Genomic DNA, 56,955 nt, shown 5'->3' with positions numbered 1-56,955 from the left:
TCGGCCTGCGCCCTGATCTCGTCGGCAGAACGCGCCAGCGCACGGATGGTCGGCAAGCGTTCGACGAGCCGCGTCGGATCGGCGTAGAGCCGGAGCGTCGCCTCAAGGGCCGCCAGCCGTACCTTGTCGAGACGCAACGCGCGCTTCAGCGGATGCCGTGCGATGCGTTCGATGAGAGGGCGTCGGCCAACCAACAGCCCTGCCTGCGGTCCACCCAACAGCTTGTCGCCGGAGAAAGTGACGACATCGACGCCAGCCTCGATCGCCTCGCGGGCCGTGGGCTCATGCGGCAGGCCCCAGGTTTCGAGATCGGCCAAGGTGCCGCTGCCGAGATCCTCGATCAGCGACAGGCCCTTTTCGCGCGCCAGCGGCACCAGCTCCGCCGCAGCGACCGACTTGGTGAAGCCCTGGATCGCATAATTCGACGGGTGAACCTTCATGATAGCGGCCGTGTCCGGACCGATCGCCGCCGCGTAATCCTTCAGATGCGTGCGGTTGGTCGTCCCGACCTCGACGAGGCGGCACCCGGCATGCGCCATGATGTCGGGAATACGAAAAGCTCCGCCAATCTCGATCAGCTCGCCGCGCGAGACGATGACCTCACGACCGGCGGCCAGGGCGCCCAGTGCCAGCAGCACCGCGGCCGCGTTGTTGTTCACCGCGGTCGCCGCCTCCGCGCCGGTGAGCCGACAGAGCCAGGGCGCGATGTGCTGGTCGCGCTCGCCGCGCGCACCGCCGCCAAGGTCGTATTCCAGAGTGGTCGGCGAACGCATCGCCTCGACCGCTGCCGCGATCGCCTCCTCGGCGAGCACCGCGCGGCCAAGATTGGTATGCAGCACCGTGCCCGTGAGGTTGAACACCCGACGCTGCGAAGACTGCACCAGGCCGGCAAGGCGGGCCGCACACCAGCGCGCGCAGGCGATCTCATCAGCGACATCAGGCGTGCCGCGTTCGGCCTCCACCCAAGCGCGCAACGCTTCGATCACCAGGGGACGGCCTGCTCGCTCGATCAGCGACGCAAGGGCAGGCCAACCAGCCATACGGTCAATCGATGGAGGACGATTCTCGGGAGCGCCTTCGGCGCGGTCGGCACGCGACACGGTATTCTTCCTTGGTCTGGCTTGGCCGGACCGGACGTCCGACATCGCCGAAGATGACCTAGCTAGAGCAGCCGATCAATCGGCGTCGGTCGTGTCCATCACGCCCAGTACGAAGGGGTTGGGCACGCGGGCGAATCCCTCTTCACCCACCAGAACGTCGAGACCGAGCGAACCGAGATCGTCGGCCAACGGCTCCAGAGCCTTTGCACTCTCCAGATAAAAGACCTTCGAGTAGCCTTGGCAGGTCTCGCAGCATTCCGCCCGGAGGAAGCTCGTTCCAGCAAGATTGCGGAAGGAAATCTTGTCCGTAGAGCCGCAATGGACGCAGCGCACGCGGACATAACGCCAGGCCGTTGCGCAGAGCGAGCAATGCAGATGGCGGTGTCCAAACTTGGTGCCGCCCGGCGAGATCATTCCTGCCACGGGAGGCGAGCCGCAGGCCGGACAGGCGCCGCTGTCGCCTTCGGCGTCGCCGAGATCGGCCACGTCGAGCAGTGCAGCCATACGCGTCCAGGCCACTTGCAAGGCAGCCGCGACGAACACCGCCTGTGCGGCCTCCTGTGGCCGCACGCTGCCATCGAGGAACCGTCCGGCCAACACTTCGAGATCGGCTTCCGAGGCACCTTCGAGGGCTCGCCGCGCCGCTTCGGCGGCTTCCGGCAACAGCGCGCGATCAATGCCCGCGAGGATGTGCGAGAGGGCGACGCGCCAGCTCGCATCACGGGTCCAGAGCGTTGGATCGAGCGGTGCACGGCCAACCAGTTTCGCCTTGGCGATCTCGGCTGCCCCCGGCAGAGAGCCCGGCGGCAGATCGTGAAGCGCCGCCTCCTGGGCAGTAACGAGCGCGGCGACCATGCGCAGGAAGCCTTCGAGTTCATGCCCTTCGGCCAACACCGCAAGCCGCTCGGCACGTCGGACAAAAACCGTAGTGAGATCTGGCAGGCGAACAGGATCGCTCTGGGCGATGTCGCCCAGCGTGCTTTCACCGAAGGCCGTCGTAGGGGTACGCGGAGGTTTACTCAGGACTTCTTGACCTCCTGGCGGAACCACTTGCGATGATGCTTCCAGCTCCAGCCGCGCGTCACCGAACCTCGTGTCATGGCGCGCAGTGTACCCTTCACCCAAATCGCCGCATAGACATGGACGATCCAGATCAGGATGGCGCCGATGGCGCACAGCGCATGGACCACCGCCGCCAGCCGCTTCTGGTCAATCGTCGTGTAGTCCTCGAAATAGACATCCCAGAGCACGATCCCGCTGCCGAACAGCAGCAGGATCAGGATGCTCTGGCCCCAGAAGACGAGCTTCTGGCCGGCATTGTACTTGCCGAGTTCGGGGAGTCCCTCTTCGTTGTTGTTAATCACCTTGCCGAGGTTCTTCATCCAGACCGTATCTTCACGCTTCCAAAAGTTGAGCGTGAAGAAGCGAAAGAACAGGCCGAGGAAGCTGATCGCCAGCACCACGCCGATCCAGGGATGGATAGCGCGAGTCGCCTGCCCGCCGCCAAACAGGTTGGTGAGGAAGAACAGCGACGGATGGAACAGCGCCATCCCGCTCAACGCCAGCAGGATCAACGATACAGCGGTGATCCAGTGGTTGATGCGGGCGGCCGTCGTATAACGCGCGACGACGTTCTTGTCCTCGCTCATGCACCCTTGCCTTTGGCCATCTCGTCGGCCTTGCGTTCATCGGTGTCGGAGACTTCGTTCGGTCCCTTGGTGATGTAGTGCAGGAAACCGAAGACGCCGGCGAAAGCGATTGCGGCGAGCGACAGCGGCTTCATGACTCCCTTCCAGAACCCGACCATTGGGCTGATCCGGGGATCATCGGGCAAACCGGCATAGAGTGACGGCTGATCAGCGTGGTGCAACACGTACATGACGTGCGTGCCACCGACGCCCGGCGGATTGTAAAGGCCCGACTTCTGGAAGCCGCGCGACTTCAGGTCGGCGATACGATGCTCGGCATGGACGATCATGTCCTCCTTGGAGCCGAAGTAAATCGCCTGTGTCGGGCAGACCTTGGCGCAGGCCGGCGCCTGGCCGACCGAGACACGGTCGACGCAGAGGGTGCACTTGTAGGCCTTGCGATCGACCTTGGAGATGCGCGGTACGTTGAAGGGGCAACCCTTCACGCAATAACCGCAACCGATGCAGTTCTCCGACACGAAATCGACGATGCCGTTCGTGTATTGCACGATCGCACCGGGCGCCGGGCAGGCTTTGAGGCAACCCGGATCATCGCAATGCATGCAGCCATCCTTGCGGATCAGCCACTCGAGGTCGTCACCGCGCTCGTACTCCGTGAAGCGCATCACGGTCCATGAGGTCGGTGTCAGATCGGTCGGATTGTCGTAGGTGCCGTCGGTGTAACCGATCGGCGCCTTGAGATCGTTCCACTCCAGGCACGCGGCCTGGCAGGCCTTGCAGCCGATACACTTGCTGACATCGATCAGCTTGGCGACCTGGATTGCCGACTGACGGACCTGCGGCGGCGCTTCGGTCGAAGCGGAGCGGCGGCGGATGTCGAGGGATTGCATGGTAGCCATTTTCTGCCCTCCTCCGCCTAGGCAACCGCCGGCGACTGCGCCGGTGGCGTGGTTTTCTTCACGTCGACCAGGAACGCCTTGTATTCCGGCGTCTGGACGCTGGCGTCACCGACCGGCGGCGTCAGCACGTTCATCGGGTGTGCCTTGCGGGTGAGACCGACGAAGCCGTAGTGGATCGGTATGCCCAGCACGTCGCAGGGCTTGCCGTCGACCATGATCGGCCGCAGCCGTTTGGTCACGCAGGCCTTAGCCTTGATCGAACCGCGCTGGCTCGTGACCTCGACCCAGTCGCCGTCCTTGACCCCCTTCGCCTTAGCCAGCCGCTCGCCCATCTCGACGAACAGCTCTGGCTGCAGGACCGCGTTGGTATGCGCGTTCTTGGTCCAATAGTGGAAGTGTTCGGTGAGACGGTAGCTGGTCGCCACGATCGGGAACTTGTCGGGTTTGCCGAACGCCTTCGCGTCAGCCGCAAACACCCGGACGACCGGATTGGTCGTCACCTTGGGATGCAGCGGATTGGCGATGTAGGCGTCCATCGGCTCGTAATGCTCAGGGAACGGGCCGTCCGGCAGGGCCGTCCGCGCAAACAGGCGGGCGGTGCCTTCGGGGTTCATGATGAACGGACCGACCGCCTTGTCTGGCGCTACGGTGGGCGCGTAGTCGGGCACGTCGGGTCCCGTCCAGCGCGAGCCGTTCCACCATACGTACTTCTTGCGCTCGCTCCACGGCTTGCCATTGGGATCAGCCGAGGCGCGATTGTAGAGAACGCGGCGATTGGCCGGCCAGGCGAAGCCCCAGTTGGAGAACACGCCCCTGCCGGTCGGATCGCTCGCGTCGCGGCGCATCGACATGTTGCCGGCCTCGGTATAGACGCCGGTGTAGATCCAGCAGCCGCTCGCCGTCTTGCCGTCATCGCGCATGACGCCGAAGTTCGGCAGGAGCTGGCCGGCACGCAATAGCAGCTTCGAGGGATCGGCCGGATCGGGCACATCCTCGACGGCGTAGCCGTTGATCTCCTTCAATACCTCCGCTGGATCAGGGTTACGCGGGTTGGAGTAGTTCCAGGTGAGGTTCAGGATCGGATCGGGAAACGCCCCACCGTCCTTGGCATAGGCTGTCTTCAGGCGATGGAAGAGATCGGACATGATCTCGATGTCGCTGCGTACCTCACCTGGGCCTTCCGCCGCCTTCCAGTGCCACATGATCACGCGGCTGGAATTGGTGGCGCTGCCTTCGTCTTCGGCGAAGGTCGTCGTCGGCAGGACGATGACCTCGGTCTGGATCGCCTTTGGATCGACGTTGTTGTATTCGCCGTGGTTCTCCCAGAAACGCGCCGTCTCGGTCTCGAGCGGATCGATGACGACCAGCCATTTGAGCTTGGAGAGACCTGCCTGCACCTTGGTCTTGTCCGGCGCGGCCATCATCAGGTTCAGGCCCTGGCAGAACAGGCCGGTCATCTGACCCGCTGCCATCAAGTCGACGATCTTCAGCGTGTCGTAGCCCGTGTCGAACTTGGGCAGATAGTCGTAGGCCCAATCATTGTCCTTGGTCGCGGCCGCGCCGAAGAAACTCTTCTGCTGGCTGACGAAGAACTTGCCGTAGTTCTGCCAGAAGCTCGTCTGCCCCGGCCGGATCGGCTTGAAGGCACGCGACTTCATGTAATCGGCGAAGGTCGTTTCCTTCTCCGTCGGCAGCACGAGATAGCCCGGCGTCGAGGTCGAAAGCAGGGCGAGGTCGGTGATGCCCTGCACGTTGGAGTGCCCGCGCAGCGCGTTCACACCGCCGCCCGGCATGCCCATGTTGCCCAGCAGGAGCTGGATCATGGCCATAGAGCGGATGTTCTGGGCGCCGGTCGTGTGCTGCGTCCAGCCCAGCGCATACATCGACGTCATCGTGCGATCGGGTGTCGAAGTCGTGCCGATCATCTCGCAGATCTTCAGGAACTTGTCCTTCGGCGTACCGCAGATGCGCTCGACCATCTCGGGCGTATAGCGCTCGACATGGGCCTTCAGCAGGTTGATGACGCAACGCGGGTCCTGCAGGGTCTCGTCGACCTTGGCCATTCCCTGCTCGTCGAACTCGTAGTCCCAGCCCGAACGATCCACATAGGCCTTGCGGCCTTCATCGAAGCCCGAGAACAGCCCGTCCTCGAACTTGTAGCCCGCCTTCACGAGATAGGAGGCATTGGTATAGGCCTTGGTGTACTCCTGCTGGATCTTGTTGTTGCCCAGCAGGTAGCGCATCACGCCCGAGAGGAACGCGATGTCCGTACCCGGCCGGATCGGCGCATAGACATCGGCTACAGCCGCCGTGCGCGTGAACCGCGGATCGACCACGATCAGCTTGGCGCCATTGTTGGCCTTGGCTTCGACCACCCATTTGAACCCGCAGGGATGGGCTTCGGCGGCGTTGCCGCCCATGACCAGAACGAGATCAGTGTTCTTGATATCGTTCCAGGAGTTCGTCATCGCGCCACGTCCGAATGTGGGGCCAAGACTGGCCACCGTCGGTCCGTGTCATATTCGGGCTTGGTCTTCCAAACCCAGCAGCCCGGTCGCCCGCACCAGCTTGTAGGTGAGGTAGCCCGCTTCGTTGCTTTGCGACGAAGTGCCGAAGAAGCCGGTCGTCAGCCAGCGATTGACCGTGACACCGTCGCGGTTCTTGGCGATGAAGTTCTTGTCGCGATCCTCTTTCACCAGCTTGGCGACGCGATCCATCGCGACATCCCAGGAGATGCGCTCGAACTTGTCGGAGCCCGGCTTGCGCACCATGGGATACTTGAGGCGGTTGGGGCTGCGCACAAAGTCGAGCGCTGCTGCACCGCGCGGACAGAGCGTGCCGCGATTCACCGGATGGTCCGGGTCGCCTTCGATATGGATGATCTCCGAGCGCGCGTTCTTCGAGCGGTCGCCCATCGTGTAGATCAGGACGCCGCAGGCAACGGCGCAGTAGGGACAGGCATTGCGGGTCTCGGTCGCCCGTTCCAGCTTGAAGGGCCGGACGCCAGCGGCAAGCGCCTCACCTGCTCCCGTGAAACCAAGTGCACCGACCGAAGATGCGGCGAGGCCGGCAGCGCTCACCTTCATGAATTGCCGACGTGTGACGGCCATGAGCAGCTCCATCCCTAATCGGCGCTTGTTGGCACTGAGTGCCTTTTAGTTATGCGCCGTACCGGATAGTGAAACGCTGCAGTGCCAGGGAATCAATAAAAATACGTTTGCAATTGTCAAATTTCGGCGAGCCGATGGAAGACCCTCCGACTTCGCACTGCACAATAGTTCGTAGGGTTTCTCCAGTTCCTAAGGCTTCTTCTGGAGCCCCCAAGTCTCGGCAAGCAACTCTGCTATCCGGGCGGCGAGCAACCGGTTGCCGAGGCTCTCGCCATCGGGCGCCCGCACGACATGGATATGGTCGGCGTAGATCGTACCTTTCTGGTCGGCGAACACATCCGCCAGGTTGTAGATCGGCAGGCCACGCTCGCGGAGCGTCATCATGCCTGCCGTCATCCGTCGGTAGAGATCGCGGTAGCCGAGGTCACCAACCACCCGCTTCTCCTCCTCGGTCAGCACCTTGTCGATGGCCGGCGCCGGCTGGAGGAAAAAGGCCGACTTCACGCCGTTGTCGCGCGCCACGGCGTCGGTCGCCCGCCAGTACTTCTGAAACAGCTCGAGCTGGACAGCAAAGGCCTTTGGCGGGTCGGCGCGAATATTGTCGGGCATGTGGAAGATGCTGTTCAGCGTCGTTTTCTTGCTCGACTTGAAGATGTCCTTGCCCTTGGCCGCCTGCTCGATGCCGCGCACGACCATGTAGGCGGCATGAGAACGGCCGAGGACCGGATTGAGGGCGAGCGATCCGGCAATGCGACCCATCACCCAGCCGATCGCCGCATCGCCGAAATTCTCGTCGGCCACGAACGGATTGACGTCGATGAAGTTGCTGAGCGGGCGCTCCAGCCGCTCCTCGGCGCCGGGCCAGAAGAAATAGTGCTCGTTGAAGCCACCCAGCACGGCCACGGCATCGACCGACGACGCATAGAGCGAGAACAGGATGAAGGGCTGCGGCTCCTTCCAGGCGCCGTCACCGCCATTCAACACCATGAACGGTTTGCCGTTGGGGCTGACGTACTTGTTGTTGAGCTCCTGCTCGAGATAGCGCGGCGCCGGCGGTTCTCCGTTCTGCCCGAGCTGCGAAGCCACCGACCCGCCGGTCAGCATCACGACATAGCGGTCGGTGGGTTTGACCGTGGGATAGTCCGGACCGTAGAGGCCGACATTGTTGACCCAAGGCTGGCCGCAGGGCGGGTTGGCGTGATGGACGAACCCGACATAGGGATGGGGAAACAGCGTATCGACGTAGCGGCAGGACGTACCCTTGGTGGCGTCGCGCACGTACGTGTTCTGCGTGCGCTCGAACAGCTCAGCCGCCGGTGTGTAACGACCATCCTCGACGTAAAGCCATGCAATCGCCGTGACCTCGAGGACGGCAAGCGCGAAGACGATGCCGATGAGGGTGGTTATCCAACCAAAGATACGCTGCTTCATCCTCTTGCCGTCGGTTTCTAGATTACTGCCCCGTCACGTCTTGCCAGTCACTTCTTGGCGTTCTGGATGGCCTGCCAGACGCGATGCGGGCTTGCCGGCATCTCGATGCTGCGCACGCCGAGCGGCCACAGCGCATCCATGATCGCGTTCATGACCGTGGGCGTGGAACCCACTGTCCCTGACTCACCGACACCCTTGGCGCCGACTGGATTGGTCTTGGCTGGCACGGTATCGTCCAGCGTGTTGTTGAAGGTCGGGAAGGTGTCGGCGCGCGGCATGGCATAGTCCATGAACGAGCCGGTGATGAGCTGACCAGTCTCACGGTCGTAGACGTTCTCCTCGAGCAGCGCCTGACCGATGCCCTGGGCGCAGCCGCCATGAATCTGACCGAAGACGATCGGGCGGTGCAACGGCTTGCCCACGTCGTCGACCGTCGTGTAGCGCTTCAGCTCCACCCGGCCAGTATCGGGATCGATCTCGACTTCACCGACATGCGCGCCGTTCGGCCAGGCGATCCCGTCGACCGTGTTCACGTTCTCGATGAAGATGCGCTTGTCGGGCTGGCGCGCTGCCAGATCACCCAAGCCAATGGCGCGGTCGGTGCCGGCAATGGTGAAGCGGCCCGCGGCATAGACGATGTCGGCCGTGGCCGCCTCCAACGCGTCGGCCGCCAGCTCCTTGCCCTTGTCGACCAGCTTCTCGCTGCCCGTCAGCACGGCCGAGCCGCCAATATAGGCCGAGCGCGAGCCCATGGAGCCGACACCGCCGACGCAATCGGAATCGCCCATGGCGATCTCGATCTTGGACGGATCGATGCCCAGCAGTTCCGAAGCGAGTTGGGTGAAGCTGGTCTGCAGTCCCTGCCCCATGCCCTGGGTGCCCATCCAGATCGTGACCTTGCCGTCTTCCTTGACCTCGTAATGCGCCATCTCGTTCATGACGTTGGCCGAGGTCCATTCGACGTAAGAGGCGAGCCCGCGGCCATAGAGCTTGCCGCGCTTCTCGGCCTCGGCCTTGCGCGCTTCGAAGCCCTTCCAGTCGGAGGCCTCCAAGGTCTTGGTCAGGAACAGGTCGAAGTCGCCGGAATCGTACTTCTCACCCATCGCCGTCGTGTAGGGCATCTGGGAGGGCTTCACGAAGTTGCGCCGCCGCAGTTCAGCCGGATCCATGCCGATCTGCCGTGCGGCCGTGTCCATCAGGCGCTCGAGGTTCAGGATGCACTCCGGGCGACCAGCGCCGCGATAGGCGCCGATGGTGGCCGAGTTGGTGATCACGGCATTGAGTTTCAGGTCGACGACGGGAATGTCGTAGGTGCCGGTCGTCACCTTGGGGCCGACGAACAACGGGATCACCACGCCGGCGCGCGCCGGATAGGCGCCGATGTTGGCGAAGGCTTCCATGCGGAGCGCCAGGATGCGGCCATCCTTGTCCAGGGCCAGCGAAGCCTTGTGGAGCTGGTCACGGCCGGCGGTGGTGGCGGCAAACTCCTCGCTGCGCTCGGCCCGCCACTTCACAGGGCGCTTCAGCACCTTGGCCACCCACACTGCGACGGACTCGTCGGGCTGGATGCCGACCTTCATGCCAAAGCCGCCGCCGATATCGCGGACCAGCACGCGGATCTTGTCCTTCGGCATCTTGAGGATGACATCGGCCAGCGTGTCGCGCGTTACCGAGGGATTCTGGCTGCCGATATGGACGATCAGCCGGTCGGCCTCCCACTCCGCCATGACGGCGCGCGGCTCCATCGCGTTCACGATCAGCCGCTGGTGCATGATATCGAGCGAGATAACGTGCGCCGCCGCCTTGAAGGCTTCGTCGGCCTTAGCCGAATCGCCGAAGCGGTTGAAACCGACCAGATTGCCGGGGGCGCCCTGCCACACCTGCGGCGCGCCGGGCTTCAGCGCATCCTCGATGGTCGAGACCGAGGGCAGAGGATCGTAGTCGACTTCGACCAATTCGACGGCGTCCTGCGCCTGGCCGTGGGTTTCGGCCACGATCGCCACCACCGCTTCGCCGACATAGCGCACGACTTCGTGCGCCAGCGACCGGCGCGGTGTCATCTCGGGCTTGCTGCCATCGGCATTGGGGAACATCGCGGGGAAGGAGAAATCGCCCGCCCCCTCCTTGGCCATGTCATCCCATGTGAAGACGGCGACCACACCCGGCGCCTTCTTGGCCTCCGCCGTGTCGATCCGGGTGATTTTTGCATGGGCATGCGGAGAACGGACCAGCACCACATGGGCCTGGTTCGGGCGGGTGAGATTGTCGGTAAAACCACCGGTGCCGGTCAGAAGCCGGTCGTCTTCTACACGCTTGATGTACTGAGCCTTGCCGAACACCGCCATACGCCGCTCCTGTCGCTCTCCGCCCCTGGGTCGGGGCGGACTATAGCGGCGAGGTTGCGTCCGACAAGCGCGGCATCAATGCCGCAGGCTGGGCATTTCCGGCAGGGTCACGATGCGGATGCCGGCGGCCTCCAGGCCTTCGCGGACGGCCTTCGAGACCGTCACGGCGGTCGGGCCGTCGCCATGCACACAGATCGAGTCGACCTGGCAGGGGATGCGCTTGCCGGAGGTGGCGTAGATCGCCTGTTCGTCGACCATGCGACGGACATGGGCCACCGCCTGGGCGGGGTCCTTGATCATGGCATTGGCTTCCTTGCGCGGCGTCAGGAAGCCCGCGTCGGTGTAGGTCCGGTCGGCGAAGACCTCCTCGGCGACACGCAGCCCATGCTTGCGAGCCGCCTTGCCCTGCTCGGTATTCGCCTGGGCAAGGAAAATAAGATCACGGTCGACCGCCTTGGTGGCGCGGGCGATGGCCTCCGACATCTCGGCGCTCTCTGCCGACATGTTGCCCATCATGCCGTGCGGCTTGATGTGCGTGACCTTCATGCCGTGCAGCGCCGAGATCGCCTGCAGGGCACCCAGCTGGTAGGCGATGTTGGCCTCCAGCTCCTTGGCCGAAAGGTTGATCACCCGTCGCCCGAACCCCTGCAGGTCGGCGAAGCCGGGATGGGCACCGACCGAGACGCCGTTGGCCGCACAGAGCTTCACCGTGTCCATCATCACAGTGGGGTCGCTGGCATGGAAGCCACAGGCGACGTTGGCCGATTTAACGATTTTCAGGACCTCGACGTCGTTGCCCATAACCCAGGGACCGAAGCTCTCGCCGAGGTCGGAGTTGATGTTCACGTGTCCGGCGTTGGTGGCGGCCATGGGAGACTCCTCAGATCGAAGCCGTTATCCTAGCAGATGTGAGCGTACGGTACTTATCCTGCGGTGACACCGCCTTCACTGTCGAATTCGGCAACGAGATCTCCCCAGAGATCAACGGACGTGTGATGGCGTTGCATACCGCCATTGTGCAGGCGCGGGACGCCGGCGAAATCCCCGGCATCGTCGAGACGGTGCCCACCATGCGGTCGCTCATGGTGACCTACGATCCGATGGCAATCTCGCGCGCCGAACTGCAGCCGCAGGTCGACGCGCTGGTTGCGCGCGGCCTGCCGGCCGGCATGAAGAGCCGCCAGGTCACCGTCCCCTGTTGTTACGACGATCCCGAATTCGCGCCCGACCTCGAGGAGGTGGCGGAGCGCACCAAAAAGACGACCGACCAAGTGATCGCCGATCACCTCGCTTCGTCCTTCAAGGTCTATGTGCTGGGGTTCATGCCCGGCCTCGCCTATGTCGCCGGGCTCGATCCCTCCCTCTTCCTGCCGCGCCGGTCGCAGCCGCGCGTGCGTGTGCCGCGCTCCTCTGTGGCCATCGCCATGGACATGACCACCATCTATCCCTTCGAGAGCCCGGGCGGCTGGCATCTGATCGGCCGTACGCCGCTCTGGATGTTCGACCAGCGGCGCGAGCAGCCGGTCTTCCTGGCCCCAGGCGATTCGCTCTCCTTCCAGCGCATCGACCGCAAGACCTACGATCGCATCGCGCGCGAGGTCGAAGCCGGCTCCTTCGACTGGTCGACCTTGGTGAAGAGCAAATGACCGCCGCTCTTAAAGTAGTGCGCGCCGGCCTGTTCGACACTTTGCAGGACCTGGGCCGCATGGGCTTCATGGCGCTCGGCATGCCTACGGCGGGCGCAATGGACCGGATTGGGCTCACGCTCGCCAATGCGCTGGCCGGCAATCCTGCCTCCACGGCAGGGTTGGAGATCGGTGTCATGGGCCCCGACCTGCTGGTCGAAGTCGACAGCGTGCGCGTGGCGCTCGTCGGGCCTCTGTCGCCCTCCCTGATCGAAGGCCCCGACGCGCCACCGAAGCCGCTGGAAAGCGATCGCAGCCATCTCCTGAAGCGCGGCCAGATCCTGCGTGTCGGCATGATCGAGGGGGCGAGCACTGCCTATCTCACGGTGGCCGGTGGCTTCGCGCTGCCGCCTTTCATGGGCAGCCTGTCGACCTATTCGCGTGCCGGCATCGGTGGCTTCGAAGGCCGCAAGCTCGCGGCCGGCGATGCCTTGCCGCTCGCGCGCGAAACGGCGCCAGGCGGCGATGAGCGCAAGCTCGGACAGGCGTTCGACTACGGCAGCGGCCCGATCCGCATCGTGTGGGGGCCGCAGGAGGATTACTTCTCCGAGGCCGGACGGCGGACGTTCGTCGAAGCCGAATACCGCGTCTCCAAGGAAGCGGACCGCATGGGCATCCGCTTCGAGGGTCCGGTGATCGAGCACGCCGTCGCCGTCGACAAGGGCGGCGCCGACATCATCTCCGATGGCATCGGCCCAGGCGCCATCCAGGTGCCAGGCGCCGGCCTGCCGATCGTGCTGCTGGCCGACCGCCAGACTGTCGGCGGCTACCCGAAGATCGCTACCGTGGCCTCGGTCGACCTGCCGCGGCTCGGCCGTCTGCTGCCAGGGCAGGCAGTCCATTTCGCTGCCGTCGCTGTCGAGGAAGCCGAGAAGCTGCGGCGCGACCAGGAAGCGCGCCTACAGCGTGCCATCGCGGGCTTCGTCGTCGCCCGGCCGGCCGGCGGCATCGACCTCGTGAAGCTCTACGAAGAGAATCTGATCGACGGCGTGGTTTACGACCGGCTGTCGGACTGACCACTCTGGCGCGACCAGAGTTCGAGCTGATCGAGAATCCGGACCAGCTCTTTGCCTGCGAGTGACAAGGCGTAAGTCACGCCCCGAGGGAAAGTCGCGATCGACGAGCGCAGGATCAAGCCGCGCTCTTCCAGGCCATCCAAACGCTCAGACAGCACCTTTGGCGCAATGCCGGGCAAGAGCGCCGCCAGCTCGCCATGTCGCTTCGCGCCTCCCTGCAGATGCCAGAGGATGAGCGCGTTCCATCGGTGACCGAGAAAGCCAAGCCACGCCTCCACCGGACACTCGGCGGGTCGGCGCCGTGCAGGCTGATCGAGAGGCGTCCTCTTTACCGCTGCGCTGGCCGCCATGCGTGCAGTCCTTCCCGTTTGGTTAGCTTCGACCGGACGTGGTTACTCATGGCTCGACCAGCGAGGAAATCATTATGACCGTCACCGATCCACGCCAGATGAACGAAGCATTCGCGCGTACCTTCAACGACCGCAACATAGGCAGGCTGCTTGCCTTCTACGAGTCCGACGCGGTGCTCCGGGTCGATGGCAGCGACAAAGACCTGATCGGAACCGACGCCATTGCGGGTGAACTTCAGCAACTGCTGCAGATGCCCGGCACGATGACGTCGAGGAACAACTTCTGCGTCGTGCAGGGTAATCTTGCCTTGCTGCGTGCCGATTGGGAGCTTGTCGATGACAAGGGAACCATCATTGTCTCCGGCAGCTCCGCCGAACTCGTGCGCCGACAATCGGATGGCCGCTGGCTCTACGTCATCGACCACGCGATGGGGGCCGGACTGCCACGCGTTCGCTGATGCTCAAATGTCCTCGCGATAGACGATCGTCGTAAACCCTTCCTGTTCCGTGGGTGGTTGGAAGTAACTCGTGATCGTGTTGAACTCGGCATCGCTTGCGGTGAACTCGTGGGTGCCGGCAGCATTTCGCTGCCGCAGCCGGGCTTTGCAGACATCATCCGGTAGATCGAGGAAATGAAGCCGATGCTCGGCGCCGGCGCCCTCGAAGATCGTCCGCATCCACTCTCTGTTGCTGACGGTGTTAGCAGGAAAGTCGAGCACGATCGACAGGCCCGCCTTGAGCAGCGCCTCGATATGGCCGCTCATGGCCTTGCGCAGCCTGCCGGAATAGCGGGCATAATCGGCGACGGTCTTCAGCTCCTCGCCGTAAAGGCGAGACAGCCAATGGTCCTCGCTCACGAGCACCGTGGCCGGCGCGTCGGCAAGCCTGGCGGCAAGCGTGGATTTGCCGGCGGCGATCTTGCCGCAAATCATATGCAGGATTGGTCCTTGAGCAGGCATTAGTCATATCCAGGTCTTGCCGGCGCGTTTCGTCCATCGACCCGGCGGGCCCGCGAGAGCACCTTTCACCATAGCGACCGACCGGTGCCGTTTGCTACGAACATCGGAACGACGAACGAAGGGAACGCAGGACATGAGCTGGCAACCCGAAATGGACGAGCTGCGGCGGCGTCAGGAAATGACGAAGCGCATGGGCGGCGCCGACAAGGTGAAGCGCCAGCACGACGGCGGCCGCCTGACCGTGCGCGAGCGCATCGACCGGCTGGTCGATGACGGCTCCTTCCGGGAGATCGGCAGCGTCGCCGGCAAGGCCGAATATGACGGCCGCAACGATCTCGTCGACCTCACGCCCGCCAATGCCGTCATGGGCCGGGCCCGCATCGACGGCCGTCCCGTGGCCGTCACCGGCGACGACTTCACCGTGCGCGGCGGCTCGGCCGACGCGACGATCAAGGAAAAGGACATCTTCATCGAGCGCTTCGCCAACCAGTATCGTGTGCCGCTGGTGCGCATGATCGAAGGCTCGGGCGGCGGCGGTTCGGTGAAGACCATCGAGACCACGGGCCGTGCCAACGTGCCGGGCGTGCGCGGCTGGGAATGGGTTGTGCAGAACATGGGCACGGTGCCGACGGTCGGTCTGGGCCTCGGCTCGGTGGCCGGGCTCGGCGCCGCGCGGCTTGCCGCCACGCACTTTTCGGTGATGGTGAAGGAAGTGTCGGCGATGTTCGTCGCCGGACCGCCGGTCGTAAATCGGCTGAGCCCCAAGCAGTTCGACAAGCAGGAACTCGGTGGTTGGGAAATCCAGTTACGCGCCGGCGCGATCGATGAAGCTGCCGACAGCGAGGACGAGGCCTTTGCCTGTGCCCGACGCTTCCTGTCCTACATGCCCTCCTCGGTCGACGAAGCCCCGGCACGCGGGACGCAGACCGACGATCCGAAGCGTCGCGAGGAGTCGCTGTTCGAGGCCATCCCGCGCGACATCCGCAAGGTCTATCGCATCCGCCCAATCGTCGAGAAGATCGTCGACAAGGGCAGCTTCTTCGAAATGGGCAAGCTCTACGGCCGCTCGGTCGTCACCGGCCTCGCGCGTGTCGATGGCTGGCCGGTGGCCGTGATGGCGAGCGACCCGATGTTCTATGGCGGCGGCTGGACGGCCGACGCTTGCCAGAAGGTCGCGCGCTTCGTCGACCTTGCCGAGACCTTCCATTTGCCGGTCGTCTACTTCTGCGATTGCCCCGGCTTCCTGATCGGCCTCGAGGCCGAGAAGAGCGGCGTCATCCGCCAGGGCGTGCGCACCATGTCGGCGATGTTCCAGTCGACCGTGCCCTGGTGCACCTTCATCATCCGCAACGCCTTCGGCGTGGCAGGCGCTGCCCACCAGAACGGCTCGCGTCTCAACTGGCGCTATGCCTGGCCGTCGGGCCGCTGGGGCTCGCTGCCGCTCGAAGGCGGTATTGAAGCCGCCTATCGCGCCGATCTCGACGCCGCGCCCGACCGCAAGGCCAAGATGGAAGAGATCGAGGATCGGCTGAACAAGCTGCGTTCGCCGTTCCGCAGCGCCGAGAGCTTCTGGATCGAGGAGATCATCGATCCGCGCGACACGCGCCAGGTCCTCTGCGAGTTCGTCGAACTGGCTGCTCCCGTACGCGGGTCGGGCCGCTCGTCGATGTGGATGCGGCCCTAGAGCCGCACCTCAATCCCGCCAGATGAAGGGGCCGAGTGGATAGGGCTTGGCCGGCGGGAAGGGTTGCCAGCTATCGAAATTGTTCGGCGGCGCGATGATGCCGTCGCCGCGCTTGGAGCGCAGCACCAGGCTCTGGCTGGGCAGGATCCAGGGCTCGACCAGAAGATCCAACGGCGGCTTGGCAAGCGGCGTGTTCTCATAGGCAATGACGCCGCTCTGTTCCCGCACGATCGTGCGTACCGTCTGGAGGTAGTTGCGCCACTCCAAGGTCAAGAACGCATCAGTAGGCACCACGGCGAGAACCATCAGCAAGCCGAAGCCCATCAGCCGGCGGGCCGCTTCCGGCCGCCGCAGTTCCCGGAACGCGGCGATCCTGTCGGCCAGGGGTGATTTATAGATCCAGATGAGCACGGCGATCGTAGCGACCACCAGGCCCGCCATGCTGCGCGCCACGTACTGCGACTTGGCATGTGGCCGCACCAACGTGTCGGTGAGCATCAGCAGCGGCGAGAAGACCAGCAGCACCAAGAAGAAGGCGGCAAATAGGTAAGGTTTAGGTGTTGAGAGATCGGCCGGCCGGACGATTGCCCAGATGACGATCACGAGTGCCGCGAGCAAGGTCAGGTCGAACTGCACGTTCTGCCAGGCGTTGAGCACCGTCGCGGCCGTCTTGCTGAGATGATCCTGCGAAAACGGGTAAATGAGCGAGTCGGCAGCGACGACGGTACCGCCGAGAAACAGCAAGGTCGCGAGGATGTGCAGCGTCGTGGCGAATCGGGGCCGCTCCGGCGCGCGACGAATACACCAGGCGATCATCAAGGCGACCAGCGGGCCGCAATAGATCATCACTTCATAAGTACGGAAGCTCAGCACGCCGGCCGCGAACAGAAACGCGCCGTCAGTCACCGTCAGCCGCTCCGCCGTCATCAGCCGTACGGTGACGGCGATCACGACGGCAAAAGCGGTGTTGTATTCGCCGACGATGAAGAAGGACGTCGTCATGAAGACAACGCCGATCACGGCCATGACGGCAGCCAACAGGACCGGGTCATGCCGCACCCGTGTCAGGGCGATGTGGTAAAAAGCGGTCGGCAGGGCCAGGAGCCCAAGCGACAGGAGCTTGGCCAGGAGATGGAGGTCGGTGACCCCCAGGAAGAGCGCGATGATGGCCGGGAGCTGCCCCAGAACCATTGCGTAGAGCCGCGGCCCGTAGAAGTCGAAGAACCACTCGCGGCGAGCAATCTGCACGAGGAATGCCGATCCGTCGACGAACAGCCCCCGGCACTCCCAGCTATGCCAGAGCACAAGAGTCCAGAGCAGACCGACAGTGGTCCTGTACGCGATTGTAGTTGTTGGCATTTTCCGGCGTTCGGGGCTCTACAGGACGGTTGCCACGGGTGCAAGCGTTGACGGCTTGCGGCAGCGAGGGGGCACTGTTAGCAAGGCGCCGCAAACGAGGATCGACGATGCTCAATTGGGAGAAAATCGACGCCATTCCGGGCTGGTTCATGTTCCAGTCCTACTGCGTCTGGCGCGCCCTGCTCGACCAACAGGCCGGCACCGCCGGCGATCTGTTCGAGATCGGCGTGTGGCGCGGCCGTTCGGCGTCGGTTCTGGCGGCCTACCGCAAGGGCAACGAGAAGCTCTATCTGTGCGACCTCAGGCTCGACGAGCCGGCGGTGCGCCGCTCGATCGAATCGGTCGGAGCAAGGCCCGAGAATATCGTGCCCCTCTCCGGTCCCTCGGCCGACCTGCCGGCCAAGCTCGACCTGCAGGCGATGCACCAGACGGTGCGCTGGTTCCATATCGACGGCGAGCACACCGGCACGGCGGTCTACCGCGAACTCGAGTTCGCCAACCGCATCGTCAACACCGACGGTATCGTGGTGATCGACGACTTCTTCTCGCCGCGCTATCCGGCCAACACGACGGAAGTGATCCGCTACCTCGAGAAGAATCCCTTCCATTTCCGCCTGCTCGCCGTCGGCTTCAACAAGGGCTATCTCTGCCGCCCCGAGAGCCTACCGCGCTACATGGATTTCATGGCGTCGGGCATGTCGCGTACCCTCTCCGGCTACGGCGCCAAGACGACGATCTTCAAGACGACCGGACCGTGGGACACCGATGCGGTCGGCATCACAGACTATGTCGAGGATGCCGGCGCCATCGCCGGCCCCGACAACGAGCCGCAACGCTGGCACATGATGCGGACCCGCCATGTCTGGGGGCCCCTGCGCCACCTGCAGAACGGGTGGCGGATGCTGCGCGGCTAGGAGTTACGCCGGCTTCGCAATCTTCATCTGCTCCTCGAGGTCGTCGGCGATGAAGTTGCGCACGACCTCGTCGAGGTCCTTGTCGGTTTCGAAGCCGAGCCTGCGTGAACGCGCCGAATCGATACCTTGAGGCCAGCCGTCGCAGATCTTCTGAACCGCCGGATCGTGCTGCCACGTCACCTCGCCGACCTTGCGATTGCCAGCATGACGGCCGACCGCCTGTTCGAGATCCCTGGCCGTGACGTTGATGCCATTCAGCAGCAGGGTGCGACCGGGACCGAAGGCATCGGGCGAGAGATCGTGCAGACGCATGAACGCATCCACGGTCTTGCGCGGGCTCAGCACGACCATGATCGTCTCCGGCGTGACCGGGCAGACGACGTCGACGCCGGTCAGCGGCTCACGCACGACCGAACTGGCCCAGGTCGAGGCCGCCTTATTGGGCAGGCCAGTGCGTACGCAGATGGTCGGCAGCCGCACCGCGGTGCCGCGCAGGAAGCCCTTGCGGGTGTAGTCGCGCACGAGGAATTCGCCGATCGACTTCTGCGCCCCGTAGGAGGTCTGCGGTGTCAGTGGCGTGTCGTCGGTGACCGCCGGCGGCAAGTCGCCGCCAAACGCCGCCAGCGAACTCGTGAAGACGACGCGCGGATTGGTGCCGAGTGCACGGCAGGCTTCGAGCACGTTGCGCGTGCCGTCGAGATTGACCCGATAGCCGAGGTCGAAGTCGGCTTCGGCACCGGCGCTGACGACTGCGGCAAAATGGAACACGGTGGCCGCGCCCTGCATGATCGACTGCACCGTAGCGAAATTCGAAATGTCGCCGTCCAGTGCCTTGACGCGGGGATCGTCGAGCCCGGGTCCACTTGCCTTGGCGACGTCGAACAGCAGCAGTTCGCTCACCTTCTCGGGCCGCCCCGAGGGACCTTCGATTTCTCCCTGTTGCAGGATTCGCCGAGCCAGCTTCTTGCCGAGGAAGCCTGCGCCGCCGGTGATTACCACCTTCATGTCGTTTCATCCCGATATCGATCTGCGTCGAGGAAAGTGTGCACAGATCGCCACCCGCAGTCTATGTTTGCAGACAATGGCAGGGCCCAGTGAAATCTTCGCATTCAAGGATGCGCTCATCGTCTTGGGCACCGCAGCCGTCGTGGCACCGGTCGTTCACCGTCTCAAGATCAGCCCCGTCCTCGGTTTCCTTGTCGTCGGCGCGGCCCTAGGCCCTTTCGGACTTGGCCGGCTGGCCGAACATTCCCAGGCAATTGCCTGGCTGACGGTGACCGGCGAACGGCAGATCGCCTTCATCGCCGATCTAGGCATTGTCTTCCTGCTCTTCTTCATCGGCCTCGAACTCTCGATGCGCCGCCTGATCACCATGCGCCGACTGGTGTTCGGCCTGGGCGGTCTGCAATGCTTCATCTCGACCCTGGCCATCAGCCTGGTCGCTCTGTGGCTCGGCCAACCACCGGATGCGGCGCTGATTATCGGCGCCTGCCTGGCGCTCTCCTCGACGGCGATCGTGATGGAGCTGCTGTCCGGGCAACGACGTATGATGTCGACCACCGGCCGAACGAGCTTCGCCATCCTGCTGGCGCAGGACCTCGCGGTCGTGCCCCTCCTGTTCCTGATCAGCGCATTGGGGGGTCATTCGGAAGGCAATGTTGCCCAGGGCATCGTCATCGCACTGCTCGAGGCCGTCGTGGCCGTTGGCATCATCGCCCTGGTCGGGCGCGTGATCCTGAAGCCGCTGTTCCGCCTCGCCGCTTCGACGGACAATCCGGAATTCTTCATGGCGGCGACCCTCCTGATCGCCGTCGGCTCGGGGGTCATCGCCGCCTATGCCGGCCTGTCGATGGCGCTCGGCGCCTTTATCGCCGGCCTCCTCCTGGCCGAGACGGAGTATCGCCGCGCCGTCGAGGCGATGATCGACCCGTTCCGTGGCCTGCTGCTCGGTGTCTTCTTCTTTTCCGTCGGCATGCACATCGATCTGAGCTTCATCTGGCGCGAACCGCTCCTCGTGGTGGGCGGCTTTGTGACGATGATGATAGCCAAGTCGCTCCTGCTGGCGCCGCTCTGCCGGCTGTTTGGCGTGCCCTGGGCGGCAAGCGTGGAAACCAGCCTGCTGCTGGCCCCGGGCGGCGAGTTCGCCTTCATCGGCATCGGGCTCGCCACGACCTACGGGCTGATCGATAGTGGCGTCTCGGCGGGCGTGCTGGCCGTCGTATCACTGACCATGGGCACCCTGCCCTTCGTTTCCCTGTTCGCGCGGCGCGCCGCCCAGCGTGTCGCCGACGAAATCGCCAACGGAGCGCCAGCAACTGCACTGCCGCCAGACGATCATGCCAAGCGGGTGATCGTCGTGGGCCACGGTCGGGTCGGACAGCTCGTCTGCGACATGCTCGACAAGCATGAGATCGCCTATGTCGCTGCCGATCGCGACGCGCCGCGGGTCGAGCGCTGGCGCAAGCTTGGCCGCCCGGTCTATTTCGGTGATGCCTCCAATCCGCTCTTCCTGCAGCGTTGCGGCATCGACGAGGCGGTGGGTGTGATCGTCACGATCGATACCGCCGCAGTCGACGACGTGGTTCGCGCAGTGCGCTCCCGTCGACCCGACGTGATGATCGTGGCCCGCGCTCACGACGCCCAGCACGCCCGGCATCTTTACACACTCGCTGTCACCGACACGGTGCCGGAGACCATCGAAGCGAGCCTGCAACTGGCAGAATCCGCCCTGGTCGGCCTCGGCGTGCCAATGGGGCTGGTCATCGCTTCGATCCACGAGCGCCGCGAACTGGTGAGGCACGAGCTGCAGGCTGCGGCCGGCGGCACCGCCTCGATGACCGAGCAGATCCGCCGCGCCCGCCGCGACAGGGCCGCCAAACCGTGAGCGGCCTGTGAAAGTCATAAGCTGGAACCTGCTGCGCCTGACGGGCGCGGCAGTCGAGGACGTTGCTGAACTAGCGCGCCGGGAGAAGCCCGACCTGTTCCTTATGCAGGAGGCGACCAAGCACATCGAGGAGCTGCCCAGCTTGGTGGGTGGTCACTTCCACAGGCTTTCCTGGCTGGGCCGCATCCACGGGCTGGCCGTCTGGAGCCCGCATCATTTCCCGCGACCGACGGCGCTCTCTCTGCCGGCGTCGCGGTTGCCCGGCCGCCTGCCGCGCCGACGCGCGCAGATCGTGCAGGTGGGCGAGATCACCTTTGCCAATGTCCACCTGTCGCACGGCCAGCTTCTGAACCGACGTCAGCTTGCGCGCATCGCAACGGCCCTGCAGGGACGCCCCTCGGCGATCATTGGTGATTACAATGCTGTCGGCCCGGTGCTCCTGCCGGGCTTCACCGATGTCGGCCCACGCGAGCCCACGCACCTTGCCAGCAACGTGATGCCGTTCCGACTCGACCGCTGCCTGGCGCATGGTCTGGTTTGCCGCTCCTCCTATGCGCTGGACTTCGGTCCGTCCGATCATCGCCCGATCCGGCTCGAACTCGATCTCGCCGACAGCAACATCACGACGGCGGCGGCGCGCAAACCACGCAAGGATCGGCTGCGGCGCTTCTACAGATAAGGCTGGAGCAGGCGCGCCGCGCTGTTGCGCAGGCGAATGAACAACCGGTCGCCGTCGATCTCGTCTATCGTCAACTGCCGTTGCGGCACCGTCGCCTCGATGATGCGGCGCGCAAAGGCGGCATCGTGCAGCTCGACGTTCAGCTCGAAGTTCAGACGGAAGCTGCGCGTGTCCCAGTTGGCACTGCCGATCATCGACCAGGACTCGTCGATCGTCATCAGCTTGGAATGGTCGAACGGCGCAGGCAGCAGCCAGACACGGCAACCCGCCTCGACAAGTGGCCTGAGCGGCACGCGCCGGGCCCAGTCGAGGATCGCGTGATTGGAATTCTCCGGCAGCAGGATGTCGACCTCGATGCCGCGCATGGCGGCCAGCCCCAGAGCCATGGTGAGAGGTTCCGGTGGCAAGAAGTAGGGAGTCACCACACGGATCGATCGACGCGCGCAGGAGATCGCATGCAGCGCCACGAATTCGATCTGCTCCATGTCCTCGTCGGGCCCGGAGTTGACCACGCGCGCCGTGACGCCACCTATGGCCTCCGGTTTGGGGAACCATGCCTTGGAGACGAGCTGCTCGCCCGTGGTGAACAACCAGTCGTCGGCAAAGGTGTCAGTGAGCTGCTCGACGACGGGCCCTTCGATGCGAAAGTGAGTGTCGCGTACCAGGTGTAACGGCTTTCCCGCTTCGACGTTCTCGGCGCCGATGTTGAGGCCACCGGTGAAGGCCACACACCCGTCGATCACCAGCACCTTGCGGTGATTGCGCAGGTTCACGAACGGCATCTGCCAAGGAAAGTACGAATGCAGGAATCGCGCGACCGGCACGCCGGCTTTCTTGAGGTGCTGGTAGGTGCCTGACCAGAAATAGCCGCCGCCGACACCATCGATCAGCACGCGCACTTCGACTCCACGCTGCCGTGCCTCGATCAACGCCTGATGGAACTGTTCGCCGGCTTCGTCGGCCCGAAAGATATAACTGCAGAGGCCGATACTCCTCTGCGCCCGGGCGATCTCCTGCAACATGCGCGGATAGGCTTCATCGCCGCTACGCAGCATCTCGATCGTATTGCCGGGCACAGAGGGAAGCCCGGTCAGGCGGCCGACAGCGAACTCGAGCGGCGATAGAGGATCGACCGCCATAGCCGCTGCGGAACTACCCGCCGTGGGCGGAAGGCGATCACGCCGCAACCGCTGGGCACGCCGCTTGACCCGGTTCACGCCCATGATCGCGTAAAGCAGGCCGCCCAGGAATGGCGACAGCCAGGCAATGCCGATCCAGGAGACGGCCGCACCGACATTGCGTTTGTAGAGAAGCGCGTGGACCGTGACCGAACCCGCGATGGCAATATGCGCCGCCACCGCTGCCGTTCCGACCAACGCCGCTAGCCCATCATCAAGAGTCACGCGCCCTGCCCTGCCCTTCAGGCCGGCATCCCAGGCGGCGGCCCATGGAAGCGTTTTAGCGGCGCCCCGTGTCGAATGCCATGCGCACGGCGAGCACGGCCAGAACCGTTCCCATCAGCCAGCGCTGCACCGCCATCCACAGCGGCCGGCCGGCGAGGAAACCAGCCACCGATCCGGCCGCCAGTACGATCAAGGCATTCACGGTAACGCTGATGGCTATCTGGGTCGTGCCCAGCAACAGGGTCTGACCGAGCACGTCGCCCTGCCCCGCATCGACGAACTGTGGCAGCAGCGACAGGTAAAGGGCTGCTATCTTCGGATTCAGGAGATTGGTCAGCAGCCCCATCGCGAACAGCCGGCGCGGCGAATCGGGTGGCAGGTCGCGCACCTCGAAGGGCGAGCGACCGCCCGGCTTCAGGGCATTCCAGGCGAGCCAGCCGAGGTAGGCCGCGCCCGCCAGGCGCAGTGCGTCATAAGCATAGGGCACCGCGAAGACGAGCGCCGTGATGCCGAAGGCCGCCAGCAGCATGTAGGTGACGAAGCCCAGCGCGACGCCCACCAGCGAGATCAAGCCGGCGGTTCGTCCCTGGCAGATCGAACGTGACACGAGATAGGCCATGTTCGGTCCGGGCGTCAGCACCATGCCGAGCGCCACCGCGCCGAATGCTGCCAGGGCCGTCAGCGAGACCATTGCATCCTCCGGAGGGAGGCGGTCTTAGGCGACCGCCTTGATGGTCTTGGCCGTGATGTCGATGATCTCGTCGATCTGAGCCTTCTCGATCACCAGCGGCGGCGACATGGCGATGGCGTCGCCCGACTGGCGCACCATCAGGCCGAGCTCGAAGGCCTTGACGAAAGCCTCGTAGCCGCGGGTCCCGACCGCGCCCTTGGGCGCGAGATCGATGCCAGCCGCCAGACCGAGATTGCGGATGTCGGTGACATTCGGCAGGCCCTTGAGCGAGTGCACGCCCTCTTCCCAATAGGGCGAGAGTTCGGCCGACCGCTCGAACAGGTTCTCGTCACGATAGATGTCGAGAACGGCCGAGGCAGCAGCGCAGGCCAGCGGGTGGGCTGAGTAGGTATAGCCATGAAACAGGTCGATGGCGCTCTCCGGCCCGTTCATCAGGCCGTCGAACACGTGCTTGCGCACGAACACGCCGCCCATCGGCACCGTGGCGTTGGAGATGCCCTTGGCCACCGTCATCAGATCGGGAATGACGCCGAACTTCTCGGCGGCGAAGCCGGTGCCGAGACGACCGAAGCCCGTGATGACTTCGTCGAAAATCAGCAGGATGCCGTGCTTGTCACAGATCTGGCGCAGGCGCTGCAGATAGCCCTTGGGCGGCGGCAGGTAGCCGGTCGAACCGGCGCAGGGCTCGACGATGACGGCGGCGATGTTCGAAGCATCGTGCAGGCCGACAATCTTCTCGAGCTCGTCGGCGAGTTCCGCGCCGTGCTCGGGCTGGCCCTTGGCAAAGGCGTTCTGCGGCAGATGGGTGTGCGGCAGGTGATCGACACCCGGCAGCATGGCGCCGAACCATTTGCGGTTGTTGACCATGCCGCCGACCGAGATGCCGCCGAAGCCGACGCCGTGATAGCCGCGCTCGCGGCCTACGAAGCGCGTACGGGTGCCTTCACCCCGGGCGCGCTGGAAGGCCAGCGCGATCTTGAGCGCGGAGTCCACGGCTTCGGAGCCGGAGTTGCAATAGAAGGCGTGGTTCAGGTCGCCCGGCAGCAGAGCGGCGTGGCGCGCCGCCAGCTCGAAGGCCTTGGGATGGCCCATCTGGAAGGAGGGCGCGTAATCCATCTCGTCGAGCTGCTTGGCGATCGCTGCCTTGATCTCCTCGCGGCCGTGACCGGCGTTCACGCACCACAGGCCGGCCGTGCCGTCGATGATCTTGCGGCCTTCGGGCGTCCAGTAGTGAACACCCTTCGCCTTGGCCAGCATGCGCGGGTTCTTCTTGAACTGCCGATTCGCCGTGAACGGCATGAAGAAGGCGTCGAGATTGTTGGCGGGCGCGGTGTTCGACGGCGTCATGGGCATACCTTCAGCGTAGATTGGACGGCAAAGTGAATGGCAGCGACCCTATCACTTGTTCCGGCCGGCAACTACGCAGCCGGCTAATTCTCCTTTGAGGATTTTTGGGGCCGCGATAGCTTTCGTCCTGCAACGAGTGTAGCCGCGTACGAATCTCACTGCCGCGCGCAGCAGGGAGGCGACGATGATCGGCCGACGCCGCACTTTGGGACTTCTCGCCGGCGCGGGCTCAGCTGCGCTTTTCGGTACCACTGCCAGCGGCGTTCGGGCGCAAGCCTATCCAACGCGATCAGTCCGAATCGTGACACCCTTCCCGCCCGGTGCCGGGCCGGATGCGGCCCTTCGGCTGGTGTCCGACCGGCTGGCAAGGACCTGGGCCCAGCCGGTCGTCATCGACAACAAACCTGGCGGCAACGGCTTCATTGCGGTGGCTGCCTTCAAACAGGGCGGCGGCGATGGCCACGACCTGATCCAGCTCGACAATACCCATGTCACGACTCACCCGCAGACGTTCGGCAAGCTGCCTTACGATGTGGCCAGCGACTTCGCACCGCTGCGCATGATGCTGCGCACGCCCTTCTTCGTCGCCGTGGCAACCGACAGCCCGTTCAACAGCATCGACGATATCGTCGCGGCCGCGAAAGCAGCGCCAGGCAAGATCAACTATGGATCGTGGTTCATCGGCAGTCCGGGGCATCTCGGCGCGCTTCGCCTGCAGGCGATGATGGACATACAAATGACCCACGTGCCCTATCGCGACTTCGGCCAGCTCTACAATGCCGTGGCGACCAAGGAGGTTCATTGGGCGCTGGGCAGCGCGGCAAGTGCCGGGGGCATGGCGCAATCGGGCAAGATCCGCTTCATCGCCCTCGCCGCCCCGGCGCGCGACCCGCTCTACCCCAATGTGCCGTGTACTGCTGAATCGCCGACCACACGCGGTTACGAGGTCACTGGCTGGGCCGGACTGTTCGCGCCGCGCAGCGTGTCGCCGGCGCTGAGTGACAAGATTGCCGCCGATCTTGCGACGGCACTCGCCGCGCCCGAAGTAGTGGAACGCTACCGGACCCTGGGCTTCGAAGCGCCCGATCTCAACCCGGCCGCCTTTGCGGCCCTGATCCAGCGTGAGACCGCGGATTGGCGAGAGATCATCCGCACCGCCAATCTCAAGCTGGACTAGCGACGCCGGCTACTTGCTGACGTCGACCACCACGCGGCCGCGGACCTCGCCCTTGAGGATCTTCGGCCCCAGCGCCATCAGGTCGGAGAGGCCCGCCTCGCTCACCGTGCTGTCGAGCTTGTCGAGCGGCAGATCGGCACCGAGCCGCTTCCACGCTTCCTCGCGCGGGCCCTTGGGCAGCATCACCGAATCGATGCCATAGACCGAGACGCTGCGCAGGATGAAGGGCAGGATCGAGCCGGGGAACGACGGCCCAGCAGCCAGACCGCAAACCGCGGCCGCGCCGCCGTACTTCACCTGGGCCAGCGCCTTGGCGAACATCACACCCGACACCGTGTCGACGACACCGGCGAAACGCTCCGACAGCAGCGGCCGGTCGGGCGCTTCGGTGAGCTCCTTGCGGTCCAGGATCGTCGTCGCGCCTAGCGACTTCAGATAGTCGCCTTCCTGCGGCCGGCCGGTTGCGGCGACCACGTTGTAGCCAAGCTTGGCCAGGATCGCGACGGCGACCGAGCCGACACCGCCAGCGGCGCCCGTCACCAGGATCTCGCCGGACGCCGGCTTGATGCCGTGCTTCTCGAGCGCCATCACGCAGAGCATGGAGGTATAGCCCGCCGTGCCGATCGCCATGGCACGCTTGGACGAAATCGCGGCCGGCAACTTGACCAGCCAGTCACCTTTCACGCGCGCCTTGGTCGCATAGCCGCCCCAGTGCAGCTCGCCGACGCGCCAGCCGTTGAGGACAACCTTGTCGCCGGCCTTGAAGCCGGCATTGTCCGACGCCTCGACCGTTCCCGCGAAGTCGATGCCGCCGACATGCGGCCAAGTCTTCACCAACCCGCCACCCGTCGTCAGGACCAGTCCGTCCTTGTAGTTCAATGTCGAGTAGTCGACCGCGACCGTGACGTCACCCGCGGGCAACTTCTCCTCGGGAAGGGTCTCGACGGCGCCAGTCACCTTGCGGTCGGCACCCTGGTTCAGGACGAGCGCGCGGAATGTCATGGGAACTCCTGCATAAGATACGCAGGGCTTCTAGCAAGCTGCGGCCAGTATCGCGACCCCCGACGGTTTCGCCTCGCGACTAATCGGGCCGCCGGCCGACGACATCGGCCGCGATCGATCGGGCAAGCAGCGGGAGCTGTTTGCCGAAGCGGGCAGCGGCCTCTTCTTCGCTCATTGCCGAATGGGGAAAGCGCATGGAGAGGCAGCCCAGCATGCGTTGACGATGTCGAATGGGCACCGCCATGCCATTCAAACGGGTCCGTGGATTGAGCGGTGTGAAAGCGTGCCCGGCACTTCGGATGTGCAGGAGGGCGGCATCGAGCGCCGCCTGACGGCGCGGCCCGAGACCACCGAGGTCACGCAGGACGGTCCGCCGTTCCTCGTCGCTGCAGAAGGCCAGCCAGACACGGCCGACCGCGCTCTGCAGCACCGAGCGGCGTGAATTCAGCGCTGCGCTCTCGAACGACATCGGGCTCTCGGGCGCCGTCGAATGGCGGATGGTGATCGCGCCGTAACTCATTGTCGCGAGATAGAGCGGCCAGCCATGATCGGCAGTGAAGCGGCTCATATGCGGAATGGAGGCGTCGACCAGATGATCGATGAAGCGGATCGAGCCGGAAAGACCCAGCACTCTGTCGGTCAGGCGATAGCCCTGCTCGCGCGACACGCGGGCGGCATAACCTACTGCCATCAACGTGTGCAGCAGGCGCACCACGGTTGGTCGTGGCAACCCGGTCTCTTCGATCAGCACCGAGACTGTCGAGGTGCGGCGCCGGCTGAGTGCCTCCAACAGCACGAAGCTGCGCCGAACGGGTTCGATGACGGGTGGAGACGCCATGGCGGGACTCTAGTCCGTAATGCGGACTTCGTCGACTTTGCCCGCGCCCCGATCGCGGAGAGGCGTACCGTTGCCGTCAGGAGGAACCCTAATGGCCTATCAGACGATCGAGGTACGCAAGATCACGCCGACCATCGGCGCCGAGATCCACGGTGTCGACCTCTCCCAGCCGCTCGGCAATCAGCAGTTCCAAGAAGTGCACGATGCACTGATGGACAATCTGGTGATCTTCTTCCGCGACCAGAAGCTCAGCATCGATCAGCACAAGGATTTCGGCCGCCGCTTCGGGCCGCTGCATGTTCATCCCAATGCACCGATCACCTTCGCGGAACACCCCGAGATCCTGGTCATCAAGGCCGACGAGAAATCCAGGCACGTGGCGGGCGAGGAATGGCATTCCGACGTTTCGTGCGACCCCGAGCCGCCGATGGGCTCGATCCTCTATCTCACCGAGGTGCCGCCCGACGGCGCCGGCGACACGATCTTCGCCAACATGTACCGCGCCTACGAAACGCTCTCCGAGCCGATGAAGAAGATGCTGCAGGGCCTGACGGCGCTGCACGACAGCACCAAGGCACACTACTATCGAGCCAAGGCGACGGACCGCGACGAGATGCAGTTCCCCAATGCCGAGCATCCGATCGTCCGTACCCATCCGGTAACCGGCCGGCAGGGCCTCTACGTCAGCCGTGGCTTCACCCTGCGCATTCCGCAGCTCAGGAAGCACGAGAGCGACGCGCTCCTCGAAATGCTCTACCGCCACGTCGAGACACCGGAGTTCCATTGCCGCTTCAAGTGGCAGCCGAACTCGGTGGCGTTCTGGGACAACCGCTGCACGCAGCATCACGCGATGTTCGATTACTTCCCCCACCGCCGTTATGGCCATCGCGTCACGGTGTGTGGCGACAAGCCGTTTTATCGGGCCGCGCAAGCCGGTTGACCCAGCCCGCTTGATCCAGCTTGCCAAGCCGGTCGTGGAGCCCCACATCTTGAGCCCATGACCGGTTCAACCTTTTGCCTCCTGCCGCATCGCAGCGTCATCGCCGTCTCCGGCGCCGACCGGGTCGAATTCCTGCAGGGGTTGATCTCCAACGACACGACCAAGGTGGCGCCCGGACAAGCGATCTGGGCCGCCCTGCTCACGCCGCAAGGCCGCTTCCTGAACGACATGTTCGTGGCCGACGCAGGCGGCGCGACGCTTCTGCTGGAGACCGAGCGCGAGCGTGCCGCGGCACTGGCCAAGAAGCTCAAGATGTACACTTTGCGCTCCAAGGCGACCGTTGAGGACCGTAGCGCGACGATGGAGATCGCCGTGGCATTTGGCGACGACGCGTCGAAGGCGCTCGGCCTCGACAGTAGCGCCGTCTCCTTCATCGATCCGCGACTCGAGGGACTGGGCGTGCGCGTGATTGCGCCGGCCGGGCAGGCGGCCGCTCTGCTCGCCGCACGCGGCTTCGCCGAAGCGCCGCTGGCTGCCTACGACTCGTTGCGGCTCGCTCTCGGCGTGCCGGACGGCAGCCGCGACCTCACCGTCGAGAAGGCCCTCCTGCTGGAGAATGGCTTCGACGAGTTGAACGGAGTCGACTGGAAAAAGGGCTGCTACATGGGCCAGGAGCTGACGGCCCGCACCAAGTATCGCGCCCTGATCCGGAAGCGCCTGTTTCCGGTGAAGGTCGAGGGCGCGCTGCCCGAGCCTGGCGCGCCTGTCCTCCTCGACGGCGAAGAAGTGGGCGAGTTGCGCTCCGGCAGCGGCGATCGTGCTCTGGCGCTGCTCAAGGTCGAAGCCGCACGCGGTGGTGGCGCTTTAACGGTCGGCGATGCCCGCGTGACGCCCGAAATCCCGCCCTGGATGCGCTTGCCTGAACCGGCCGCCCCTAGCGGTTGAGCGTCACGGGGCCTAAGGTCTCCCCCGCGTTTGCGCGTTAGGAGATCGCCCCGTGAAACTCATCAATCCCAATCCGTTCACCACGCGGCCGGAGATCGTCGGCACCTTCGGCGTCGTCACGTCGACGCATTGGATTGCGACCGCGGTCGGGATGGGCATTCTCGAGAAGGGCGGCAACGCCTTCGACGCTGCGGTCGCGACGGCCTTCACGCTGCAGGTCGTCGAGCCGCATCTCTGTGGTCCCGGTGGCGATGCCCCGTTGATCCTGCACGATGTGCGGCGCGGCAAGACCGAGGTCGTCTGCGGACAGGGACCGATGCCCGCTGGTGCCACCATCGCCCACTATAAGAGCCTGGGGCTCGACCTCATTCCCGGCACGGGCCTGCTGCCCGCCTGCATTCCCGGCACGTTCGATGCCTACATGCTGATCCTGCGCGACTACGGCACCATGCGGCTCAGCGACGTGCTCTCGCCCGCGATCGGCTATTGGCTGAACGGCCATCCCATCGTCGAACGCGCCTGCGCCACCATTGCCACGGTGGCCGACCAGTTCCGCAATCACTGGAAAACGTCGGCGGCCGTCTTCCTGCCGGGTGACAAGGTGCCGGCGCCGGCCTCGCTCTTCCGCAACGTCACTCTGGGCAACAGCTATGCCCGTATCCTCAAAGAAGCCGAAGCAGGGGGCGGCGGTCGCGAAGCCGAGATCGAACGCGCTCGCAAGGCGTGGAACCAGGGTTTCGTCGCCGAAGCGATCGACAAGTTCTGCCGTACCCAGGAGGTGATGGACGTCTCCGGCAAAGCGAACAAGGGCGTGCTCACGGGCCAGGACATGGCCAAGTGGCAGGCCACGGTCGAGGCACCGCTCACCTACGATTACGGTCGGTACACGGTTTGCAAGGCGGCGTCCTGGACGCAGGGCCCGGTGGTCCTGCAGCAGCTCGCCCTGCTCAAGGGCTTCGATCTCGACGGCATGGATCCGACCAGCCCGGACTTCATTCATCTGCAAGTCGAATGCCTGAAGCTCGCCTATGCCGACCGCGAGGCATTCTACGGCGATCCCGCCTTCGTCGACGTGCCGATGCAGACCCTGCTCTCGGACGCCTACAACGAGGATCGCCGCAAGCTGGTCGATCCGGCACATGCCTCGTTGGAGCAACGGCCCGGCAAGGTCGACGGCTATGGCGGCGTGGTGAAGCTGCGCCGTGCTGACGGCTCCCGCGCGGGCGTGGCAGCAAGCGGCGCCGGCGAACCCACCGTCGGCCGTATCGGCCAGACCACCGGCGATACGGTGCATTTCGACATCATCGACAAGGACGGCAACATGATCTCGGCCACGCCGTCGGGCGGTTGGCTGCAGAGCTCGCCGGTCATCCCCGAACTCGGCTTCCCGCTGGGCACGCGTGGCCAGATGTTCTGGCTCGAGGAAGGCCTGCCGGGTTCGCTGGCGCCGGGCAAGCGGCCGCGCAGCACGCTGACGCCCACCCTCGCTCATCGCGACGGCAAGCCGTACATGGTCTGGGGTTCGCCGGGTGGCGACCAGCAGGATCAGTGGATCACCCAGATGTTCCTGCGCCATGTCCATTGCGACATGAACCTGCAGGAGGCGATCGATGCGCCAGCCTGGCACAGCGAGCACTTCCCCTCCTCCTTCTGGCCACGCACTGCGCGGCCCGGCGTGCTGGTGCTGGAAGGCCGCATCCCGAAGGAGACTGTCGCCGAGCTGAAGAAGCGCGGCCACGAGGTCGAAGTGAACGACGAATGGTCGGAAGGCCGGCTCACCGCCGCGACCCGCGAGGACCCGTGGCGCAAGGCGGCGGCCAACCCGCGCGGCATGCAGGGCTACGCGGCAGGCCGCTGATCCGACATGACCTGGTCGATCATTTTCCACGAGAAGGACAGCGGCCGCATCGCAATCGCGGTGGCCACCAAGTTCTTCGCCGTCGGCGCCCGCGTGCCCAACATCGCGCCCCAGAAGGGCGCGGTCTGCACTCAGGCGCTGACCAATCCGCTCTACGGGCCGCATGGCCTTCGGCTGATTCGCGAGAATGTCGGCGCCGCCGACATCGTGCGTATCCTCACGACGCCCGACGCTGGCCGCGACCATCGCCAGCTCCACGTCATGGGCGCCGACGGCAAGTTCGCCGCCCATACCGGCGCCGAGTGCGTGCCGTGGTGCGGCCACTGGATCGGGGAGAACATGTCGGTCGCTGGCAACATGCTGGCCGGCCCGCAGGTGGTCGCCGAAACGGTGCGCACGATGCGCGAGCGGCATGACCTGCCGCTGCCGCGTCGCTTGATCGCCGCCATGAAAGCCGGCGAGGCGGCCGGAGGTGACAAGCGCGGCAAGCAGTCGGCGGCACTCGTCATCTACGGCAACCAGGACTATTCCGAACTCGATCTCCGCGTCGACGACCATACCGAGCCGCTGCAGGAACTGGAGAGGCTGGAAGAAGTGAGCCGCGAGCGCTGGACGCACTTCCGCGCCTTCGTGCCCACGCGCGAGAACCCAGCCGGCATTTTCGACCGCGCCGAGATCGATGCCGGTATCGCAAGGAGCCTGGCGGCCGAACGCAGATGAACGAGCCGCTCCTCGAACTGCGCGGCCTGGCCGTCGACTTCGCTACGGACGACGGCACCGTTCACGCCGTCGACGGCCTCGATCTGGCTCTGGGTCGAGGTCGGACGCTGGGTCTGGTGGGCGAATCGGGATGCGGCAAGAGCGTGACGTCTCTCGCCATCATGGGATTGCTGCCGCCGGAAAATTCGAAGGTTCGAGGCGAGATCGTCTTCGAGGGCCGTAACCTGCTGACCCTCGAGCCGCACCTCATGCGCGATCTGCGCGGGGCGCGGCTGGCGATGATCTTTCAGGAGCCGATGACGTCGCTCAATCCTGCCTACACGATCGGCGATCAGATCATCGAGGCGATCCAGCGCCATCAAGGCCTCGACGCGGCGGCGGCCCGCACGCGCGCCATCGACATGCTGAAGCTGGTGCGCATCCCCTCGCCCGAGAAACGCGTAGACGACTATCCGCATAAGCTGTCGGGCGGTATGCGCCAGCGCGCCATGATCGCCATGGCCTTGGCCTGCGGGCCGCAGCTCCTGATCGCCGACGAACCGACGACGGCGCTCGATGTCACCATCCAGGCGCAGATCCTCGACCTGATGCGCGGGCTTCGTCGCGACACCGGTACGGCGATCGTCCTGATTACGCACGACCTCGGTGTCGTGGCGGAGATGGCCGACGATGTGGCGGTCATGTACGCCGGCCAGATCGTCGAGCGCGCCGCCGTGCGTGACCTGTTCGCCCGGCCCGAGCATCCCTACACGGTGGGCCTCCTGGGTTCGATCCCGCGTCTCGACGAGAAGCGCGAGCGCCTGCCCTCGATCGAGGGGCGCGTGCCCGACATGAGCCGGCCACCGCCGGGCTGTCGTTTCGCGGCCCGTTGTCCGTTCGTCGAACCCGAGTGCCGCACGACGGCGCCGGTACTGGTCGAGGTTGCGCCAGGACACCTGTCGCGTTGCCGACGCGCGCCGCTCTCCCGGATGGCCGCGTGAGCGCCCTGCTCGAAGTCCAAGGTCTCGCCAAGCACTTCCCAGTGAAGCGCGGCGCCTTCGGCTTCGTCTCAGGCCACGTCCAGGCCGTCGACGGTATCGATTTCCACCTGAACGCCGGCGAGACGCTGGCCATCGTCGGCGAGTCGGGCTGCGGCAAGTCGACGGTCGGACGCCTGGTCCTGCGGCTGCTCGAACCGACAGCCGGCAGCGTGCGCTTCGAGGGCGAGGATCTGCTGGCGCTTTCCGAATCGCAGATGCGGGCGCGCCGTCAGCGCATGCAGGTGATCTTTCAGGACCCCTACGCCTCGCTCAATCCGCGCATGACGGTGGGCGCCATGCTGGGCGAACCGCTGATGCTGCACGGGCTTGCCAAGTCCGAGGCGGCGCGGCGTGCGCGCGTGGGCGAATTGCTCGACCTGGTGGGGCTTCGCCCCGACCATGCCCGGCGCTATCCGCATGAATTCTCCGGCGGCCAGCGCCAGCGCCTGGCGATTGCCCGCGCCCTTGCCGTCGAACCCAAGCTGATCGTGGCCGACGAGCCGGTGTCGGCGCTCGACGTCTCGATCCAGGCACAGGTCATCAACCTGATGCGGTCGCTGCAGGACCGGTTTGGTCTCGCCTATGTCTTCATCAGCCACGATCTCGCGGTCGTGAAGCATATCGCCGACCGGATCGCCGTAATGTACCTCGGCAAGATCGTGGAGACGGCAACGACGGACGAATTGTTCCGCAGCCCGCGCCATCCCTATACACGCGCCCTGCTGGCAGCCGTGCCATTGCCCGATCCTACCGCGACGCGCGAGCGGACCTTGCTGGAAGGCGATATCCCGAGCGCCATGAACCCGCCGGCTGGCTGCCGCTTCCACACGCGCTGCCGCTTCGTAAAGGAGTTCTGTCGTCGCGACGTGCCCGAGTTGGCCGACGACGGCAGCGGACATTCGACGGCCTGCCCCTGGTGGCTGGAGTTCCCGCCCGCGTCCTCGATCGTCGAGGCAGCGAGCCAAGACCAAGACCGCATCCGACTGGCCCGCCTGCAGGCGGCCTTCGTCACTGCTCAAACGGAGGCAACATGATCAAGACAATCCGCCGCCTGATACTGGCGGCAGCCTTTTCGGGCGTCGCCCTCTCGGGGGCGGCCGCCCAGTCCAACCTGCGCATCGGGCTGGCCGAAGACCCCGACGTGCTCGATCCGACCCTGGCGCGCACCTATGTCGGCCGCATCGTCTTCTCGTCGATCTGCGACAAGCTCTTCGACATCGACGAGAAGCTGAACATCGTGCCGCAGCTTGCCACCAGCCACGAGACATCGGCCGACGGTCTCACTGTCACCATCAAGCTCAGGCCCGGCGTGAAGTTCCATGACGGCGAGGCTTTCGACGCCGCCGCGGCGAAGTACAGCCTCGAACGTCACCTCAACATGAAGGGCTCGTTCCGCAAGCCCGAGCTGGCGTCGGTCGAGGCGATCGAGATCGCCGACCCCACGACCATCAAGCTGAAGCTGAAGGCGCCCTTCTCGCCGCTGCTCGCCCAGCTCACCGATCGCGCCGGCATGATGGTCTCGCCCAAGGCCGCCGAAGCCGCCGGCGACAAGTTCGGCCTCAAGCCCGTCTGCGCCGGCCCCTACAAGTTCGTCGAAAGGGTCCAGCAGGACCGTATCGTGGTCGAGAAGTTCGCCGACTACTGGAACAAGGATCAGATCTTCATCGACAAGATCACCTACCTCCCGATCGTCGATTCGACGGTGCGGCTGGCGAACCTGCGCTCCGGTGGCCTCGACATGATCGAGCGCGTGCTGGCAACCGACATCAAGACGGTGCGCGATAACCCCAAGCTCAAGCTGATCACGGCCGTCGAACTCGGCTACCAGGGCCTCACCATCAACCTGTCGAACGGTCCCAAGGCCAACACACCGCTGGCCAAGGACGCCCGGGTGCGCCAGGCCTTCGAGCTCAGCATGGACCGCGAGGCGCTGAACCAAGTCGTGTTCAACGGCGAGTTCGTGGTCGGCAACCAGTGGATCAACCCGACCAACTTCTATTATCAGCAGTCCCTGCCGGTGCCGAAGCGCGACGTCGCCAAGGCCAAGGCGCTGCTCAAGGAAGCGGGCGTCACCGGCCGCATGTCGCTCGACCTGATGGTGCCCAACAATCCCGAGACGCGGCAGGTCGCCGAGGTGTTGCAGTCGATGGTCGCCGAGACCGGCTTCGACCTGAAGCTGCGCGTCACCGAATTCGCGACATCGCTGAAGCAGGCGGAGGACGGCGACTATCAGCTCTACCTGATCGGCTGGTCGGGCCGCAGCGATCCCGACGGCAACTCCTACATCTTCCAGACCTGTGGTGCGCCGCAGAACAACTCCGGCTATTGCGACAAGGATGTCGACGCCTGGCACAAGGAGGCGCGCATCAAGAGCGATCCGGCCGAGCGGAAGAAGATCTACGAGAACGTCGCCAAGAAGTACCTGGCCGAAGGCTCGATCAAGTATCTCTATCACCGCCGCGTGCTGGTCGCGCTGACCGACAAGGTCGAGGGCTACAAGCAGCTCCCCGACGGGCTGATCCGCGTCATCGGCGTCAAGCTCAAGTAGGCATTCAGCCGAAATGCTCGCCTTCCTGACCCAGCGGCTGCTGCAGCTCATCCCGACGCTGTTCTTCGTGTCGGTGCTGATCTTCGGCCTGCAGCAGCTCCTCCCGGGCGATCCGGCGCTGATCATGGCGGGCGAGGAGCGTGACCCGGAGGTGCTGGAGCAGATCCGCCAGCAGTACCGCCTGAACGAGCCGATCTGGGTCCAGTACTTCTACTGGATCCAGGGCGTGCTCTCCGGAAACCTGGGCGAATCGATGCGGCTCAAGACGTCGGTTCTGTCGCTCGTCCAGGAGAAGCTGCCGGTCACCCTTCAGCTCGCCTCCATGGCAATCGTCGTGGCGCTGGGCATCGGCATTCCGGCCGGCATCATCTCGGCGGTAAAGAAGGACACCGCGCTCGACTACGGCGCCAACATCTTCGCGCTGTGGGGCATCAGCACACCCAACTTCTGGTTGGGCATCCTGATGATCTTCCTGTTCTCGGTGACGCTCGGCTGGTTGCCGGCCTCGGGCTATGTGAGCCTGAGCGAGAACTGGAAGGCGAGCCTTGCCACGACGATCATGCCGGCCTTCGTGCTGGGCAATGCCATCGCCGCCATCCTGATGCGCCATACCCGCAGCGCCATGCTGCAGGCGATGGGCGCCGACTATGTGCGGACCGCCCGCGCCAAGGGCCTCTACGAGCGCCGCGTCGTGCTGAAGCATGCCCTGCGCAACGCCATGACGCCAGTTATCACCCTGGGCGCCTTGGAATTCGGCACCCTCCTCTCCGGCGCCGTGCTCACGGAGCAGATCTTCACCATCCCGGGTTTCGGCAAACTGATCGTCGATGCCGTGTTCAACCGCGACTATGCCGTCGTGCAGGGTGTCGTGCTGGTAACCTCGACCGCCTACATTGCGCTCAACCTGCTGGCCGACATCGCCTATGTGCTGGTCAATCCGAGGCTGCGCGGATGACCGCCACCACGCTCTCCCCTGCGACCGCAGCCACCGATGCCCGCGAGGAGAATCCCTGGGGGCGCGCCTGGCGGCGGCTGCGCCGACGCAAGGGAGCCATGGTCGGACTGGTCATCGTGCTCCTCTTCGTGCTGCTGGCCGTGGCCGCACCGCTGGTCGCGCCCTACGACCCGATCGCCACGAGCTGGAGCGCAGTCCGCAAGGCACCATCGTGGGCGCATTGGCTGGGCACCGACGAGGTCGGCCGGGACGTGCTCTCCCGCATCATCTGGGGTGCTCGGGCGTCACTCAGCGCCGGTCTGGTTTCGGTCGGTATCGCGCTGGCCTTCGGCGTCCCCCTCGGCCTGCTCGCGGGCTATGCCGGTGGCTGGGTCGATGCGCTGCTGTCGCGCATCGTCGACGCCATGCTCGCCATCCCCTTCTTGATCCTGGCCATCGCCCTCGCGGCCTTCCTCGGCCCCAGCCTCAGCAATGCGATGATCGCCATCGGCGTCACCGCCACGCCGGTCTTCATCCGCCTGACGCGCGGGCAGACCATTGCTGCCAAGGTCGAGGACTATGTCGAAGCCGCGCGCGCAGTCGGCAATCCGCACTGGCGCATCGCCCTGCGCCATGTGCTGCCCAACATCGTGCCGCCGCTCCTGGTACAGGCGTCGCTCGCCATCGCCGGCGCCATCATCGCCGAGGCCGCTCTCTCGTTCCTTGGCCTCGGCCAGCAGCCACCGGCGCCCTCCTGGGGCAGCATGCTCAATTCGGCGCAGCGCTTCATCGCGCAGGCGCCGTGGATGGCCTTCTGGCCAGGCGTCGCAATCTTCCTGGCCGTCTTGTCATTCAACCTACTGGGCGACGGCCTGCGCGACGCGCTGGACCCCCGCCACAAGTAGGTATCGCCACCAGATCGGCGGCGTCAGCGGCTCGCCGACCTCATCGGCACGACCGAGCCATCGGCCTGCTGGTCGCGGCGCAGCACGACCGACTCCGGGGCATCGTCGGCCTCGGGCAGCGGCTTGCTGGGGTCGACGGCGCGGATCATTGCGACGACCTGCTTCGGGCTCGAACCAGCGTCCTCGGCTTCGAGGCGACGCCAGCCCTGCTTTTCCCAGTGCTTCGCGTCCTGCGGCAGGACCTGGACGTAGAGCTTCTCGGCGCCCCGGGTCTCGGCGAGCTTGCGGCAGCGCTCCAGCAGAAGCTGGGCGACACCGTTGCCGCGGAACCGCTGGATGACGGCCAGACGTTCCGGCATGGCGAAGGACTTGAACCAGCGTACGCGCACTGCGCCGACCGGCTCGTCCCCGACATAGGCGATGATATGCGTCGCGCCGAAATCGTGGCCGTCGAACTCCTCGGAGTACGGCACGTCCAGTTCGCCGATGAAGCAGGCTGCCCGGACGGCGAAGGCCTGCAGGGAGTCCTCCATCTTCATCGCGAGCTTCGTGGTGACGGCCAGGCCGCCGATCGATTGTGAAGTGGTGCTCATGATAATCTCTCCCTCAGCTCGCGCGACGCTCGGTCCATTCCGCATGCGGATTGGACGCTCCCCGATCCATCGATTCTTCAAGGATGCCCTTCATGTCGAGCCGGTCCTCTGGCCGGTTCAGCACCATGGGATCCGTGAGCACCGTGGGCTGGGTCTTCTCGTCGACCTCCAGGTCGCAGACGAAGGCGCCGTACTCATGGTCTGAGAAATGGAAGATTTCGCCGACCCGACGGAAGCCGTCGCGCTCGAAAATCTCCCACAGCCGCCGCTGGCCGTGCAGGTAGGCCTTGGGATAGCCCTTCTTGCGGCAGAATTCCTTGGCCCACTGCACGAACGGAATGAACAGGCCATAGGAGCGATAGCGCTTCAGGATGACAGCGCGTTCCAGCTTGGCGAAGCCCGAGAACCAGCGTACGCGCATCGACGCCGCCGGTTCGCCGTCGACGTAGAGCATGAGATGGCTCGCCGAATAGTCGTTGCCGTCATACTCTTCCCAGTATGGGCAGGCTTGTTCGCCCATGAAGACGGCAGCACGGAGCATATAGCATTGCATGAGCTCGTCGGATGTGGACGCGAGCTTGATCGTAATGACGGGCCGGTTGCTCGGAGCCGTCGTCGCTTGCACAGTCATGTTAGTCCCCCTCGGTCAAAACTCCGTTGTCGTTCCGGAAGCGACGGCCCCCAACCGTCACCGCCGGAGGGTTCTGCGAAAGCTGCTCGAGCACGTCGGTCACCACACCTGACGTCATGCCCTTGGCACCCTTGCGGATGGCAGTCGCGGAAACATTGTCGCGGCGCAGGATGCACCACGGATAAATCCAACCACACTCGTCGACGATCTGGCGCACCAGCATCCCACCAAAGTCGGTGCCGTGCGGCGCATGCAGTCGCGTGTCGGGATATCGCCGCTTGATCTCGGCGATGACGCCCTGGAAGCCCTTGGTGTTGTAGATCTCGGGATAGAAGGCCACCTCGATCTTGTCGCTGAGGCCACCTTCGGCAACCGCCAGTTCGATCAGCGCCTTGCGTGTCTCGGGCGGCAGGAACTTGTTGCCGGTCGGAAAGTAATCGACGTTGGAATCGGCCTTGTCCGTCTTCTCGTAGACCTGGAACCCGCCTTCCAGCCGGCCGACCCGGAGATGGCCATCGCGGAAGGCGTCGACATGCAGCTTGGGAACCAAGACGGGATGGATGATCACCTTGTCCAGCTTGCGCTCCCGGATGACCCGCTCCAGCATCGCGAGATGCGTGTTGTGGAACGGATTGAAGGTGCCGAAGTACATCCCGATCCCGCCCTTGGGCGCGACCTTGGAGCGAATGTCCGAGAGGAGACCGATGCCGAAAAAGAGCCCGCCGAGGACAAAGCCCACGATCAGGAAGGCCTCCCGGGCATAAGGCACGCCCGCCGTTCCCAACGCAGCCAGGGTGACGTTGACCAGAAGCCCGACCAGCGTGTTGCGGTTGGCATCGCCCACACCGCGCGCGACGAAGTAGCCGCCGAGAAACTGCGTACCCTGTGAGGCGAGCGTAGTAACGAGCGCCGCGCCAGCGAAGCCGCCGACCGACGAAATACCCAGTTGATTGAGCGCGCCTCCCCATAGCATCAACCAGAACATCACCAAGTTGAACGCCAATTGCGGGAGAAACCGCCCGAGCCGGCCAGCCGTTACAAAGCCGAACTGATTGTTGGCCCATAGTTCAGCTTTGTTACTGAGCTTGGCGTAGCTCGGCAGAAACGCCCCGACGAAGACTGACACGCAGATCAGCGTCGGGTTAGTCCAACTGCCGTGCGCATATGCATAGCTGAGATATGTCAATAGGCCGCCGAACGCTGCCATGCGCGTCGATGGACTGCGCACGTAGCGGCGAATCTTGCCGGCAAGCGCCGGCGTCGTCTGTCTGCCTGAGCCGGTCACGGCTGCAGCCCCTAGGCTCGTTACGAAGCGTCAATCGCGAAACGCACAACCGGTAGATTGACTAACGAATATATACACTAAAGAGGGTATGCAGGTCCTGTGCGGTTCACGAAAGAAACCGTCTATTCCCCTAGAAAGAGACAGAAAACGACATTTCACCAATAATGGTGTAGGATAAACCATGAGGCCTCCGTCAAGTAAACTTTGGGCCAACAACCTTTATTGTATCGATTGTTACGATGAATACTCCTCCTACTCGCAAGACCAAGGTGCCGAATATTCTCGGCGATTGGGATGACGTTCGTTTCTTCCTCGCGGTTGCAAAGACGGGCAGTTTCAGTGCTGCTGCGACGCAACTGAATACGAAGCAGACGACGGTCGGCCGGCGCATTCAGGCGCTCGAGCGTCGGCTGGGCGCCAAGCTGTTCGACCGCCATCGCCATGGCATGGAGGTGACTCCAGCGGCGCGCGGCGTGCTGGTCCAGGCCGAATCGATGATGTCGAACGCCACGGCGATCGAGCGGCACCTCGCCGGCCTCGACCGGGAAATGGCCGGCATCGTCCGCATCGCCGCAACCGAGGGTATTGCGGCCCACTGGCTGGTGCCACGCCTCGGTCTGCTTCGCCGTTCGCATCCGGACATCATTGTCCAGGTGATCGCGGGCGATCAGGTACTCGACCTCGCCACCCGCCAGGCCGATCTGGCCATCCGCTTCTTCCGCCCGACGTCCAACCAGCTCGTCGCGGCGCGGGTGGGCCAGGTGAACATGTCGATCTTCGCGGCCCCCTCCTATGTCGAGCTGTACGGCCTGCCGCAGAAGTTCGAGGACCTGCGGGAGCATCACATCGTCGACCACACCACCCTGCACGCCCTGCCGGCCATGAAGCCGTGGAGCGAGGTGGTCGAGCGTACGCCGTCGGTGGTGTTGCGCACGAACTCGTCTTACGCGGCCATGGAAGCAGTGACGACCGGCTACGGCATCTCGGTTTTCCCCGACTATATCGCCAAGTCGTCGAACCTGATCGCCGCGCCGATCGACCTCAAGATCGTGCGCGATATCTGGCTGGTCAGCCATGAAGAGACGAACAAGGGTGCACGCATTCGCACCGTGATCGACTACGTGCGCGACCAGTTCCGTCAGGACGAGCGCGAGTGGTTCTCCACGACGCCGCGCAGCAGCAGCAGTAGCTCCATGGCGGCCGCCTAGCTCCCGAGGAGCTAGAGAACGGCCTTCAGGCGCTTGTAGACTGCCTCGATCTCGGCCTTGTCGCCGGGCTTGTAGTCCCAGTTGAGCGTCGCCCCGTCGTTGGGGCGTCGCGGCATGATGTGAATATGCAGGTGCGGCACGCTCTGACCAGCTCCCGCACCATTGGCCTGCAACAGGTTCACGCCGACCGGCTTCAGCTCGCTGACCACCGCCTTCGCCACGCGTTGCGCCGTCTTCGCGACCGCGCTCAACACGTCGGGCGGGATGACGTCGACAGTCGGCCAATGCCCCTTCGCCACGCTCAGTGCGTGGCCGGGATTGACCGGGTTGATATCCATGAAGGCGATGGTGGTCTCATCCTCCAGCAGCTTGAAGCACGGGATCTGCCCCGCGACGATCTTGCAGAAGATGCAGCTTCCATCGGTCGGATGAGTCATCGTGAAGCCTCCAGTGCGGCGCCCAACTCACGCAGCCGTTGGAACGGCTGCACTCCCGGCGCCAGGGCGAGATCGAAGCCCAGCCGCCCCAGTCTTGCAATGCCGTCGCGGCCAAACCGATCGCGCAGCGATTCGACGACCCAACCCTCGCTCTGGCGGTGGCGGGCCACGACGAGCCTGCCGTCCTCCGCCATGTGGGCGCGATGGGCATCGAGCGCATCCATCAAGCCCGTCATGCCCACGCTGCTGCGGGAGGAAACGGCCAGCGCCTTCACCGGCCAGTCGTCCCCCTCGCCGCCAGCGGCAAGCGACAGAGCGCCCGCCACGTCGGCCCGCGCCCGCTCCGCCGCGGCACCGAGATCGGCCTTGGTAACGGCGATCAGGTGCGGGATCTCGACGATGCCCGCCTTCATGAACTGAAGCGAATCGCCCGAGCCGGGCTGGACGCAGAACACGACCGTATCGGCAACGCCAGCCACGTCGGTTTCTGACTGGCCGACCCCCACCGTCTCGATCAGCACGCGGTCGAACAGGGCGCGCATCACCACCATGGCCGCCAAGGTCTGGTCGGCGAGCCCGCCCAGCCGATCGCGCGCCGCCATCGAGCGCACGAAGCTGCCGGCATCGGCGCTGTCGTGGACGATCCGCACCCTGTCTCCCAACAGCGCACCGCCGCTGGCACGCGAGGAGGGATCCACGGCGATCACGCCGACGGTCTTGCCGTCACGCCGCCAGGCGGCGACCAATGCCGCGCAGAGTGAGGATTTGCCGACCCCCGGTGGGCCCGTAACGCCCACGACGTGCGCCCGTGGCTCGCGCCAGGCCGCATCGAGCAGCGCCTGTGCCGCCTCGCCGTCGGGATCGCGCTCCAGGCCGGCCAGCGCGGCGGCCAGCGCTCGCTTGCCGCCCATCGTGCCGGCCGCGCTGCGGAGCGCGTCGAGCGTCATTCGGTCTTGAGCGGGCCGCCGAGAGCCGCCTGCGCCGCCGCCAGTCGCGCGATCGGTACGCGGTAGGGCGAGCACGACACATAGTCGAGGCCGGCCTTGTGGCAGAAGAACACCGAGGCCGGATCGCCGCCATGCTCGCCGCAGATGCCGAGCTTCAAGCTATTGCGCACCTTGCGGCCACGCTCGCGGGCGATCTCGATAAGTTCGCCGACGCCTTCGATGTCGAGCGAGGCGAAGGGATCGTGCTCCAGGATGCCGAGCTGCTGGTACTTCTCCAGGAACGAGGCAGAGTCATCACGGCTGAGGCCGAAGGTGGTCTGCGTCAGGTCGTTGGTGCCGAAGGAGAAGAAGTCGGCGGACTGGGCGATGTCGCCGGCCCGGAGAGCGGCGCGTGGCAGCTCGATCATCGTGCCGACCAGATATTCGAGCTTTTCGCCCGAGACCTGGCCCACTTCCTCGGCCACCTGGTCGACCACCGCCTTCATCAGGTCGAGTTCCTTCTTGGTGGCGACCAGCGGGATCATGATTTCCGGCACCACAGTCTTGCCGTGCTTCTTCTGCACTTCGGCGACGGCCTCGAAGACGGCGCGTGCCTGCATTTCGTAGATCTCCGGATAGGAGATGCCGAGACGGACGCCGCGATGGCCGAGCATGGGATTGAATTCATGCAGCTTATGGGCACGCGCCTCGATCTCACGCGGCTCGACGCCGAGGTCCTTGGCGACCACGTCCATGTCGGCCTGGGTCTTGGGCAGGAACTCGTGCAGCGGCGGATCGAGGAAGCGGATCGTGACCGGCAGGCCGGCCATGATCTCGAACAGCTCTACGAAGTCCTGACGCTGCATCGGCTGGATCTTGGTCAGCGCCGCGCGGCGGCTCTTCTCGTCGTCGGCCAGGATCATCTGGCGCACGGCCACGATACGGTCGCCTTCGAAGAACATGTGTTCGGTGCGGCACAGGCCGATTCCTTCGGCGCCGAACTTGCGCGCCTGGGCGGCATCAGTCGGCGTCTCGGCGTTGGTACGGATGCCAAGCTTGCGGAATTCGTCGGCCCACTCCATCAGCTGGGCGAAGTCACCGCTGAGTTCGGGCTGCACCGTCGGCACAACGCCCAGCATGATCTCGCCGGTGCTGCCGTCGAGCGTAATGTGCTCGCCCGCCTTCACCACCGTGCCACGCACCGAGAGCGTGCCGGCCTTGCCGTCGATCCGCACCTCGCCCGCGCCGGCAACACAGGGCTTGCCCATGCCGCGCGCGACCACGGCAGCGTGGCTGGTCATGCCGCCGGTCGAGGTCAGGATGCCTTCGGCGGCATGCATGCCGTGAATGTCCTCGGGGCTGGTCTCGCGGCGCACCAGGATTACTTTCTCACCGCCGCGGGCCTGCTTTTCCGCCTCGTCGGCGGTGAACACGATCTTGCCCGATGCCGCCCCCGGCGATGCGGGCAATCCCTTGGCAATCACCTTGCGCTCGGCCTTGGGATCGAGCGTGGGATGCAGGAGCTGGTCGAGCGAGGCCGGCACGATGCGCTCGACGGCCTGCTTCTTGTCGATCAACCCTTCGTGCACCATGTCGACCGCGATCTTGAGCGCGGCCTTCGCGGTGCGCTTTCCGTTGCGCGTCTGCAGCATGTAGAGCTTGCCGCGCTGCACGGTGAACTCGATATCCTGCATGTCGCAGTAATGCGTCTCGAGCTTCTTGCGCACGCTGTCGAGCTGCTGGAAGACCTCCGGCATCACCTCTTCCATCGCCGGCGCATCGGACTTCTGCGCCTCCTTGCCCTGCACGGTGAGATGCTGCGGCGTGCGGATGCCCGCCACCACGTCCTCGCCCTGAGCATTCACGAGGTATTCGCCGTAGAACAGGTTTGTGCCGGTCGAGGGATCGCGCGTGAAGGCGACGCCGGTGGCGCAGTCCTCACCCATGTTGCCGAACACCATCGCCTGCACGTTGACGGCTGTGCCCCAGCTCTCGGGGATCGAATGCAGGCGGCGATAGGTGATGGCGCGCTGATTCATCCACGATTCGAAGACGGCGCCGACGGCGCCCCAGAGCTGCTCACGCGGCTCCTGCGGGAACGGCTTGCCGGTACGCTTTTCGACGAGCTTCTTGTACTCGGTGACGACGGCGCGCCAGTCCGCAGCCTTGAGGTCCGTGTCCATCTGGACGCCGAGATCTTCCTTGCGAAGCTCGAGTGCCTCTTCGAAGTAATGATGGCCGACGTCGAGCACGACGTTGGAGTACATCTGGATGAAGCGACGATAGCTGTCCCAGGCGAAACGCTCGTCGCCCGACGACTTGGCGAGACCCAGCACGGTCTTGTCGTTGAGGCCGAGGTTCAGGACCGTGTCCATCATGCCCGGCATCGAGGCCCGTGCGCCGGAGCGCACAGAAACCAGCAGCGGATTGGTGGCCTCGCCGAACTTGGCACCGACGATCTTCTCGACGGCAGCGAGCGCCTTCTCGACCTCGTCCTTCAGCTCTTGCGGGTAGGTGTTCTTGTTGTCGTAAAAGTGGGTGCAGACTTCGGTGGTGATGGTGAAGCCGGGCGGCACCGGCAGCCCCAGGCTCGACATCTCGGCCAGGTTGGCCCCCTTGCCACCCAGCAGATTACGCATCTCCGCACGGCCCTCGGCCGTACCATCTCCGAAACTGTAGACCCACTTGGCCATGCTTAGCCCTCGATCTTCGAGAAATCGGCCACCGTGTCCATGGTGGCACGAATCTGGTTGAGCAGTTTCAGCCTGTTCAATCGCAATTCAGGCTTATCCGTGACGTTGACTGTGACCTTGTCGAACAAAGCGTCGATCGGTGCGCGCAAGTCCGCAAACGCCTTCATGGCGCCAGCGAAATCCTCGGCAGCCAGCGCGGGCTTAACGACTCGCTCGACTTCGGCCAAGGCGGAAGCAACGTCTTTCTCTTCCGCTTGTTCCAGCAGAGCGGCATCAGGCGCGCCAGCAATCTTCGCCGCGAGCCCTTTGTCCTTCTTCTCTTCAGCGCGAACGATGTTGGCAGCGCGGCCGTAGGCGGTGAGCAAATTCTTGCCCGCCTCCGTGCTGAGGAAAGACTGCAATGCTTCGACCCTGGCCAGCAGGCGAACCAGATCGTCTTCGCTGCCGAGAGCCAGCACGGCGTCCACGATGTCGTGGCGCACGCCCTTCTCGCGCATCTGCACTTTGAGACGCTCAGCGAAGAACGCGAGCAGATCATCGGCTTTCACAAAGGGCCGCAGCGGCAGGCGCAGCTTGTTCTCGATCACGATGCGGATGACGCCCAGTGCCGCGCGACGAAGCGCGAAGGGATCGCGTGAACCCGTAGGCTTCTCACCGATCGACCAGAAGGAAATCAAGGCATCGAGCTTGTCGGCCAGCGCCACCGCGATCGAGACGGGGGCGCTGGGGCAGCGATCGTTCGGACCGACCGGCGCATAGTGATCGCCGATCGCATCGGCCACGGCCGCCGGCAATTTCTCGCCCAGCGCGTAGTAGCGGCCCATCACACCCTGCAACTCGGGGAACTCGCCCACCATGCCGGTCACCAGGTCGGCCTTGCAGAGACGTGCCGCCTGCTCGACCTCCGTGGCATCGACGGCGGGCAGCGCCTTGGCGATCTCGCCCGCCAGCTTGGCGATGCGTTCGACGCGTTCAGCCTGCGTGCCGAGCTTGGCATGGAACACGACCTGCCTTAGCGCCGGCAGGCGGGCTTCGAGGGTCTGCTTGCGGTCCTGGTCCCAGAAGAACTTGGCGTCGGAGAGCCGCGCACGCAGGACACGCTCGTTGCCTTCGATGATCGTCTTGCCGCCATCGCGCGCCACATTGTTGGCGACCACGACGAAACGATTGGCCAGCGTGCCGTCGGCTTTGGTCGTCGAGAAGTAACGCAGGTGCGCCTTCATCGAGACGATCAGCACCTCGGGCGGTACGTCCATGAACTGGGCGTCGATGGTGCCGAGCATGGGCACCGGCCATTCGACCAGGCCCGCCACTTCCTCGAGCAGGCCCTCGTCTTCGTGCAGGCCGACCTGTGCCTCCGCGCAGAGCTTGCGAGCACCGTCGAGAATGATCGCCTTGCGCTCGGCAGGATCGAGGATCACGTGCGCAGTGCGGAGCTTGGTAGTGTAGTCGGCGAAGTTCGAGACCTCGATCGCGCCCTTGGACAGGAAGCGATGGCCACGCGTCGTGGCGCCGAAGGCGATGGGCGCCATCTGGCCGCCGGGTGCCACTTCGCCCTTCAACCCCTTTCCGTCGAACAGCGCGATAATGGATTGCAGCGGGCGCACCCACTGCATCGTACCGCTGCCCCACTTCATCGACTTGGGCCAGGGCAGCGCCTTCATCGCCGCGTCGATCACGCCCGGCAAGGCATCCGCCGTCAGGCCACCCTTCTTGGTGACGACGGCAAACCAGAACTCGCCCTTGCCGGTGTCACGCTTCTCGGCCTGATCGAGCGAGGCAAGGCCCGCGCCCTTCAGGAAGCCCTGTACCGCCTGATCCGGTGCGCCCACACGGGGTCCGCGCTTTTCCTCGCTGACGTCGTCGCGTGACGCCGGAATGCCATCGATGACCAAGGTCAGCCGCCGCGGCGTCGCGAAGGCTCGCGCCTGCTCGAAGCCGACGCCCGCGCCCTTCAGCCCATCGCAGACCAGACGCTTGAGATCGTCAGCAGCGCGCGTCTGCATGCGCGCCGGAATCTCTTCGGAGAGCAATTCGAGAAGAAGCTCGGCCATCTTCAGGCAGCTTTCTTCTGCGTCGCCAGCCACGCTTCGCAGCAGACCTTGGCGAGATCACGCACGCGCAGAATGTAGCTCTGCCGTTCGGCGACGCTGATCACACCGCGCGCGTCGAGCAGGTTGAAGCTGTGCGAGGCCTTGATGCACTGCTCATAGGCCGGCAGCGGCAGTTTCTTCTCGATCAGCCTGCCACATTCCTTTTCCGCATCGACGAAGTGGCGGAACAGCATCTCGGTGTCGGCGTACTCGAAATTGTAGGCCGACTGCTCCTGTTCGTTCTGCAGGAACACGTCGCCATAGGTCAGCGGCACGTCGGAGTCGGCGCGATTGTAGGGCAGCTCGTAGACGGTCTTCTTGTCGAACAGGTACATGGCCAGCCGTTCGAGCCCGTAGGTGATCTCGCCGGCCACCAGGTCGACCTCGATGCCGCCCACCTGCTGGAAATAGGTGAACTGGGTGACCTCCATGCCGTCGCACCAGACCTCCCAGCCCAGGCCCCAGGCGCCCAAGGTCGGGCTCTCCCAGTCATCCTCGACGAAACGGATGTCGTGCAGGGAGGTATCGATGCCGATCGCTTCCAGCGAGCCGAGGTAGCGCTCGAGAATGTCGGGCGGCGACGGCTTCAGGATCGCCTGGAACTGGTAGTAGTGCTGCAGCCGCATGGGGTTCTCGCCGTAGCGGCCATCCCCGGGCCGGCGCGACGGCTGCACATAGGCGGCGTACCAGGGTTTCGGCCCCAGCGCGCGCAAGGTGGTCGCGGTATGGAAGGTACCGGCGCCCATCTCCATGTCGAAGGGCTGCAGGATCAGGCAGCCTTGGCGGGCCCAATACTCCTGCAGAGTCAGGATCAGTTCCTGGAAGCACGTCGGCTTGGCACGCGCTGACGAGGGGTCCGACACAGTATTCCCCGAAGCTCAGAAGGCCTTGTCTTTCCGCGACTTAAGGCCGTTTTTGCGGTGCGGCAAAATAGGAGCGCCCCCTACCCCGGTCAAGCATGGCCCCGGACTGGAGCCGTGATGCGGCCTTATGGCCGGGGACGACCACAATGGCTGCATTTTTCAGCAGCGGTCGAAATATAGGCACCACAGCCGGCGCACTGGACCGTATCCTCCACCACCACTTTCCGCGCCGGGACTGCGGGAGCCGGAGGGTTGGGCGCCGCTGGCGGCGGCGCGGGAGGCCGCTGTGGCGGCACTTCCGGCTTGCCGACGAAGCGGTCGAACAGGCCTTTCCAGTGCCGGAATGTCTTCCACAGGCCGTACAGCGCGACGCCGAACAGGATGATCTTGAGCAGGAGACCCATGCGGCCTTTTGCGGTTCCTGCGAAACTCGGTCAAGCGGGCTATATGTATCCCATGAATGAAACGGGGGACCGTCCGCTCGACCTGTTCGTGGTCGGCGGCGGCATTAACGGCGCGGGTATCGCCTGCGACGCAGCAGGACGGGCGCTCAAAGTTGGCCTTTGCGAAATGCACGATTTCGCAAGTGCCACCTCTTCCAAGGCGACCAAGCTCATCCATGGCGGCTTGCGCTACCTGGAACAGTACGAATTCCGGCTGGTGCGCGAGGCGCTGCAGGAGCGCGAGGTGCTGCTGGCCAAGGCGCCGCACCTCTCCTGGCCACTGCGTTTCGTGCTGCCGCACGAACCGCATCTGCGGCCGCGCTGGATGCTGCGGCTCGGCCTCTTCCTCTACGACCATCTCGACTGGCACATGACCCTGCCCAAGTCGATCGCCGTCGACCTGCCGACCTCCAAGTTCGGCGTTGGCCTGAAGCCCTCCTTCCAGAAAGGCTTCGTCTACTCCGATGCCTGGGTCGACGATGCGCGGCTGGTCATCTGCAACCTGAAATCGGCGCGCGAGATGGGTGCCCGGATCTTCGCCCGCCATCGTTGCGTTTCCGCCCGGCGCAGTGCCGACGGAAAGCTCTGGAATATCACACTCGAAGGGCCCGGCGGCGTTCCCGTGCAACTCCAGGCGCGCGGCCTGGTGAACGCGGCAGGCCCGTGGGTGAAGCATTTTCTCGACGAACAGACCGAGGTGAAGACGAACAAGCGCGTTCGCCTCATCAAGGGCAGCCACATCATCGTGCCGCGCCTGCATGAAGGTGATCACGCCTTCATCCTGCAGAACAGCGATGGCCGCATTGTCTTCGTGATCCCCTACGAGCGGTCCTTCTCTTTGATCGGCACCACCGATATCGCCGTCGACTCGAGCGAGGCACCTGTCTGCTCACCCAAGGAAATCACCTATCTCTGCGACATTGCCAGCCGCTACATGCAGAAGCCGGTGCGGCCGGAAGACGTGGTGTGGACCTATTCCGGCGTGCGCCCATTGTTTGATGATGGCGACGACAATCCCTCGGCGGTGACGCGCGACTACCATCTTGAGGTCGACGGTGCGGTCGGCACGGCACCGCTTCTCTCGGTGTTCGGTGGCAAGATCACCACCTACCGGCGGCTGGCCGAACATGCGCTGAAGGACCTGCAGCCTTACTTCCCGCGGATGGGCGGGCCGTGGACCGATTCGCGCGCCGTCTACGACGGCGAGATGGCCGATGCACCGACCTTCGAGAAGGCCTTCGAGCAGTTCGTTGACGGCGCCGCCGCCGCCTATCCCAACCTGCCCAAGGATCTCGTGCATGTGCTGGCGCGCCGTCATGGCTCCGGCCTGGACGACCTTCTGGAAGGCGTGAAGAGCGTCGCCGACCTTGGCCGCCAATTCGGCGGCTACCTCTATGAGGCCGAAGTCCGGCACCTGGTGCGCGATGAGTGGGCGGTCGAGGCCGAGGACGTGCTGTGGCGCCGGACCAAGGAAGGCCTGCACATGACAGAGGCCCAGCGCACGGAATTCGCACGCTGGATGGACGAGCAGCGACCAAACTTTACATAAATTAACCAACCCGCCGGGGACGCCCGGCAGAGCCGGCTCGTATCATCGGAACACCCTCTTCCGCCGCATGAGGTCTCCGATGTCCTTTCGTCCCCTCCTTCTCGGCGCTTCGGCTGCCGTCGTCCTCGCCGCAGGCCTGGCCTTTGCCGGCCCCGCCCTGGCATTCGATACCGATGGTCCGACGGAACTGGCGCAGGCGGCGCCACCGGCGCCTGGCGCTCCAGGGGCGCCTGGTGCCGATCGGATGATGCGGGGCGAACGCAACGTCTCGCCCCGCGCCGTGTGTCTGGACATAGCCGCCCGCCGGATCGGCGATCGCGCCTACATCAAGGCCCGGCTCGAACTGAAGCCCGAGCAGATGGCTGCCTGGAATGCCTTCGAGAAGGCGGCCGACGAGGCCAGCTCCAAGTCGATGGCACGCTGCGCCACCCTGCCGACGGAGATGAAAGAGCGGCCGGACTACCTCCAGCGGCTCACCATGGAAGAGGAAGCGATGAAGGCCCGCGTCGCCACCATCGAGGCCGTGAAGCCTTCGCTCACGGCGCTCTACAACACCCTCACGGCCGACCAGAAGGCGGTGTTCAATCGTCCACGCGCCATGATGGCCGGCATGATGGGCGGCCACCACCGCCGCTAGGCGTCGCCTATTCCGGCTTGAGGCCGGCGGCGTCGACGATCTTCTTCCAGCGCACGGTTTCGGCGCTGATGTGCCGGGCGAGCTCCTCGGACGAGCCCGGCATCGGGATCGCACCGACGGAGCGCATCTTTGCCTGCATTTCGTCGGACCTCACGCCGCTCGCGATCTCGTTGCTCAAGAGCTTTATGATCTCCGGCGGCGTCTTCGCCGGCGCCGCGACGTAGAGCCAGACCACCGCGTCGTAGCCCGGCACGGCCGCCTCGGCGATGGTGGGGACGTCGGGCAGGTCAGGCGCGCGCGTCGGCGAAGTCACGCCCAGCGCCCGCACCGCGCCGCTGCGGATATGCGGCAAGTGGATCGAGATGCTGTCCATAGCGACCGGGATACGGCCGGCCAACAGGTCTTGCTGCAGAAGCGCGCTTCCCTTGTAGGGCACGTTCTCGATCTGCATGCCGGTCTCGGTCTTGAGCAGCTCCATGGCGAGATGCGTCGAGCTGCCGAGGCCGGCCGCGCCATAGGTCATCTGGCCGGGCTTGGACTTAACCAGGGCAACCAGCTCCTGGATCGTCTTGGCCGGCACGTCCTTGTGAACCAGCAGGGCGTTGGGGACGCTGGCGACAAGCGCTACGGGCGTGAAGTCGTTGGCCGTGTCGAACGGCATGTTGGCGAAGATGAACTGATTGGTAACGGCAGTCCCCAGCGCGCCGAAGAACAGCGTGTAGCCATCCGGAGTCGACCGGGCGACGGCCGCTGCGCCGATATTGCCGCCGGCGCCGGGCCGGTTATCGACGATCACCTGCGTCTTGAGCGCCGATTCCAGCCGAGCGGCCGTGAGCCGCGCCAGGATGTCGGTGATGCCGCCGGGCGCGAAGCCCAGCACCAGCTTGATGGGTCCCTTGGGATACTTGTCCTGCGCGAAAGCAGCCTGAGCGAGGAACGGCGTGGCGAACGAGGCGGCGGTGGCGCCAAGCAGCCAGCGCCGGCGAAGAGCGTGAGTCATTTTTCCAGTCTTTCCTGAGTTCAGCCGCCGAGGAGTTCCATGGCGCGGTCCAAGGTCACGACGCGGTCGTCGAGCAGCGCCGCCGTCATCGCATCCTCGGCGCGATGGTCCGGCAGGCTGAACGGATCGGCATTACCTAGCCGGTGGTCGATGACCAGACGGGACAGCAGCAGGCGGCGAGCGTCGCCGCCCTTCTCGCCGAGCCGCGCGCCCTCTGCCGCCATCAGCGCGGCGCTGGTCGCGTGGTAGAGGCCGCTGGCGGCCTTGCGGCACGAGGCCTCGGCCTCCGGCTGCTTCGACACCTTCTCGGCGAAGTCGACGGCGCGGTCGACGAGCTGCGCGACACGGCCGCGGAACTGGCCGGGGATCGGCGCACTCTCGATATCCTTGTGCAGGGCGGTGGCCAGCGCCTCGTGGGCGCGTTCCTTGCCGACGGCGCGGCGCACGATGTCGAGCGCGTTGACACTCGACGTGCCCTCCCACAGGAGGCCGAGATGGGCGTCGCGCACCAGCTTGGCGTTGCCCCAATCTTCGATGAAGCCGTTGCCGCCGCGCATCTCCATGGCACCGGTCGCCACCGTGATGTTGTCGCGGCTGGCGCGATATTTCAGCATCGGCGTCAGGATGCGCAGCTCCGCCTCATTGCCTTGCGTCATCGCCACCGCTGCGGCGAGACCGACCGACAGTGCCTGCTCGGTCGGCAGCATCAGCTTCAGGAGCTGGCGCCGCGCCATCGGATGGTCGATCAGCGTGCGGCCAAAGGTGGTGCGGTGGCGGGCGACCTGCAGGGCCTCGTTGAGGCAGCGGCGCATCATGCCGGCGGCGCGGAAGCCATGGCTGAGACGCGACAGGTTCACCTGGTCCATCATGTGCTTCAGCCCGCGGCCCTGCTCGCCCATCAGGTAGGCGACGGCGCCTTCCATGATGGTCTCGCCGGCAGCCATGGAGCGCGAACCCATCTTGTCCTTGAGCCGCACGACCCGGTAGCGGTTGCGGCTGCCGTCATCGAGACGGCGCGGCATGGCGAAGATCGAGAGGCCGGCATTGCCGGCGGGTGCCCCCTCGCAGCGCGCCAGCAGCAGGATCACGTCGTGATCGACGCAGGAGCAGAACCACTTGTCGCCCCACAGCTCCCAATGGTCGCCGACCTTGCGTGCGGTGAGCGCATTGCCCGAGACGTCCGAGCCGCCGGCCTTCTCGGTCATGAACTGTGCACCCTTGAGGAGCTGGCTCATGTCCTGCGTGATCATGCGGTCGACGAAACGCTTCTTGGTCGCCTCGTCGCCGTACTTCTGGATCAGCATGGTCGAGGTGTCGGTGACGGAGAGCGGGCAGAGCAGCGCGAACTCCGCCTGCGCGAAGATGTACTGGAAGGCGTACTTCACCAGCGGCGTCACCGGCTCGTGCCAGCCCAGCACCGGCTTGTGCGACATGGCATGCAGGCCGAATTCGCCGAACCCGATCTGCTCCATCTCGCGATAGGCCGGGTGATACTCGACCCAATCCTCGTCGCGCCCGAAGCGGTCGCGGAAATGCAGGATCGGGGTGCGCTTGTCGGCCTGAAGCGCGAGCTCATCGAGCCGATTGCCGGCGATTCCGCCCAGCCGCTCGAAATGCGGCGTGAAATGCGCCAGGGCGGCGGGATCGAGGTGCAGTGACAGCAGGTCCTGCACCGAGCGGTCAACCGACCAGAAGTTGAGACCACGACAATCCGGAGCGATCAAGTCGGAGCGCGACATCGGCCGCTCGAACGCCATCTTCGTCAGGGTATTCACGCGCTTTCCCTCCAGAAATTCGGAGGGAAACTGCGCCATAAACAGTGGTTCATAAATCGAGTTATCGGTAATCTGGAATTGACTAATTCTCAACTCAAGACGACCTATGATCCCTCGCCTGCCCCCTCTCAACGCCCTGCGCGCCTTCGATGCCGCAGCCCGTCGCCTGAACTTCGCCCGCGCGGCGGCCGATCTCGCGGTCACGCCCGGCGCGGTCAGCCGGCAGATCCAGGCGCTGGAAGCGTCGCTCGGCGTTCGCCTGTTCACGCGCGGCAACCGCGCAGTCGAACTGACCGCGCGCGGCCAGGTCTACGCCCGGCAGGTGCAGGAAGCCTTCGACCGGCTCGGCCTCGCGACCGAGCAGCTCCGCGGCCGCGACCCGCAGGGGCCGCTGGCCATCTGCGCCTATCCGACCTTCGCCATGCGCTGGCTGATGCCGCGCTGGCGACGGTTCCACGACATGCACCCAGCCATCGACCTGCAGCTCACGACATCGCTGGCGCCGGTCGATGTCGCGCGCGACGGCTTCGATGCGGCCGTGCGAATTGGTGACGGTAACTGGCCGGGCCACGGTGCGGTCTGGCTGGCGGCAGTCGAGGTCTTTCCCGTCTGCAGCCCTGCCCTCGCGGCGCGGCTACGCGACGCCACCGACCTTCGCCATCATGTCCTGATCCACTCCGACCCGCGGCCCGACGACTGGCCGCGCTGGCTGCAGGCCGCAGGGGCTACCGGCGTGAACGGCGCGCGAGGCCCCCGTTTCGAGACGATGAGTCTCGCCTTCCAGGCGGCCATCGAAGGCGTCGGCGTCGCCATGGGCGTAGGCTGCCTGGTGGCTGAAGACCTGGCGCTCGGCAGGCTCGTGCGGCCGCTCGCCTTCACCCATCGCAGCAAGCGCGAGTTTCACCTCGTCTATCCGTTGGCGCGCGCCAACGATCCCAGGCTCGCGGCCTTCCGTGGCTTTCTTGCCGCCGAAGCCGAGGCGACGACGTAAAAGCCTGCGCTACCAGTCGCTGGAGCGCACCATCTTCATCAGATCGTCGGCCATGGTGAGCGCCGTCAGCACGCCGGTCTTGGGATTGTCCGGCATGGCGCGGCCCAGGCGCTCCAGCTTCAGCTCGCCGGAATCGGAGACAACCTCGAGGCGGCTTCCGTTTGTGCCCGGTGGCAGGGTGGGATCGGCCACCAGCTCGATCTCGGTACGGTCGAGCCCGGCGCCGCAAAGCGCGACCGTGACCGCGAGATTGGCGTTCTTCGGGTAGAGGCGGCCGGCATCGGCGGGCTTGCCCCGGAAAATGACTGTCGGCTCCTTGATCGCCGGCAGGTCGAATTCCTTTTCCGCCGGCGTGCCGCTCCAGGCATGCGGTGGCTTGATCGAGATGTATTTCACGCGCTCCAGTTTGCCGAGCCGCATGGCCAGCAGGCCGTCCAGGCCCGCGATGGCTCCCGACGGCAGACGCAGCCGGGCGCCGCCCTTCTCCGCCGCCTTCACGTGCTTTCGCCACAGGACCGGGTCGCCATAGGCGCCGGTCGCGATCACCATGAAATCGATCCCCTTCTTCAGGATCTCCTCGCCCCAGTCGCGCACCGCCTGCTGGCTGGCGGCTTCGACCACGACGTCCGGCTTGAGCTTCAGGAGCGCCTTCAGCGTGTCGACGACGGCAACCTTCTTGCCGACGGCCTTCTGCGTCGCCTTGACCCGGCCGGGTCGGACCAGCACGCCGACGATGTCGATCGGCGGCTTCTTTTCGCGAAATACGTCGAACAGCATCTGGCTGATGGCGCCATAGCCGATCAGGGCGATCTTCAATCGCTTGTTCTTCGCCATTTTCTCCCCCAGCCGGCGTCGTTCCGCAGGACTATAGCGGCCCGGCGCGGCCCTTGCGACCGCGGGGGGCGGCAGCTATAAACCCGCCCTCGCCGCGCGGGGTGTCTCCGTTTCTGACGGAGTGTAGCTCAGCCTGGTAGAGCACTAGCTTCGGGAGCTAGGGGCCGGAGGTTCGAATCCTCTCACTCCGACCAATAAAACGCCGGGAGACCGGCGTTGTGGCGAGACCAACGGCGCGCAGCAATGCGCGCCGTTTTTCGTGGTTCGGAAGAACCTAGCAGGGGCCGTGAAGGTCCCTGTCGGACAGTTACATCTTGGGGAGGATGGCGATATCCGTCACCGGCCCGCCAACGCCCTCGATCTTGGCGACCGCGGTGGCCTTGCCTGTCGCCAGGTCGATCGACCAGAGCTGATCGCCCGTCATTGCCCAGGCTTCGTTCTTGGTGCCGTCGGACCAGATGTCGAAGGCGATGGTGTCGACCTTGGCGCCCAGCATCCCGACGGTATTGAGGATGCCGTCGTTCGGCGGCGCCTGCTTGACCAGGGCGCCCGTGCCCGCATCGATGTCGAACAGCGCCGTTTCCTTGGTGCCTTTCACCGAATTGG

At 65.0% G+C, this 56,955-nt stretch carries 51 protein-coding genes and 1 tRNA gene (2 of these 52 running past the window's edge); 22 read left to right on the top strand and 30 right to left on the bottom strand.

Going from position 1 to position 56,955, the window contains the following annotated elements; genetic code table 11:
• From selA to EPO50_RS20530, 8 genes are all read right to left on the bottom strand, one after another.
• Positions 1-1,100 carry the 5' portion of an L-seryl-tRNA(Sec) selenium transferase gene (selA, locus tag EPO50_RS20565; RefSeq protein WP_296346968.1) on the bottom strand. It extends 286 nt beyond the left edge of the window, so 1,100 of the gene's 1,386 nt are visible here — the first part of the coding sequence; its start codon is at positions 1,098-1,100; its stop codon lies off the left edge, out of view.
• A 75-nt stretch (positions 1,101-1,175) separates the two neighbouring features.
• A complete protein-coding gene (gene fdhE, locus EPO50_RS20560) occupies positions 1,176-2,150 on the bottom strand; it encodes a formate dehydrogenase accessory protein FdhE (RefSeq protein WP_296346967.1) in 975 nt (324 codons plus the stop codon).
• Complete coding sequence (locus tag EPO50_RS20555) at positions 2,120-2,749, bottom strand: formate dehydrogenase subunit gamma (protein ID WP_296346965.1); 630 nt, start codon at positions 2,747-2,749, stop codon at positions 2,120-2,122. The genes fdhE and EPO50_RS20555 overlap by 31 nt, the downstream gene beginning before the upstream one ends.
• A complete protein-coding gene (fdxH, locus tag EPO50_RS20550) occupies positions 2,746-3,648 on the bottom strand; it encodes a formate dehydrogenase subunit beta (protein ID WP_296346963.1) in 903 nt (300 codons plus the stop codon). Before fdxH ends, EPO50_RS20555 begins: the two co-directional genes overlap by 4 nt.
• Before the next feature lie 17 nt (positions 3,649-3,665).
• Complete coding sequence (gene fdnG / locus EPO50_RS20545; protein WP_296346961.1) at positions 3,666-6,758, bottom strand: formate dehydrogenase-N subunit alpha; 3,093 nt, start codon at positions 6,756-6,758, stop codon at positions 3,666-3,668.
• Positions 6,759-6,947: 189 nt separating this feature from the next.
• Entirely contained in the window at positions 6,948-8,189 is a 1,242-nt protein-coding gene (locus EPO50_RS20540) for a hypothetical protein (protein WP_296346959.1), read from the bottom strand.
• 47 nt (positions 8,190-8,236) lie between these two features.
• A complete protein-coding gene (locus tag EPO50_RS20535) occupies positions 8,237-10,534 on the bottom strand; it encodes a xanthine dehydrogenase family protein molybdopterin-binding subunit (protein WP_296346958.1) in 2,298 nt (765 codons plus the stop codon).
• Between the two features lie 75 nt (positions 10,535-10,609).
• Positions 10,610-11,404, bottom strand: a complete 795-nt coding sequence (locus EPO50_RS20530; RefSeq protein ID WP_296346956.1) for a LamB/YcsF family protein — start codon at positions 11,402-11,404, stop codon at positions 10,610-10,612.
• A 38-nt stretch (positions 11,405-11,442) separates the two neighbouring features.
• Between EPO50_RS20530 and pxpB the strand changes: the two genes are divergently transcribed.
• Complete coding sequence (gene pxpB / locus EPO50_RS20525; protein WP_296346953.1) at positions 11,443-12,180, top strand: 5-oxoprolinase subunit PxpB; 738 nt, start codon at positions 11,443-11,445, stop codon at positions 12,178-12,180.
• A complete protein-coding gene (locus EPO50_RS20520; RefSeq protein WP_296346951.1) occupies positions 12,177-13,235 on the top strand; it encodes a biotin-dependent carboxyltransferase family protein in 1,059 nt (352 codons plus the stop codon). The genes pxpB and EPO50_RS20520 overlap by 4 nt, the downstream gene beginning before the upstream one ends.
• Here EPO50_RS20520 and EPO50_RS20515 read toward each other — a convergent pair.
• Positions 13,214-13,585 carry a helix-turn-helix domain-containing protein gene (locus EPO50_RS20515; RefSeq protein WP_296346949.1) on the bottom strand — a complete coding sequence of 124 codons (372 nt, stop codon included), beginning with the start codon at positions 13,583-13,585 and terminating at the stop codon, positions 13,214-13,216. The genes EPO50_RS20520 and EPO50_RS20515 overlap by 22 nt on opposite strands.
• 74 nt (positions 13,586-13,659) lie before the next feature.
• On the opposite strand from EPO50_RS20515, the gene EPO50_RS20510 reads away from it, so the two are divergent.
• On the top strand, positions 13,660-14,043 hold the full coding sequence (locus EPO50_RS20510; protein ID WP_296346947.1) for a nuclear transport factor 2 family protein: 384 nt from the start codon (positions 13,660-13,662) through the stop codon (positions 14,041-14,043).
• Between the two features lie 3 nt (positions 14,044-14,046).
• Here EPO50_RS20510 and EPO50_RS20505 read toward each other — a convergent pair whose 3' ends face one another.
• A complete protein-coding gene (locus EPO50_RS20505; protein ID WP_296346946.1) occupies positions 14,047-14,544 on the bottom strand; it encodes an ATP-binding protein in 498 nt (165 codons plus the stop codon).
• A gap of 133 nt (positions 14,545-14,677) precedes the next feature.
• On the opposite strand from EPO50_RS20505, the gene EPO50_RS20500 reads away from it, so the two are divergent.
• Complete coding sequence (locus EPO50_RS20500) at positions 14,678-16,228, top strand: acyl-CoA carboxylase subunit beta (protein WP_296346944.1); 1,551 nt, start codon at positions 14,678-14,680, stop codon at positions 16,226-16,228.
• A 9-nt stretch (positions 16,229-16,237) separates the two neighbouring features.
• On the opposite strand, the gene EPO50_RS20495 is transcribed toward EPO50_RS20500, so the two are convergent.
• Positions 16,238-17,587 (bottom strand): hypothetical protein, encoded by a 1,350-nt coding sequence (locus EPO50_RS20495; protein WP_296346943.1) that lies wholly within the window; start codon positions 17,585-17,587, stop codon positions 16,238-16,240.
• Between the two features lie 107 nt (positions 17,588-17,694).
• Between EPO50_RS20495 and EPO50_RS20490 the strand changes: the two genes are divergently transcribed.
• The gene (locus EPO50_RS20490) at positions 17,695-18,501 is read left to right on the top strand and encodes a class I SAM-dependent methyltransferase (RefSeq protein WP_296346941.1); all 807 of its coding nucleotides are present in this window, start codon (positions 17,695-17,697) and stop codon (positions 18,499-18,501) included.
• Between the two features lie 3 nt (positions 18,502-18,504).
• Here the strand turns inward: EPO50_RS20490 and denD are convergent, their stop codons facing one another.
• Positions 18,505-19,506, bottom strand: a complete 1,002-nt coding sequence (gene denD, locus EPO50_RS20485) for a D-erythronate dehydrogenase (RefSeq protein WP_296346939.1) — start codon at positions 19,504-19,506, stop codon at positions 18,505-18,507.
• 76 nt (positions 19,507-19,582) lie between these two features.
• On the opposite strand from denD, the gene EPO50_RS20480 reads away from it, so the two are divergent.
• Together EPO50_RS20480 and EPO50_RS20475 are read left to right on the top strand one after the other, a co-directional pair.
• On the top strand, positions 19,583-21,385 hold the full coding sequence (locus tag EPO50_RS20480; RefSeq protein ID WP_296346937.1) for a cation:proton antiporter: 1,803 nt from the start codon (positions 19,583-19,585) through the stop codon (positions 21,383-21,385).
• Between the two features lie 7 nt (positions 21,386-21,392).
• Positions 21,393-22,064 (top strand): endonuclease/exonuclease/phosphatase family protein, encoded by a 672-nt coding sequence (locus EPO50_RS20475; RefSeq protein WP_296346935.1) that lies wholly within the window; start codon positions 21,393-21,395, stop codon positions 22,062-22,064.
• Here the strand turns inward: EPO50_RS20475 and EPO50_RS20470 are convergent.
• Genes EPO50_RS20470 through EPO50_RS20460 form a run of 3 tightly spaced genes read right to left on the bottom strand, consistent with a single transcriptional unit; the run spans position 22,055 to position 25,505 of the window.
• The gene (locus tag EPO50_RS20470) at positions 22,055-23,467 is read right to left on the bottom strand and encodes a phosphatidylserine/phosphatidylglycerophosphate/cardiolipin synthase family protein (RefSeq protein WP_296346933.1); all 1,413 of its coding nucleotides are present in this window, start codon (positions 23,465-23,467) and stop codon (positions 22,055-22,057) included. The genes EPO50_RS20475 and EPO50_RS20470 overlap by 10 nt on opposite strands.
• A gap of 55 nt (positions 23,468-23,522) precedes the next feature.
• On the bottom strand, positions 23,523-24,158 hold the full coding sequence (locus EPO50_RS20465) for a LysE family translocator (protein ID WP_296346931.1): 636 nt from the start codon (positions 24,156-24,158) through the stop codon (positions 23,523-23,525).
• 24 nt (positions 24,159-24,182) lie between these two features.
• Entirely contained in the window at positions 24,183-25,505 is a 1,323-nt protein-coding gene (locus tag EPO50_RS20460) for an aspartate aminotransferase family protein (protein ID WP_296346927.1), read from the bottom strand.
• 184 nt (positions 25,506-25,689) lie between these two features.
• On the opposite strand from EPO50_RS20460, the gene EPO50_RS20455 reads away from it, so the two are divergent.
• Positions 25,690-26,682: a tripartite tricarboxylate transporter substrate binding protein gene (locus EPO50_RS20455; RefSeq protein ID WP_296346926.1), complete on the top strand. Its 993-nt coding sequence runs from the start codon at positions 25,690-25,692 to the stop codon at positions 26,680-26,682.
• A gap of 9 nt (positions 26,683-26,691) precedes the next feature.
• On the opposite strand, the gene EPO50_RS20450 is transcribed toward EPO50_RS20455, so the two are convergent.
• On the bottom strand, positions 26,692-27,684 hold the full coding sequence (locus EPO50_RS20450; protein WP_296346924.1) for an MDR family oxidoreductase: 993 nt from the start codon (positions 27,682-27,684) through the stop codon (positions 26,692-26,694).
• Positions 27,685-27,763: 79 nt separating this feature from the next.
• Positions 27,764-28,522 (bottom strand): helix-turn-helix domain-containing protein, encoded by a 759-nt coding sequence (locus EPO50_RS20445; RefSeq protein WP_296346921.1) that lies wholly within the window; start codon positions 28,520-28,522, stop codon positions 27,764-27,766.
• Positions 28,523-28,613: 91 nt separating this feature from the next.
• On the opposite strand from EPO50_RS20445, the gene EPO50_RS20440 reads away from it, so the two are divergent.
• Genes EPO50_RS20440 through EPO50_RS20400 form a run of 9 tightly spaced genes read left to right on the top strand, consistent with a single transcriptional unit; the run spans position 28,614 to position 38,391 of the window.
• Positions 28,614-29,462: a TauD/TfdA family dioxygenase gene (locus EPO50_RS20440; RefSeq protein ID WP_296346919.1), complete on the top strand. Its 849-nt coding sequence runs from the start codon at positions 28,614-28,616 to the stop codon at positions 29,460-29,462.
• Positions 29,463-29,519: 57 nt separating this feature from the next.
• Entirely contained in the window at positions 29,520-30,407 is an 888-nt protein-coding gene (locus EPO50_RS20435) for a folate-binding protein (protein WP_296346917.1), read from the top strand.
• A 52-nt stretch (positions 30,408-30,459) separates the two neighbouring features.
• Positions 30,460-32,265, top strand: coding sequence for a gamma-glutamyltransferase family protein (locus EPO50_RS20430; RefSeq protein ID WP_296346915.1), 1,806 nt, complete (start codon positions 30,460-30,462; stop codon positions 32,263-32,265).
• A gap of 6 nt (positions 32,266-32,271) precedes the next feature.
• Positions 32,272-32,985, top strand: a complete 714-nt coding sequence (locus EPO50_RS20425; protein WP_296346913.1) for a DUF1028 domain-containing protein — start codon at positions 32,272-32,274, stop codon at positions 32,983-32,985.
• Entirely contained in the window at positions 32,982-33,965 is a 984-nt protein-coding gene (locus EPO50_RS20420) for an ABC transporter ATP-binding protein (RefSeq protein WP_296346911.1), read from the top strand. Before EPO50_RS20425 ends, EPO50_RS20420 begins: the two co-directional genes overlap by 4 nt.
• Positions 33,962-35,038: an ABC transporter ATP-binding protein gene (locus tag EPO50_RS20415; RefSeq protein ID WP_296346909.1), complete on the top strand. Its 1,077-nt coding sequence runs from the start codon at positions 33,962-33,964 to the stop codon at positions 35,036-35,038. Before EPO50_RS20420 ends, EPO50_RS20415 begins: the two co-directional genes overlap by 4 nt.
• Positions 35,035-36,552 carry an ABC transporter substrate-binding protein gene (locus EPO50_RS20410; protein ID WP_296346907.1) on the top strand — a complete coding sequence of 506 codons (1,518 nt, stop codon included), beginning with the start codon at positions 35,035-35,037 and terminating at the stop codon, positions 36,550-36,552. The genes EPO50_RS20415 and EPO50_RS20410 overlap by 4 nt, the downstream gene beginning before the upstream one ends.
• A gap of 13 nt (positions 36,553-36,565) precedes the next feature.
• A complete protein-coding gene (locus EPO50_RS20405; RefSeq protein ID WP_296346905.1) occupies positions 36,566-37,507 on the top strand; it encodes an ABC transporter permease in 942 nt (313 codons plus the stop codon).
• Complete coding sequence (locus EPO50_RS20400; RefSeq protein ID WP_296346904.1) at positions 37,504-38,391, top strand: ABC transporter permease; 888 nt, start codon at positions 37,504-37,506, stop codon at positions 38,389-38,391. Before EPO50_RS20405 ends, EPO50_RS20400 begins: the two co-directional genes overlap by 4 nt.
• A 23-nt stretch (positions 38,392-38,414) precedes the next feature.
• Here the strand turns inward: EPO50_RS20400 and EPO50_RS20395 are convergent, their stop codons facing one another.
• From EPO50_RS20395 to EPO50_RS20385, 3 genes are read right to left on the bottom strand one after another with little or no spacing between them, the layout of a single operon-like run.
• Positions 38,415-38,984, bottom strand: a complete 570-nt coding sequence (locus EPO50_RS20395) for a GNAT family N-acetyltransferase (protein ID WP_296346902.1) — start codon at positions 38,982-38,984, stop codon at positions 38,415-38,417.
• A gap of 13 nt (positions 38,985-38,997) precedes the next feature.
• Entirely contained in the window at positions 38,998-39,615 is a 618-nt protein-coding gene (locus EPO50_RS20390) for a hypothetical protein (protein WP_296346900.1), read from the bottom strand.
• A 1-nt stretch (position 39,616) separates the two neighbouring features.
• Positions 39,617-40,900: a hypothetical protein gene (locus tag EPO50_RS20385; RefSeq protein WP_296346898.1), complete on the bottom strand. Its 1,284-nt coding sequence runs from the start codon at positions 40,898-40,900 to the stop codon at positions 39,617-39,619.
• A gap of 239 nt (positions 40,901-41,139) precedes the next feature.
• Between EPO50_RS20385 and EPO50_RS20380 the strand changes: the two genes are divergently transcribed.
• Positions 41,140-42,108, top strand: coding sequence for a LysR family transcriptional regulator (locus EPO50_RS20380; RefSeq protein ID WP_296346897.1), 969 nt, complete (start codon positions 41,140-41,142; stop codon positions 42,106-42,108).
• Between the two features lie 11 nt (positions 42,109-42,119).
• On the opposite strand, the gene EPO50_RS20375 is transcribed toward EPO50_RS20380, so the two are convergent.
• The 6 genes from EPO50_RS20375 to EPO50_RS20350 all read right to left on the bottom strand — a co-directional run bounded on the left by EPO50_RS20375 (position 42,120) and on the right by EPO50_RS20350 (position 49,524).
• Complete coding sequence (locus tag EPO50_RS20375; protein WP_296346895.1) at positions 42,120-42,545, bottom strand: HIT family protein; 426 nt, start codon at positions 42,543-42,545, stop codon at positions 42,120-42,122.
• Positions 42,542-43,492, bottom strand: coding sequence for an ArgK/MeaB family GTPase (locus EPO50_RS20370; RefSeq protein ID WP_296346893.1), 951 nt, complete (start codon positions 43,490-43,492; stop codon positions 42,542-42,544). The genes EPO50_RS20375 and EPO50_RS20370 overlap by 4 nt, the downstream gene beginning before the upstream one ends.
• On the bottom strand, positions 43,489-46,164 hold the full coding sequence (gene ppdK / locus EPO50_RS20365; RefSeq protein WP_296346891.1) for a pyruvate, phosphate dikinase: 2,676 nt from the start codon (positions 46,162-46,164) through the stop codon (positions 43,489-43,491). The genes EPO50_RS20370 and ppdK overlap by 4 nt, the downstream gene beginning before the upstream one ends.
• A gap of 2 nt (positions 46,165-46,166) precedes the next feature.
• On the bottom strand, positions 46,167-48,218 hold the full coding sequence (glyS, locus tag EPO50_RS20360; protein ID WP_296346889.1) for a glycine--tRNA ligase subunit beta: 2,052 nt from the start codon (positions 48,216-48,218) through the stop codon (positions 46,167-46,169).
• Positions 48,219-48,220: 2 nt separating this feature from the next.
• Positions 48,221-49,120 carry a glycine--tRNA ligase subunit alpha gene (locus EPO50_RS20355; RefSeq protein ID WP_296346888.1) on the bottom strand — a complete coding sequence of 300 codons (900 nt, stop codon included), beginning with the start codon at positions 49,118-49,120 and terminating at the stop codon, positions 48,221-48,223.
• A 125-nt stretch (positions 49,121-49,245) separates the two neighbouring features.
• Entirely contained in the window at positions 49,246-49,524 is a 279-nt protein-coding gene (locus EPO50_RS20350; RefSeq protein ID WP_296346884.1) for a hypothetical protein, read from the bottom strand.
• A gap of 52 nt (positions 49,525-49,576) precedes the next feature.
• Here EPO50_RS20350 and glpD point away from each other — a divergent pair, with 52 nt between their 5' ends.
• Both glpD and EPO50_RS20340 read left to right on the top strand, forming a co-directional pair.
• Positions 49,577-51,112: a glycerol-3-phosphate dehydrogenase gene (glpD, locus tag EPO50_RS20345; protein WP_296346883.1), complete on the top strand. Its 1,536-nt coding sequence runs from the start codon at positions 49,577-49,579 to the stop codon at positions 51,110-51,112.
• A 79-nt stretch (positions 51,113-51,191) separates the two neighbouring features.
• Complete coding sequence (locus EPO50_RS20340; protein ID WP_296346881.1) at positions 51,192-51,749, top strand: Spy/CpxP family protein refolding chaperone; 558 nt, start codon at positions 51,192-51,194, stop codon at positions 51,747-51,749.
• 7 nt (positions 51,750-51,756) lie between these two features.
• Here the strand turns inward: EPO50_RS20340 and EPO50_RS20335 are convergent, their stop codons facing one another.
• Positions 51,757-52,749, bottom strand: a complete 993-nt coding sequence (locus EPO50_RS20335) for a tripartite tricarboxylate transporter substrate binding protein (protein WP_296346879.1) — start codon at positions 52,747-52,749, stop codon at positions 51,757-51,759.
• Positions 52,750-52,769: 20 nt separating this feature from the next.
• Positions 52,770-54,524 (bottom strand): acyl-CoA dehydrogenase family protein, encoded by a 1,755-nt coding sequence (locus EPO50_RS20330; protein ID WP_367268056.1) that lies wholly within the window; start codon positions 54,522-54,524, stop codon positions 52,770-52,772.
• 106 nt (positions 54,525-54,630) lie between these two features.
• Here EPO50_RS20330 and gcvA point away from each other — a divergent pair, with 106 nt between their 5' ends.
• Positions 54,631-55,515 carry a transcriptional regulator GcvA gene (gene gcvA, locus EPO50_RS20325; protein ID WP_296346878.1) on the top strand — a complete coding sequence of 295 codons (885 nt, stop codon included), beginning with the start codon at positions 54,631-54,633 and terminating at the stop codon, positions 55,513-55,515.
• 9 nt (positions 55,516-55,524) lie between these two features.
• On the opposite strand, the gene EPO50_RS20320 is transcribed toward gcvA, so the two are convergent.
• Complete coding sequence (locus EPO50_RS20320) at positions 55,525-56,349, bottom strand: aspartate dehydrogenase (RefSeq protein WP_296346876.1); 825 nt, start codon at positions 56,347-56,349, stop codon at positions 55,525-55,527.
• A gap of 117 nt (positions 56,350-56,466) precedes the next feature.
• Between EPO50_RS20320 and EPO50_RS20315 the strand changes: the two genes are divergently transcribed.
• Positions 56,467-56,543 (top strand) — tRNA-Pro (locus EPO50_RS20315).
• Positions 56,544-56,656: 113 nt separating this feature from the next.
• On the opposite strand, the gene EPO50_RS20310 is transcribed toward EPO50_RS20315, so the two are convergent.
• Positions 56,657-56,955 carry the 3' portion of a DUF4394 domain-containing protein gene (locus EPO50_RS20310; protein WP_296346874.1) on the bottom strand. The gene runs 478 nt beyond the window's last position, so only the last 299 of its 777 coding nucleotides appear in the window; the start codon falls outside the window, past its right edge; the stop codon is at positions 56,657-56,659.

This window comes from Reyranella sp., assembly GCF_004297405.1.
Classification (GTDB): Bacteria; Pseudomonadota; Alphaproteobacteria; order Reyranellales; family Reyranellaceae; genus Reyranella.
Note: the sequence above shows the minus strand (reverse complement) of the source record. Positions and strands in the feature narration are given on the sequence as shown.

Coding starts and splice junctions, on each gene's coding strand:
- EPO50_RS20425 (WP_296346913.1), top strand. CDS start 32,272: ATGACCTGGTCGATCATTTTCCACGAGAAGGACAGCGGCCGCATCGCA.
- glyS (WP_296346889.1), bottom strand. CDS start 48,218: ATGGCCGAGCTTCTTCTCGAATTGCTCTCCGAAGAGATTCCGGCGCGC.
- EPO50_RS20520 (WP_296346951.1), top strand. CDS start 12,177: ATGACCGCCGCTCTTAAAGTAGTGCGCGCCGGCCTGTTCGACACTTTG.
- EPO50_RS20505 (WP_296346946.1), bottom strand. CDS start 14,544: ATGCCTGCTCAAGGACCAATCCTGCATATGATTTGCGGCAAGATCGCC.
- gcvA (WP_296346878.1), top strand. CDS start 54,631: ATGATCCCTCGCCTGCCCCCTCTCAACGCCCTGCGCGCCTTCGATGCC.
- EPO50_RS20400 (WP_296346904.1), top strand. CDS start 37,504: ATGACCGCCACCACGCTCTCCCCTGCGACCGCAGCCACCGATGCCCGC.
- EPO50_RS20440 (WP_296346919.1), top strand. CDS start 28,614: ATGGCCTATCAGACGATCGAGGTACGCAAGATCACGCCGACCATCGGC.
- EPO50_RS20555 (WP_296346965.1), bottom strand. CDS start 2,749: ATGAGCGAGGACAAGAACGTCGTCGCGCGTTATACGACGGCCGCCCGC.
- EPO50_RS20460 (WP_296346927.1), bottom strand. CDS start 25,505: ATGACGCCGTCGAACACCGCGCCCGCCAACAATCTCGACGCCTTCTTC.
- EPO50_RS20395 (WP_296346902.1), bottom strand. CDS start 38,984: ATGAGCACCACTTCACAATCGATCGGCGGCCTGGCCGTCACCACGAAG.
- EPO50_RS20320 (WP_296346876.1), bottom strand. CDS start 56,349: ATGGCGAAGAACAAGCGATTGAAGATCGCCCTGATCGGCTATGGCGCC.
- EPO50_RS20465 (WP_296346931.1), bottom strand. CDS start 24,158: ATGGTCTCGCTGACGGCCCTGGCAGCATTCGGCGCGGTGGCGCTCGGC.
- EPO50_RS20445 (WP_296346921.1), bottom strand. CDS start 28,522: ATGGCGTCTCCACCCGTCATCGAACCCGTTCGGCGCAGCTTCGTGCTG.
- EPO50_RS20435 (WP_296346917.1), top strand. CDS start 29,520: ATGACCGGTTCAACCTTTTGCCTCCTGCCGCATCGCAGCGTCATCGCC.
- EPO50_RS20350 (WP_296346884.1), bottom strand. CDS start 49,524: ATGGGTCTCCTGCTCAAGATCATCCTGTTCGGCGTCGCGCTGTACGGC.
- EPO50_RS20515 (WP_296346949.1), bottom strand. CDS start 13,585: ATGGCGGCCAGCGCAGCGGTAAAGAGGACGCCTCTCGATCAGCCTGCA.
- EPO50_RS20530 (WP_296346956.1), bottom strand. CDS start 11,404: ATGGCCGCCACCAACGCCGGACACGTGAACATCAACTCCGACCTCGGC.
- EPO50_RS20535 (WP_296346958.1), bottom strand. CDS start 10,534: ATGGCGGTGTTCGGCAAGGCTCAGTACATCAAGCGTGTAGAAGACGAC.
- EPO50_RS20510 (WP_296346947.1), top strand. CDS start 13,660: ATGACCGTCACCGATCCACGCCAGATGAACGAAGCATTCGCGCGTACC.
- EPO50_RS20370 (WP_296346893.1), bottom strand. CDS start 43,492: ATGACGCTCGACGCGCTCCGCAGCGCGGCCGGCACGATGGGCGGCAAG.
- EPO50_RS20340 (WP_296346881.1), top strand. CDS start 51,192: ATGTCCTTTCGTCCCCTCCTTCTCGGCGCTTCGGCTGCCGTCGTCCTC.
- EPO50_RS20390 (WP_296346900.1), bottom strand. CDS start 39,615: ATGACTGTGCAAGCGACGACGGCTCCGAGCAACCGGCCCGTCATTACG.
- ppdK (WP_296346891.1), bottom strand. CDS start 46,164: ATGGCCAAGTGGGTCTACAGTTTCGGAGATGGTACGGCCGAGGGCCGT.
- EPO50_RS20375 (WP_296346895.1), bottom strand. CDS start 42,545: ATGACTCATCCGACCGATGGAAGCTGCATCTTCTGCAAGATCGTCGCG.
- EPO50_RS20405 (WP_296346905.1), top strand. CDS start 36,566: ATGCTCGCCTTCCTGACCCAGCGGCTGCTGCAGCTCATCCCGACGCTG.
- EPO50_RS20500 (WP_296346944.1), top strand. CDS start 14,678: ATGAGCTGGCAACCCGAAATGGACGAGCTGCGGCGGCGTCAGGAAATG.
- denD (WP_296346939.1), bottom strand. CDS start 19,506: ATGAAGGTGGTAATCACCGGCGGCGCAGGCTTCCTCGGCAAGAAGCTG.
- EPO50_RS20540 (WP_296346959.1), bottom strand. CDS start 8,189: ATGAAGCAGCGTATCTTTGGTTGGATAACCACCCTCATCGGCATCGTC.
- EPO50_RS20455 (WP_296346926.1), top strand. CDS start 25,690: ATGATCGGCCGACGCCGCACTTTGGGACTTCTCGCCGGCGCGGGCTCA.
- EPO50_RS20450 (WP_296346924.1), bottom strand. CDS start 27,684: ATGACATTCCGCGCGCTCGTCCTGAACCAGGGTGCCGACCGCAAGGTG.
- glpD (WP_296346883.1), top strand. CDS start 49,577: ATGAATGAAACGGGGGACCGTCCGCTCGACCTGTTCGTGGTCGGCGGC.
- EPO50_RS20335 (WP_296346879.1), bottom strand. CDS start 52,749: ATGACTCACGCTCTTCGCCGGCGCTGGCTGCTTGGCGCCACCGCCGCC.
- EPO50_RS20420 (WP_296346911.1), top strand. CDS start 32,982: ATGAACGAGCCGCTCCTCGAACTGCGCGGCCTGGCCGTCGACTTCGCT.
- EPO50_RS20495 (WP_296346943.1), bottom strand. CDS start 17,587: ATGCCAACAACTACAATCGCGTACAGGACCACTGTCGGTCTGCTCTGG.
- EPO50_RS20490 (WP_296346941.1), top strand. CDS start 17,695: ATGCTCAATTGGGAGAAAATCGACGCCATTCCGGGCTGGTTCATGTTC.
- EPO50_RS20410 (WP_296346907.1), top strand. CDS start 35,035: ATGATCAAGACAATCCGCCGCCTGATACTGGCGGCAGCCTTTTCGGGC.
- EPO50_RS20480 (WP_296346937.1), top strand. CDS start 19,583: ATGGCAGGGCCCAGTGAAATCTTCGCATTCAAGGATGCGCTCATCGTC.
- fdxH (WP_296346963.1), bottom strand. CDS start 3,648: ATGGCTACCATGCAATCCCTCGACATCCGCCGCCGCTCCGCTTCGACC.
- EPO50_RS20380 (WP_296346897.1), top strand. CDS start 41,140: ATGAATACTCCTCCTACTCGCAAGACCAAGGTGCCGAATATTCTCGGC.